Below are 57,342 nucleotides of genomic sequence, written 5' to 3'. Positions count from 1 at the left end.
TTTGTGAGGCCGTTCGAAAAGCAGTAAAAAATATCGCAGACCCGCGTGTGAAAGCCGAAACGGTCATTTTTTTCTTAGGAACGCTTTGGGAAGGCTTAGTTATGGAGCAACGAAAAGAAATTGAACCAGTGCGTATTTTGGTTTCTTCGCAGTTAAGCGTCAGCAATACACGCTTTTTGAAAAGCATTATTGCTTCAAGATTTCAAGATCAGGTGGAGCTTTTTGAAATGACAGAACCAGATATTGTAGCGGAACAGTTAAAAGAGAAACGCATTGATTTTGTTCTTGCTGATTTTGCAACAGCACAGTATGACGGTATTCAAGTAGTGGAAGTTAACTATTTCCCTAGTGAGCGAGACTGGCGTAACATCCGAAAAAAGATTCGACACATTCAAAAAGAGCAAAATAAAAAGGAGTAATTAAGATGAAGAAAATAGGTATTTTGATTTTTGCGGCTTTATTTGCGCTTTCTGGCTGTGGCGATCAGGCGGGAACGGCTAGCGAAGGGCCAGTGGAACTGCACATTTCCGTTGCGGCCAGCTTAAAAGATGTGATGGAGGATGTAAAAGCAGATTATGAAAAAACGCATAAAGATGTTAAGCTAACTTTTGATTTTGCCGGGTCTGGCCAAATTAAAGAGCGCGTAAAAAGCGGGGCACCAATTGATGGCGTGCTACTTGCTAGCGAAAAGGATATTGATGATTTGATGTCACAAACAACGAATAAACAGCAGTTTGCTAGAAACACACTCGTTTTAATTGTGCCCAAAAAAAATGCAGTGAAAACGAATACGCAAGATATTGCCAAATTATTAATGTCGCTCGATAAAATTGCAATTGGCAACCCGGAATCTGTTCCTGCCGGGAAATATGCAGAGGAAACGATGGGAAGTTTAGGCGTTTATGACGAGCTAAAAGAGGAGTTAGTCCTCGCATCGGATGTTCGCCAAACACTTGCTTACGTTGCGTCGGGTAACGCGCAAGCGGGTTTTGTTTATCAAACGGATGCTTTAATCAGTAAAGATGTAAAAGTGTTGCAAAGTGTACCTGATGGTTTGCATTCAGAGATTGGATATTATTCGGGTGTGGTGGGGGATACGGATGCTCCTACGCAAGCGAGAAATTTTTTGAATTACATGGTCTCTGAAACGGGGCAGAAAATTTTGGCGGAGTATGGTTTTGAAACTATTGACTAATTAGTTTCTGTTTTACATGCCTTATAAAAAATGATAGCATAAACATAACTCGAATTTTTTTATGAGGAGATGACGATGAAGAAATTACTTTCAAATCGATTGTTACTACTAACAGTTTTTGCGTTTTGGCTAAAAACGGAAATTGTTTATTTTATGGAGTTTAATTTAGGCGTTGAAGGCGCATTTCAAATTTTCTTATTACTGATTAATCCAATTGCGATGGCACTTATTATATTTAGCTTAGTCTTTTTGATTCCAAACCGAAAGCTACGCACAATAGTTGCTATTATTGTGTATTTTGCCCTTTCCATGTTACTTTATGCGAACGTACTTTATTACCGCGAATTTAGCGATTTTCTTTCCGTCAATTTGATGACGAATGTTGGCAATGTTTCGGAAGGTCTAAACGGAAGTGCATTCGCCTTATTAAAATGGCAAGATATTCTTTACTGGCTTGATTTTGCATTCATCACGTTTATGCTAATCAAATACGGGAAGCCATATGCGGAAAAACGTCGTACGTTTAAGTTTCAACTTATTCCTCTTATTTTAGGCCTAGGGATACTTCTTTTAAATATTTCGCTAGCAGAAATTGATCGTCCGCAGTTGCTTACGAGGACATTTGATCAGCGCTATCTTGTGAAATATTTGGGCGTGAATACGTTCACGGCTTATGACGGGATGAAGCACATGAAAACTCAGCAAAAGCGCGTTCAAGCGGATAGCTCGGACACGGCTGAGGCTGAAAACTTTGTGAATACGAACCGCACGAGTACGGATAATGAGTACTTTGGGGTTGCAAAAAAACGAAATGTTGTGTACTTGCATTTAGAAAGCATTCAACAATTTTTAATCAATTACAAATTGGACGGCGAAGAGGTAACACCGTTCTTAAATCAACTTTATAATAGTGAAAACTCGTTTAGTTTTAGCAACTTCTATCACCAAACGGGGCAAGGAAAATCGAGTGATGCAGAAAACTTGATTGAGAACTCGCTATTTGGGCTTCCTCAAGGGTCGGCATTTTCGACCTACGGCGGCACGAATGAATTTCAGGCGGGACCAACAATTTTGAAGAATGAACAAGGTTACACATCAGCTGCCTTCCACGGCAACATTGGCTCGTTTTGGAATCGTAATAACGCCTACAAGCGTTTTGGCTATGATTATTTCTTTGATTCAAGCTACTACGATGTGACAAAGGCGAACTCAACGGACTACGGATTAAAAGATAAGCCGTTTTATGAGCAGTCGGTAGCTATGTTAAAGCAATTGCCAGAGCCGTTCCAAACAAAATTCATTACGGTTTCCAACCATTTTCCGTATCCCGTTTTTAAAGAAGATGTGGAATTTGCAAATCCTGGAACTAAAGATGAAACTATCAATAACTATTTTTCGACCGCACACTATGCAGATGAGGCAATTAAGGAATTTTTCGATGCTTTGAAGAAAGAAGGCTTGTATGAAAATACGATTTTTGTTCTTTACGGCGACCACTACGGAATCTCAAAATCGCGTCTAGACACGCTCGCGCCGCTTCTTGGGAAGGAAGAGTTGACGGAGTTTGATAAGGCGCAGTTGCAACGTGTGCCGTTTATCATTCATGCGCCAGGTATCAAAGGAAAAGAAATTACGACGCAAGCAGGGCAAATTGATGTGCAACCAACTGTGCAACATTTACTTGGCATTGACGGCTCGAAATACTTGCAACTCGGGAATAGTTTACTTTCTGATAAGCCAACTGATACAGTTGTATTCCGAAACGGTGATGTTATTACTTCCGAGTTCGCTCAAATTGGTTCCGCTATTTACCGCACGCGGACAGGCGAATTAGTGGAAGAGCTAACAGATGAAGAAAATAGTCGAATAACGGAAAGAAAACATTACGCCGAAACAGCTCTGCGGATTTCGGATGACATCATGCAACGTGACTTGTTGCGCTTTTATGAGCCGAGTGAAGATTTCAAAATTCCAAATCCAGCAAAAGTGGATTATAAAGTTTCGACGTCAGATATAAAATAGAACACAAAAATGACTCTGGCTATAGCTAGGGTCATTTTCACTCAAATTAGAAAGAAGGTGCGTTTTTGGATAAAAATGGATTTATGCAAGAAGCGATAAATGAGGCTAAAAAGGCGGCCGCAATCGGCGAAGTCCCAATTGGTGCCGTAGTTGTGCTAGACGGAAAAATCATCGGTCGTGGGCATAATTTGCGAGAATCCAGTCAAAATGCTGTAACGCACGCTGAAATGATAGCCATTCAAGATGCTTGCGGCCATCAAAAATCTTGGCGCCTTTCAGGAGCAGAATTATATGTAACGCTTGAACCGTGCCCAATGTGTAGTGGCGCCGTCTTGCTTTCGCGAATTGACAAAGTGTATTACGGCGCAAAAGATCCAAAAGCAGGAACCGCGGGAACGTTAATGAATCTTTTGCAAGATGAACGTTTTAATCATGTTTGTGAAGTAGAGGGAGGCCTTTTGGAAGAAGAAACGGGTGCGCTTTTGACGGATTTTTTCCGAGAGCTAAGAAAGCGTAAGAAAATAACAAAACAAAATGAAAACGAATAGTTCTTTTATACTAATTTGGGTTAAAATAGCTAGTCAAATGTTTTTGTGAACAAAATAACAAAAACGAATGTATAGTGAGTCCAATACTTTACAAGCCAATTACATATTAAAATAAAAAAATGGAAAAAGACTACTAAAGAACTAAATGAATTTCTGCAGAAATAGGATAAAATATACTGTATATAGAACTTATTCTAATTTAGAAAACTCTGCTTTAACCGAAAAAAGAGAAGTCAGCATGAAGAAAAATCAAAGTTTATACAAAAAGTCTTACGCGAAATCAGGTTGTTGACAATTTTTGGGGATTTTACATACGCTTGTGAATAAAATAACAACTAACGGGGCATCTTCAAATTGTTTTTTCACAAATTCGGTTAAGGGAGAACGTAAAAAGATTTAAAACAGAGAAAAAGGAGGGAAAAAGGGTGGATACTTTGTTTTTAGCCCGTTTTCAGTTCGCATCAACAACAATCTTTCACTTTTTATTTGTGCCGCTTTCCATTGGCCTAGTCTTTATGGTTGCGCTCATGCAAACATTATATGTTGTGAAAGGTAAAGAAGTGTATAAAAGAATGACAAAGTTTTGGGGGCATCTCTTTCTCATTAACTTTGCAGTAGGTGTGGTAACTGGTATCATTCAAGAATTTCAATTTGGAATGAACTGGTCCGACTACTCCCGTTTTGTAGGGGATGTTTTCGGAGCACCACTAGCTATTGAAGCTTTACTAGCATTCTTTATGGAGTCAACATTTATCGGTTTATGGATTTTTGGTTGGGATCGCCTCAGCAAAAAATTACATTTAGCGTGTATTTGGCTTGTATCAATTGGAACAATCCTTTCAAGTTTTTGGATTCTAGCTGCCAATTCGTTTATGCAACATCCAGTTGGCTTTGAATTTAAAAATGGTCGCGCCGAAATGAACGATTTTTGGGCACTTATTACAAACGGTCAATTATTAGTTGAGTTTCCACACGTTATTTTTGGTGCTTTTGCAACAGGCGCATTTTTCGTTGCAGGTGTCAGTGCATACAAAATGCTTAAAAAGCAAGATGTGGCATTCTTTAAACGCTCTTTCCAAATCGCCCTTGTTATCGCTGTAATTGGCGGTTTTGGAACAGCTTTCAGCGGACACTCACAAGCCCAATATTTGGTTAAAACGCAGCCGATGAAAATGGCAGCAACTGAAGGTATATGGGAGGATACTGCCGACCCAGCACCTTGGACGATGATTGCCGGTATCGATGTAGCTAACAAAAAAAATACTTGGTCCATTGAAATCCCGTATGCGCTAAGCTTCTTGTCCTACTCTACTTTCAGCGGTTCCGTAGAGGGTATGAATTCGCTTCAAAAGCAATACGAAGAGCAATATGGTCCAGGGGATTATATTCCGCCAGTACGAACTTCATTTTGGAGTTTCCGCATTATGGTATTAGCTGGTATGGTGATGATTTTAACAGCACTAATTGGTGTTATTCTTGCTTGGCGTAAAAAACTTGAGAATACGGGATGGTATTTACGTTTAATGGTCCCAATGATTTTATTCCCATTCATTGCCAATTCAATGGGATGGATTATGACAGAAATTGGACGGCAGCCGTGGGTAGTATTCGGTTATCAGCAAACGGCAGACGCTGTTTCGCCAAACGTATCAGCCGGTTCATTACTATTTTCAATTATTGCGTTTTCAACGATTTACGCATTACTATTAATCGTACTTGTTTATTTATTTATTCGTGAAATCAAAAAAGGACCTTATGGTGAAAATAAAGTAGAGACTACTTCTGTTGATCCATTTGATAAAGGGGGCGACAAAATTGTCACTGAATGAGTTATGGTTTTTACTTGTCGCAGTTTTATTTGTCGGTTTCTTCTTCCTAGAAGGATTTGACTTTGGTGTAGGGATGTCTACACGTTTCATGGCACGCAATGATTTAGAGCGCCGCGTATTAGTCAATACAATTGGCCCGTTTTGGGATGCCAATGAAGTATGGTTACTTACAGCTGGTGGCGCCATTTTTGCCGCATTTCCAAATTGGTATGCAACGATGTTTAGCGGTTACTATGTCCCGTTAGTTGTTTTCTTATTAGCCTTAATTGGACGTGGTGTTTCATTCGAATTCCGCGGTCAAAAAGATTCTGCCACTTGGCGTAAATTTTGGGATTGGGTTATCTTTTTCGGCAGTATTTTACCGCCATTCCTATTAGGGGTCCTATTCTCAAGCCTAGTACAGGGTATGCCAATTAATAGCGATATGGATATGTATGCAGGTTTCTTTGATTACATTACCGTCTTCTCAGTTTGGGGGGGCATAACGGTTACAATGCTTTGTTTACTTCACGGTTTAATGTTTATTACACTTCGTACAGAAGAAGATATTCAAGACCGCGCACGTCGCATGGCTAAACGCGTTTGGTTTATCACCGTTCCCGTTTTAGTGGTGTTCGTTGTCTTAGCCTTCTTCTATACAGACATTTTCCAAGCTCGCCCAGTTCTCGTGCCAACTTTAATTGGTATCGTAGTCGTGATGTACTTACTTTGTGCCTTCTTCCTATGGAAAGTTCGTGATGGACTGGCATTTACATTTGGCGGCTTGGGTCTAGCGCTCACAGTTGCGACTATTTTTGTAGGGCTATTCCCTCGTGTTATGATTAGCTCAATTGATTCTGCATTTGACTTAACCATTCATAACGCAGCTTCGGGACATTACTCCTTAACAGTTATGACCATTGTATCGGTGACATTATTACCGTTTGTACTCGGCTATCAAATTTGGAGTTATTATGTTTTCCGCAAACGCGTTTCGAGTAAGGAGAAAATGACGTATTAATGGGAAGAGATATTTTTAAGTACGAAGGTATAAAAAAAATACTTGCGATTCTTGCCGCGTTGACATTAGTTCAAGGCGCGGCAATTATCGTAATGGCAAGCACGCTTTCAGGGGCTATAACAAAGCTCTTTAATGGCGCTATCTTGTCTACAGTGGCGTTACAAATGGCTTTCTTTGCGGGAGCGCTTTTTGTACGCCATTTTTTAAATGTATGGAAAAAAGCTATTGTGTATAAATTCGCCTCTGATACGGGGAAAAAAATGCGCGAAGAATTGCTTGAAAATTTATTCGTCCTTGGCCCACGTTTTACGCGCGAAGAGGGAACTGGGAAAGTTGTAACCATGGTCATGGAAGGCGTACAGGACTTTAGGCGTTTTATCGAGCTGTTTTTACCAAAGTTTATCAACATGGTGATTTTACCAGTGATGATTTGGATTTATGTGCTGACACAAGACGGAAAGTCCGCTTTAATTTTGGCACTCACATTCCCTATTTTAATTTTATTCCTTATTATTTTAGGTTTAGCAGCCAAAAAACAAGCCGACTCGCAATTTGAATCCTACCGAATTTTGTCGAATCATTTTGTCGACTCATTAAAAGGGCTTGAAACCTTGAAATATCTTGGCTTAAGCCATAGCCATGAAAGAAGTATTGCAGATACGAGCTCTAGCTACCGAAAAGCAACGATGAAAACATTACGTGTAGCTTTCTTGTCTTCGTTTGCACTCGATTTCTTTACAATGCTCTCCATCGCTGTTGTAGCCTTATTTTTAGGACTTGGTTTAATCGACGGGCTCATTCTACTCGGACCAGCACTCACGATATTAGTTTTAGCACCAGAATATTTCTTGCCCGTTCGCGAGCTTGGGTCTGATTACCACGCAACGCTCGATGGCCAAGAAGCAGGGCGAGTTATTCAAGCCATTATTGATAAGGGGAAAAAGGAACGAGAAAAAATTACAGCAACGGCTTCGCCTGCATACACAAATACTTCTACGCTGAATTTAGCAGGCGTTACGGTCAATTACGCGGATGGTCATCAAGAATCGCTAGCCCAAGCTGATTTTGCCGTTTCTGGTTTGCAGAAAATTGGTATTATCGGTGCAACTGGCGCTGGGAAATCAACGATGATTGACGTCTTAAGCGGCTTTTTAGCACCAACGACTGGCGAAATCCAAATTGACGGCGCACCTGTTACGCTACACGACTATGCATGGCAAAAACAGGTGACCTATATTCCGCAACATCCGTATTTATTTCATGACACAATTGCTGGCAATATTAAATTTTATCATCCAGAATCAACGGATGAATCTGTGAGAATGGCGGCAAAAGCGGCCGGGTTAACGGCCTTCATTGAAAGTTTGGACGAGGAATATGAAACGGTAGTTGGAGAAGCTGGGCGGACTTTAAGCGGCGGTCAGGAACAACGAATTGCACTTGCACGCGCGTTTTTATCCAACCGACAAATCGTGCTCATGGATGAGCCCACTGCGCATTTGGATATTGAAACAGAGTATGAACTTAAACAGCCGATGCTTGATTTGTTTGAAAATCGGCTAGTATTTTTTGCGACGCATCGCTTGCACTGGATGCTCGAAATGGATCAAATTATCGTTTTAGACAAAGGGGCAATTGTAGAAACGGGAACGCATGCCGAGCTTGTTTCAAAAAAAGGATTCTACTATGACCTAATTAAAGCCCAATTGGAGGAGATTTAATGCTAAAAAATAGTTGGATTGGTCCTTATATTAAGCAAAACTTGGGACTCTTTTTAGTTGTTATTTTCCTTGGCGTACTAACATTTTCGGCGGGGGCGGCTCTCATGTTCACATCGGGGCATCTCATCTCAAAATCTTCTTTAATGCCAGAATCGATTATGGCCGTATATGTGGCAAGTGTTGGTGTCCGCGCATTCGGAATTTTGCGCTCAGTCTCAAAATACGTAGAACGCCTAAACAGCCATTCTTTAGTACTACGGATTTTGGAAAAAATGCGCGTTAGATTGTATCGGCTTTTGGAACCGCAGGCGCTACTTCTTAAATCCCGTTATCGCACGGGTGACATCTTAGGAATACTTGCAGATGATATTGAACATATTCAAAATTTTTATTTGACGACAATGCTACCGGCACTCATTAGCTTATTTTTATATGCTGGTGTTGTGATTGCGCTTGGCTACTTTTCAATTCCATTTGCCATTTTAATTTTAGTTTTAATCGGTGTACTTGTTCTCGTGTTGCCAGGCGTTTCAATTTTATATGCGCGCGGGAAAAATGCCTATTTGAAGCAAGGTAGAAACCGTCTCTATAGCCAATTTACTGATGCTGTTTTTGGGATTAGTGACTGGATGTTTAGCGGACGTGAGAAGCGTTTAATTGAAGGGTATGAGGATGATGAGTCAGCTTTATTAAAGGTGGAAACAAAGCAATTTCATTTTGTAAACTGGCGCGATTTTTTTAGCCAGCTAATTGTTGGCGTTATGGTCATCTTAATGGTTTACTGGAGTACAAATGAAGTGAGTGATGGCGCCATTTCTGGTACGCTAATCGCAGCATTTACACTTGCCATCATGTCACTAGGTGAAGCTTTTGTTCCTGTTTCAAGCGCTGTAAGTGACAAATCGCTATACCAAGATTCACTTGAGCGGCTAGATAAAATCGAAGACACAACACTACCTAATTTTGATGCAGAGACTAAGCAGAAAGCAAAAATTGAAACAACAGACGTCACATTGCGAGCAGAAAACATATCCTTTCAATACAATGAAAAAAGTTCTTTTGTTTTGAAAAATTTTAATTTTGAATTGCGACAAGGCGAAAAAATCGCGATTATCGGTCGAAGCGGCACGGGGAAATCAACTTTCCTAAAATTAATTCAAGGTGCACTCTTGCCAGTTGATGGCGAAGTTACAATGAACGGCGCAAGCCCAGCTGACCTCGGACCACAAATACCAGAAGTTGTTTCGATGTTAAATCAAAAAGCACATCTTTTTAGCACAACAGTGTTCAACAACATTCGCCTTGGGAATCCGAATGCCACCGCAGAAGAAGTATACGAGGCAGCCAAAAAAGTGCAAATGCACGATTTTATCATGAGCATGCCAAACGGTTATAAGACGCAAATGTCCGAAATGGGCGCGCGTTTTTCGGGCGGGGAACGTCAGAGGATTGCGCTTGCTCGGATTTTGCTTCAAAATACACCCATCGTAATTTTAGATGAGCCAACTGTTGGGCTTGACCCCATCACTGAACGCGACTTATTGCACACAATTTTTGATGCACTGAAAGGGAAGTCCGTTCTTTGGGTCACACATCATTTGGTCGGTGCCGAAAAAATGAATTCGGTGCTTTTCCTAGAAGATGGACAAATTTTAATGCAAGGAACGCATGCGGAACTAATGGCTAGTGAGCCGCGCTATAAGCGTTTATACGAACTGGACAGACCAATTCAGTTATAAAAAAGAGGGATAAAATGAGCGATTTTTTCATGGGCGTTGATATTGGGACGACAAGCACAAAGGCAGTTCTTTTTGATGAAAGCGGGAGCCAAGTGGCGCGCTATGCGGTGCATTACAATTTGGCTACCGATATTTCTGGGAAGGCAGAGCAAAACCCTGAAGAAATATTTGCAGCTGTCAAAAAAGCCATCTGGATGGTCATGACGGCGAGCAAAATTTCGCAAAGTGAACTTGCGGCCATTTCATTCAGTGCGGCGATGCACAGCTTGATACTAATTGATAAAACCGGCAAGCCGCTCACAAATTGTATCACTTGGGCAGATAGCCGTAGTCAGGCGGCGCTTGAAAATGCTAAACGCCATTTCTATCTCGAAAGCATTTATGAAAAAACGGGCACGCCCATTCACCCAATGAGCCCATTTGCAAAACTAGTGTGGCTTTTTGAAACGGCACCGGAAAAAACGGCGGCCATGCACATGGCATGCGGAATTAAGAGCTATGTTTTATACAAAATGTTTGGTGAGTGGCTAATTGACGCATCGCTCGCCTCCGCCTCTGGTCTTTACAATACAAAAGCAGGGTGCTTTGAAAAATCGGCGCTTGAAATTGTGCAGCTTTCAGAAGACAAGCTCCCGACCGTCGTTTCAGAACTGCACCAACTGAGCGGGCTCAGCACCGAGCTAGCGAGCGAAATGGGCATTTCACCTGAGACGGTTTTTGTTGTCGGCGCAAGCGACGGAGCCCTTGCGAATTTAGGACTCCAAGCGACTGCTCCAAATGATGTTACGGTGACAGTCGGCACAAGTGGTGCCATCCGCAGAATGACCACAACATTTCAAACTGACAGCCGAAGCCGCACATTTTGTTACCGCCTAACAGATGGGCTTTTCGTTCAAGGTGGCGCTGTAAGTAACGGCGGGAAAGCGATCGAATGGGCGATGGAGCAGTTTGCACCTCAAGTTGTGCGTGAAACTCGTGATTACGCTAAGCTCATGCAAAACGCAGCTGAAGAGCCACTAGGGTCTAACGGACTTTTATTTCTGCCGTACTTGCTCGGCGAACGTGCACCTTACTGGACGAGCAATATTCGAGCCGCCTTTTTAGGTGTCACCATCAATCACACGCCACCTGAGTTCCTGCGCGCAGCTATTGAAGGCGTTGCACTAAATTTGGCGAGCGTTTATTCCTCTATTGGGAAAAAAGAGGATGTGGTGTATGTTTCTGGCGGTATCGCCGCGCATACGTTTTGGTGTAGCTTGCTTGCGGACATTTTAAATCGCGAGGTACGCGTCACAAACACCGTCGAGGGATCTAGTCTTGGCGCCGCGCTCCTCGCAATGAAATCCCTTGGCAAGCGGCAAGACTTCAAACTGTCCACCAAACCCGCTATAAAAGCAGTCTACAAGCCGAATCTTGAACGCGCAAAAGCATACGGAGAACTACATAAAATTTTTGAACTTGCAACCATACAGCTAACCGGAGTCAACCGACAACTAATTGATTGGCAAAAAAATGTTAGAAATTAAAATTTCAGGGGAATAGTGAAATAATAAAGAAAAAGGGGTTTTTATGATGAACAAAAAAATTGTATGGATCGCCCTCATTTTAGTTGGCATCTGCTTACTTGGAACACTTCTTGCCACACTTGTCAGTATTTATTTAGTTTAATCTGAAAATCCCGGCATTGCCGGGATTCAGACTGCTGACAAATGGTGAGATTCTAGGCAAAGCCGAGTACCGAAGTGGAGCGTACTCGAGTACGTGAACCTCGGAACGGAGGGGTTCACGACGAAGATTGCCGTTTGTCAGCAGTCTGATTTTGTGTGGGCCGTTTTGTTTTGTGTAAACTTTAAGTTTTTCTTCAAGCTGAATCCTGGCTTTGCCGGGATTTTCTCTGTCTTCCTCTTGGCGATTTTACGCGGCTAAATTTATCCGTCGCAAGATTGATTTTTGCGATGACGCGCGATTTTGCTTGCACTTTTCCTCTAAAAAAGATAAACTAATGTTTGAGCCTTTTTATTTTAGGCTCCATTAATTTTGGTAGCAAATTTGCCGTGCTAGACGGGGAGATAGCGGCGCCCTGTAACCCGCAATCCGCTCTAGCGGGGTTGAATTCCCAAATTGAGGCTTATACCTGTCTGGCCTGCCACAAGCACGTGGTGTTGACGACTGGGTCTTGCGCAATGGAAGCCTGTGAACCATGTCAGGTCCGGAAGGAAGCAGCATTAAGCAGTGCCTTTTATGTGCCGCAAGGTTGCCTGGTCTGAGCTAACGACTGGTGTAACGCAGGTGGTTATATGTCGAACTTGGGTGCACGGCGTTAAATTTTAAATATAAACTCTCTTTTTATAAAAGAGGGTTTTTTCATGTTCAAATGATGCGCGACCACTATAAACGCTCTTTTTAAATAAAAAAGTGAAAAAGCGACGTAAAACTGTTACAATATGAGTATGACGTAACCTGATAAAGAAGGATGAAAAAGTATGCAGCACATCAAAAAACGAAAAAACATTATCATTTTAAGTATTTTAGCTGTCGTTGTGGCAGTTTTAGCCATTCTAAGTATTATTTTTGGCGTATTTCAAAGGCAAGAAGTGCTTGATAAATATGATGTAGCCTATGAAATAAACGGAAAGCTATATGAAGTTTTCCCCATTTCTTCAACAGATATCGGTGTGGATAAAAAGAAAGAAGATAAACATTTATATTTCCGTGTAAATAGTTACTACAATCTTGAATATTTGTTCCGCATCGCCTATGGTCAATATGAATTAAACGAACCATCTCTTGATAAAAACTATGCAGGGAAGCTTGATTACAGCATCGCAGACAACGCTTATGTAACGCAAGAAGATGTATACAGGACGAAAGACGATATGTACGCTGTTTATTCTTTTCATAATAAAAACGGGAAAGAAATCTACAAGTATAACCCGGAAGAAACGTCATCCGATAAATTTGTTACGCGAATTAAACCAACCATTTTACAAGGCTACAAAAAAAGTGACATTTCAAGCTACGACGATTTTCTGGATATAACCGAGCTTTTCAAAGAGAAGCTAAACAAAACGGTCAAAGTCCGTGTAGATGATGCGAAAAACATGGTTATATTTTCGATTAAAGAGGGGTAAAACCCAAATTAATTGGGTAGAGAAAAACCCTCAAAAGCTAGATTTTATTCTAACTTTTGAGGGTTTTTATTTGAACTTTCTTTTTCTTCCTCATCACGCTTCAACTTTGGTAGTTCTTTTAAATCATCTGGGAAAATAATAGAATAGTCACCGCGCTTGATTACTTTGCTATTGCGACTTTCTTCCGGCATATCAGATTTAAGAGCCACAGCTATCACCTCGATTTTATAAATTTAGTATAGCATGAAATCTAAAATTCAGAAATGAAAGTCGTTTTTTGTGAAAATCTACGCAATTGTGTGTAAGCGTTTTCTTTTTTTACACGCTTTTTGTTTAAGTGTGTAAATGATGAGGCATGCTTATTTCAAGGTTTTCGGTACATTTTGCACATGAAAAAATTGGCACATAAATTGCTATATAATTTAGTGTATCCACAAAAGCCTTATCATGAAACAGAGAGGAGGACTCCCGATTTTCGCAAGGCTTTGTTAGAGGATATTTATTAATCAAAGAAAAACAGAGGGAGTTTTGTTAGAAAGATAGCGGGTTATTTGGTTAATAAACGAAAGATTTTGTACTTATAAAAGGGAGGATTAAGATGAACGGATTAACAGCATTTTTAGAAAAATATTTTGTTCCAGTTGCAGCCAAAATTGGTTCGCAAAAACATTTAGTTGCATTACGTGATGCGTTTATTTCGACAATGCCAATTACGATGGCAGGGTCAATTGCTGTGTTATTAAATGCATTCTTTAGAGATTTTCCAACTGATTGGGGTTGGACAGGGTTTGTTCAGGCTATGCAGCCACTAATAGGGATTAATGGATATGTTTATAATGGGACACTTGCAATTGTGTCAATAATTTTTGCATTCTCATTAGGTTATAATTTATCAAAAGTTTATGAGGTGGATCGTTTAGCAGGTGGGTTAGTTTCTTTAGCGGCTTTCGTGATGAACTTAACCGTAACAATTAGTTTAGATGCTGTTAAAGCTGCTATTTCTGCTGCTAATGCTGATTTTGATATTAATAGCTTGCCAAAAGAGTTTACAGGTATTTATGGATTCTTTAATATGGGACAAGTAAACGGGACAGGTCTATTTACTGCTATGATTTTTGGCTTTATTTCAACCATTATTTATGCTAAATTAATGCGTCGTAAAATTACAATTAAAATGCCAGACTCAGTTCCACCAGCTGTAAGTAAAGCATTTGCTGCGATTATTCCAGCACTTGTAGCACTTTATGTTGTGGCAATTATTGATTGGGCATTCTTCAAAATTACTAACATGGATGTCATTTCTTGGATTTCAAAAACCATTCAAGAACCTTTATTGGATCTTTCACAAGGATACGGAGCGGTATTACTGGTCACTTTCTTAGTGCAATTACTATGGTTCTTTGGTATTCACGGACCAAACGTACTTGCGCCAGTATTAGAATCATTATGGGGGACAGCACAGCTTCAAAATATTGCTGCTGCACAAGAAAAAGTTGCGTTACCATTTGACTGGGTACGTGGTTCCTTCGATGCGTATGTATGGATGGGTGGCTCTGGTGGTACAATTGTACTTATCATTGCACTCCTTATGTTCTCTAAACGAGCAGATTCCCGTACGGTAGCAAAACTATCACTTGGTCCAGGTATTTTCAATATTAATGAACCAATTATGTTTGGTTTGCCGATTGTTTTAAATACCATCTACTTAATACCGTTTATTATTGCACCAATGATAATGGTAACAATCGCGTATTTTGCGACAACTCTAGGTCTAGTTGGGCCAGTTAAGATAGCGGTAGTATGGGTTATGCCGCCGCTTCTAAATTCATTCTTAGCAACAGGTGGAGATTGGATGGCTCCGGTTATTTCATTAATTAATATGATAATCGCCTTCCTCATCTGGGTGCCGTTTGTTATTACCGCAAACCGCGTGGGAGTTCCAGAAGAAGAAATGAAAGCATAAAATGTTTCTGGCTGGGGCTTTAGTGCCTCAGCCAGATTATTATGCGTTATAAACGCGCCAAAAAACAAAATTTAGTTAAGGTTTCTTATTGCAACGGGATACGCTTAACGTTAAAATATTACTTGAGGAGGTTTTCAAAATGATTATTGTAAATTGTCCAATGAAACGTGATTATGTAACAGATTTGCTTGAAAATTATAATGAAGATGGTGTAACTTTTAAAAAGGTGAGCGAAGTTGGAATGAAACTTAGTTTTGAAACTAATTTAGAAGACGAGGAAAAAGCAGCGCGAATTGCAAAAGATACGATAAAGGCAACGGAAATTGGTGCGGTCCTTTATTTCCAAGTGACTGTGGGTTAGTTATGAAAATTGCAAATGGATTGTTTATCATAAGTATCGGACTTTTGATTATTATGTTAAGTCCTTCTTATGGAAAAAATGGGGCGGCAAATGTGCCGTTTATGGTTACTGGCTTGGTCATTGTGTTAATTGGAGCCATTCTTGTCTTCATAAAAGTGAAAAAAGGAAAGAAAAATGATGGACAAGGAGGAGATAAGAAATGAATATCTCACAAAAATTATATATTTCGCAAAAAGAATGTTTTGATGCCATTATAAAATCTGTTATTTATGATATAAAGCAATCAACTGGTAAAAGTAAACAAATGCGCCAGTTGGAAGGGTTCTCTTACCAGCGAGATATGTCAAACGGTGCTCGTGCAACCATTGCAATCACAGAAGTAAAGCCGTATGAACAATATGTTTTTGAAACAAAAAGCCGTGTGAATACGCATATTACAACATATGCGATTAAAGCGACAAGTGAAGGTACATGTGAAGCTTCTTATCATGAAAAAATTGAAGCTGAAGGTACTGTGCAAAAACTAAATAATATGATTGTTGGTGTATTGTTTGGTCTTTTTAGAAGAAAACGTGCGAAAAATTTATTAAAAGCTATTGAACTTTCTGTTATTAATGAAAGTAAAGCAAAGAAACAAAAAGCCGCACCAAATGCAGAATAAAAAGTTAGAAGGTGTCCAGCGGTTTGGGCGCCTTTTTAAATGAAATGGGGAAGTTTACTCTTAACAAACTAGTCCGAAGTAAGCTATAATAAAATTATTAAGGTTTAGAGGAGAGTGGATGATGGCATATCAGGCATTATATCGTGTTTTTCGGCCGCAGTCGTTTGATGATGTTGTGGGGCAGAGTCATGTCACTAAAACGCTTCAAAACGCAATCACTCAAAACAAAACATCGCATGCTTACTTATTTAGTGGACCTCGAGGAACTGGGAAAACAAGTGCGGCGAAAATTTTTGCAAAGGCAATCAATTGTGAAAATAGCACAAATGGTGAACCGTGCAATGAATGTGATATTTGTAAAGGGATTACAGATGGATCAAATCCAGATGTTTTAGAAATTGATGCTGCCAGCAACAACGGCGTAGAAGAAATTCGTGATATTCGTGAAAAAGTAAAATATGCGCCAACCGTTTCCAAATATAAAGTCTATATCATTGATGAAGTGCATATGCTATCGACGGGAGCTTTTAACGCGCTCCTTAAAACGCTAGAAGAACCGCCGAAGCATGTTATTTTTATACTCGCAACAACAGAGCCGCATAAGTTGCCACTGACGATTATTTCTCGGGTACAGCGCTTTGACTTTAAGCGGATTACAACGCAAGATATTATTCAGCGCATGGCGTTTATTTTAAAGGAAGAAAAGATAGCTTTTGATGAAAAGGCGCTGATGATTATCGCTCGAGCTGCCGAGGGAGGCATGCGCGACGCACTTAGTTTGCTCGACCAAGTCATTTCTTATGGTTCAGAGGAAGTTAGCGTTTCGGATGCGCTTGAGATTACTGGCTCGGTAGCACATAATTTACTCACTGATTTAGTTGTGGCGATTTTAAACCAAGATGCAAGTTTGGCGATGGAACGCCTTTCTGCTCTGCTTAAAGAAGGTAAGGATCCCGTTCGATTGGTGGAAGATTTACTTGTTTTCTTCCGTGATATTTTGCTTTATCAGAAGGCGCCCAATTTGGAAGAGACGCTTGAGCGGGCTGTTTTAGACGAGGCTTTTCAGGAGCTAGCAAAATCGGCGAATGCAAGCCAAATTTATAAAGGCGTAGAGCTTTTAAATAAGGCGACCACGCAAATGAGGTTTTCAAACCATCCGGGTATTTATGTTGAAGTTGCCGTAGTGGAGCTGACACAACTGCGGGGCGAAAATCAAATTACACAAGGAGAGTCTAGTGCCGATGTTTCTGCCTTGCAAAATGAAGTGCGAGAACTGAAGCGGGAGCTAGCGGATATGAAGAAGCTTTTGGAGAACGGGGTTCGGGCGGACAATACCCATACGGAAAAAGTTGCCCGACCTAAAAAAGCAGCGATTAACAACTCGAAAAATTTTAAAGCACCTGTTGGGAAAATCAATCATGTGCTTGATGTCGCGAAAAAGAAGGATTTGCAATTAATTCGCGGCTGTTGGAGTGAACTTTTATCGATGTTAATGGCATCGCAAGCGGCTCTTTTAAATGATGCTGAGCCAGTTGCTGCCTCAGATGATACTTTTGTGTTAAAATTTAAACATGAAATTCATTGTCAAATGGCAATGGATAATCAATCTTTTGTTGAGACGGTTGAAGCGAGTATTTCAAAATTAACGAAGGTCAATTATCGTTTCATTGGGATTCCTGAAATTCAATGGTTTGAAGTGCGTGAAAACTTCTTGAAAACTCATACACCTTCTGAGGAACATGAGTCAGACGAGGAACTTCCAAAACCTGCGGTGGCGGACACTAATTCATTCGTTGAAGAAGCGGAAAAACTCGTAGGAGCAGATTTACTCGAAATAAAAGAATAAAATTTAATGATGAAGAGGAGAATTTTTTATGCGTGGAATGGGAAATATGCAAGGTATGATGAAACAAATGCAAAAGATGCAAAAGGAAATGGCGAAAGCACAAGCAGAACTTGAAGTGACGGAATTTACAGGGACTGCTGGCGGTGAAATGGTAACAGTCAAAATGAACGGCAAACGTGAGGTTCTAGACGTTATTATTAAAGAAGAGGTTGTTGATCCAGAAGACGTGGAAATGCTACAAGACCTTGTTTTAGCGGCGACAAATGATGCTTTAAAACAAGTGGAAGATACGACAGCTCAAAAAATGGGCAAATTCACACAAGGGATGAACATTCCTGGATTATAAGAGACGGAGCGGCAGAATGAAATGTTCTGCCTGCTTTTTTGAAAGTGAGCGATGAAAATGCATTATCCTGAGCCGATAACGAAGCTAATTGATAGTTTCATGAAATTACCAGGGATTGGGCCAAAATCGGCTGCACGCCTTGCTTTTTATGTGCTAGATATGAAAGAAGATGATGTGCTTGGTTTCGCCAAAGCACTTGTTGATGCTAAGCGAAATTTAAGTTTTTGCTCGGTTTGCGGGCATATTACGGACACCGATCCGTGCTATATTTGTAAAGATCATTCTCGGGATAAAAGCGAGATTTGCGTCGTGGAAGAGCCACGTGATGTTATAGCAATGGAAAAGATGCGCGATTATCACGGTTTATATCACGTGTTACATGGAACAATTTCCCCTATGGACGGAGTTGGCCCTGAAGATATAAATATTCCTGACCTCCTAAAGCGCCTGCAAAACGAAGAGGTGACAGAGCTTATTTTAGCAACAAATCCAAATGTCGAAGGGGAAGCAACCGCGATGTATATATCACGGCTCGTTAAACCAAGTGGCATTAAAGTGACACGAATTGCGCACGGGCTTCCTGTTGGCGGTGATTTAGAGTATGCTGATGAAGTCACATTATCAAAGGCATTAGAAGGGCGCCGAGAACTTTAACGAAATTTGAGGTGACGATTATGGAATCAAGAAGCGTTCAGCATGGTAGAAAAAAAAGAAAGAAAATGGGAAAGTTGCACAAGGAATATGATGCGTATTTGATGGAATTAATTGAAACGACACAAGAAGAGTGGCATAAACAAAAAGTGCTTCTACGTAAAAGTTTTAATTATAATGAGCGTTTAGAATATGAGGCGAAAAAGGCAGGAGCCAAATATTTTTATCTTTTTAAAGAAGCAAGAAAGCGCGGCATTAGTAATAAAAAATAATATAGGAAAGGTGGTAGATGAATAAAATCTACGCCTTTTTTTATTGAAAAATTTGTAAAATAATATAGATTTAAGTTGCATTGTCACAAAAAATTCAATAATGATTGTAGATTTATGAAAGTTAGATGTATAAATTGGCTAAAGAATCAATTAAACTAGGAGAGTTTAGGGGGAAAGCAAAAAAAGGAGTGAAATGAATGCATGAATTAATGCTTGAATTATACACAAAGAAAGAAGTGTATCATTATTTTAATGAACTGCAATTAAAAGAATTGTTAATGTCTAATTTACAAAGAACAGCAAAAAAAATCTGTATTGAACGGAGTCGGGAATTACTTTCAAAAAAAGAGAATACAAAAGTTTACTTTATTTTAAGCGGTATTGTGGCTGTGAAAAGAGACGGGAACCTGTTATACTTTCGGGGAGAAAATCATTTCATTGGACTTGAAACGATTTTATTTAGCGAAAAATCGGAATTTGTGACTTCGAACATTGGGAGAGTCGAATTAATCGAGTTTTCTAAAGTAGAGGTTCTTGAACTATTAATGGGGCTTCAAGAAGGATGGTTATATTGCTATTTAATTAATAAGGATCTGAACCAACTGCTTATGAGAAATTATAGCAACTTTCAGGCGAAACCATATGAACGTTGCAAGCAAATGTTAACGGATTTAGCTAAAGAGTTTGGCAGTTCAAGTGAGCCTAGTGCGGTCTTGCCAAAACAGTTTACTTTAAACTTATTAACCAACTACCTAGGGATTAGTTATGTGACCATGAGAAAAGTTTTAGAAATTCTACGAGACGAAAACTTTATCGTTGAGTCTGGAAGGCGAAAAGAAATCAGAATACAAACGGATTAATTAAAAAAACCTGAACCCCAAATGTTAGACCAAAAATCTAATATTTGGGGTTCAGTACACTATGAAAATGGTTTTTCGGTACGAAGATAGACTACATCAGGGGCGCTACTCACTCGTTCGCCGCGGTTTAGTTTGTCTATAATAAGCATTTCTTCATGCGTTAAAGAAAAGTCATAAATGTTCGCGTTTTCGCGAATTCGGTTTGGATGTTCAGACTTTGGAATGATGCAGTTATCGTTTTGAAGGTGCCAGCGCAAAACAATTTGAGCTGGCGTCTTGTCGTAACGTTTGCCAATTTGTTTAAGCTCGCTATCCATTAAAACCTGCCCTCTTCCAAGCGGGCTAAAAGCTTGGTGTGTGATATGTAAGTCATCTAAATAGCGATGCAGCAATTTGTTTTGGAAGTACGGGTGGGCTTCAAGCTGGTCGACAGCTGGCAGAACATTGGCTTTAGTGAGTAGGCGGTCGAGATGGTGCGCTTCAAAATTAGAAACACCAATTGCACGAACAAGACCTTCGTCATAGAGCTTTTCAAGCGCTTGCCAAGTTTCAAAGAAGGCAACTTGTTTGGGCCAGTGCACCAAATATAAATCGATTTGGTCGAGCTGTAATTTTTTGCGGGACGCTTCAAAAGCTTTCAGCGTCTCAAAAAAGCCCTGGTCGGTGTTCCACACTTTCGTCGTAACAAAGAAGTCCTCCCTTTTCAACCCAGAAGAACGAAAGAAATCACCCACAAACTGCTCATTTTGATAGAAAGCCGCAGTGTCAAAAAGGTGGTAACCGGCATCCGCCGCCGCTTCAAGTGAGTTCCGCAATTTAATTTCGTCGGTAATCTTGTAGACACCAAACCCGTGCTTGGGCATCAAAACGCCGTTGTTTAGCCGGACTTGGTCAGAAAATGCCTCAGTCATTTAAGCTCCTCCTCGCCTCATTTTATTTCAATCGATTTTAAGTTTTGCGAAATGACGTCTGGCTTTTCGTCAATTTGAATTTGAGCGGCAGTCGCATAGGCTCCTTCTAAAATGGGCGCATCGAATACGATAATCTCCTTATCAGACAGTTCGCCGACGGTTTCAATATTCATTTTGGCGCTGCCAAGGTCGTAAAAAGCATACACCTTATCCGCCTCATTTCGTTCGAAAGCTTCATTTACTTTATCAAAACTTGTGCCGATACCACCGTCATCTGTCCCGCCGCTATAGGTGATGCAAACATCTTTGGCCACCTGGCTCAAAATATCAAACACGCCTTTTGCGACATTGGCTGAGTGCGAAATAATCACAATTCCGTATGGCTTTGTCATTTAGCTACCTCCTCGCTTTTTAAAAGGGAGGCAAATAGTATGGCAGACGAGTATGCCCCGGGATCGAGATGCCCAATTGAACGCTCTCCTAAGTAGGAGGCGCGGCCTTTTGTGGCTTTCATTTCTTTTGTGTTTTCAAGAGCTGTCTGAATCGCGTCATGTGAAAATTCACCTTGTCGCATAGCGCGAATGACGGGCTCCCAAACATCAATCATTGTTTTCTCCCCAGCTTGTGATTTTCCTCGGTTTTTAATGCCGTCTAAGCCCGCTTCAAGCGCATCAGCGAGCTGTTCTTTGGTAAGGGTATCGGAATCTACGGCTTTGCTAATATTTAGAAAGGCGGAGCCATAAAGTGGTCCAGATGCGCCGCCAACCTTGCCGAGTAGGGTCATTGCGGTCGTTTTAAAGATATCTTTTAATGTTTCTGGAGGTTTTTCCGTAAAAGCGTTTTTTAGTTCGGTTAGTCCGCGCGCCATATTAATACCATGGTCACCGTCGCCAATAGCTTGGTCTAGGTCGCTTAAAAGTTGCTTATTTTCGATGATTTGGTCTGAAAAATCAGTTAGCCAAGTTATTGCCCAGTTTTTGTCATAAGTCATCATGAGTCCTCCTTACTTCCATGCAATCGTTTGAACAGGCAGATTTAACATATCCACCCACTTCTCGTCTTCAAGTTTTAAAATCGTAAGCGAAAGCCCCGCCATCTCAAGTGAGGTCATATAGTCGCCAACAAAAGTTTTTTCAACCGTGACATGTGCGTCACTTAAAAGCTCATGGACATCGTTTGCGAAAATGTATTGTTCCATTAGTGGCGTTCCGCCCATTCCATTCACAAGAACGATAACCTTATCTCTTGATATGAAATGATGCTCCTTATTAATACGGTCAAAAAGCTGTTTCGCGAGGTCTTTTGATGACATAATTTTTTCGCGGCTAAAACCTGGTTCACCGTGAATGCCGATGCCTAGTTCAATTTCATCATCAGAAAGCTCAAAACCAGGATGCCCAACCTCCGGAACCGTACATGGTGTAAGGGCTACGCCAATCGTTTTCGTTGCCTTCACCACTTTCTCACCAAGCGCTTTCACTTCCTGCAAACTCGCCTGAGCTTCCGCCGCCGCCCCAACAATTTTATGCACTAAAACCGTCCCAGCAACGCCACGCCGCCCAGTTGTGAATGTACTATCTTCTACAGCAATATCGTCATTAACTATAATTTGGTCCACTACAATGCCGTCCATTTCAGCAAGTTCTTTCGCCATATCAAAATTCATTACATCGCCCGTATAATTTTTAACAATTAAGAGAACGCCCTTGCCTTGGTCGGCCGCCTTAATACCTTCATAAATTTGATCAGGTGTTGGCGACGTAAAAACATCACCACAAACGGCTGCAGAAAGCATGCCTTGCCCGACATACCCAGCATGAGCAGGTTCATGACCAGAGCCACCGCCACTCACTAAACCGACTTTGTTAGGTCGTTTGTCTTTTCTTGCGATAACACGCGTGTTTGGAACACGTTCAATTAAATCTGGATGCGCTTTCACAATACCTTCTACCATTTGCTCGACGACTTGGTCTGTGCGATTGATAATTTTTTTCATGAAAAAAACCTCCTCCAAATTTTCCTACAGTTAAAAAATTCCCTGTGACAGGCTTCTTAAACTCCATTATAATATGTTTTTTATGTAAACGCTTAACAAGAAGCATTCTATTTATAAAAATGCTACAATAATGAATGGAAAAGGGGGAATTAGGATGGCTAGTCAAGAAAAGCTTCCGTTGTTTTCAAAAATGGAAGACCATGTGCGCCAGAATCCACTTTCGTTGCATGTTCCCGGCCATAAAAATGGCGTTTTAGCTAAAGAAGAATGGCAAAAATTTTTGAAATATGATTTGACGGAGATAAGCGGATTAGATGATTTGCACCACCCACAAGAAGCCATTAAAGAAGCGGAAACCTTATTAAGTTTAGCGTATAGCGCAGATAAAAGTTTCTTTTTGGTTGGCGGCACAACAAGTGGGAATTTAGCGATGATACTTGCTGCTGTTCGCCGCGGTGAGCGCGTTCTAGTAACTCGTGATGCACATAAATCGGTCGTGCACGCTCTTGAACTTGCAGGAGCTCGGCCAGTTTTTTTAAACACAAAAAAAGATGTTTTAACAGGTGTTTCAAGCGGTGTTGATGTGTCCTCAGTGAAGCAGGCATTTCGCCTGTATCCGGACATTGTGGCAGTCGTTTTGACGTACCCAAGCTATTACGGCACAACTTTTGATTTGGCGGAAGTGATTAATGTGATTCACCATTTCGGAGCGCTTGCTTTAATTGATGAAGCGCACGGAGCCCATTTTGCTGCGCATGATGCTTTCCCGAAAGATGCGCTTAGCTGCGGGGCAGATGCGGTCGTACAGTCAGCGCACAAAACCCTTCCGGCGCTTACGATGGGCGCTTTCCTACATATAAAATCGGATTCAGCGCGCCTGTCCTCGATTCGGCGCTATCTTCAAATGGTGCAAACAAGTAGCCCGTCCTATCTCGTTATGGCTTCGCTCGACTTCGCGCGCCAGTTTGTTGCTACTTATTCAGGGGCCGATTTTAAAGCATTTTTAGAAATGCGCGCCAAATGGATACGTTTTTTGGAAGAGGCGGGCTATACGGTTTTACTTCCCGATGACGCACTTAAATTGATAGTTCGAAAAGACGGCTATTCCGGATATGATATTGCGGCTCACTTTGAAGCAAACGGCTACTACCCCGAACTTTCAGATGACAAGCAAGTTCTACTGATTTTACCGCTGATTAAAAAGGGGACAAGGTTTGACCCGCTTCATACCCTTCTGGCGCTGCCTAAACCCGCTGTTCCGCTTGATACATTTCAATTCACCCCGCCTGAAATCACCGTGCTTTCGCTTTCATACACGGAAATGGCAGAACGAAATAGTGTTTTTATAAAGCTCGACCAAGCTCTCCATGCCGTCGCAGCCGAAAATGTATCGATCTACCCGCCTGGTATCCCCGGCGTCCTTCGCGGAGAAAAACTGACGGAAGCACATATCGCTTTTTTAAAAGCCATTTCCGCCAGACATTTCCACGGAGGAGAAAGGCTAAAAGATGGTGAGATTGCGGTTTATGTATGAGTGAGTTCAATATTTTTATAAAGGGAGGTGCTTTTTCGTAAAGTAACCTCCTTTTCGAGTCTGAATAATTTATTAATATTAAATTATTAGAATATTGTTTGTGAATATAATTTAATTTGTGATATAATGAACTTGTTAAATAACAACTAAGAAGGAGAGAGTGAAATGAGAAAATTAAGGTTTTGTATCCAACTATTGGTGAGTGTGCTAATGCTTTCAACACTTATACCAACAACAAGTGTATTTGCAGAGGAGGATTATAGCTCAGAAATACAATCTACAATGGAGGTTGATGGACAAGATACTGAGATAAACACAGATGGAGTAGAGCTGATTGGAAATTTTGATTATCTTGTAGAAAATGATAATTTAGTTCAAGATGGCTATACGGCGACTAAAAGACCATTACTTAAAAGTAATCAAGCATTTGGCGGAGGTGGCTCAGCGTATAGCCTAGTATCACGAACAACTGTAAACCTGAAGTTCCACAATACAGCATATAAAGCGCTCTTAAATGCGGGGCTTTTGTATGTGAGGAGAGGGGTTGCTGTGGCTGGAATAATTGCTCAAACTTTCGGTTTGGAGTACATTAAGTCGTATAACTATATGAGACAAAGTATTTATAGTAAGACTGATAAAAATTATATTTATTATAAAGTGATTGATGAGTTTTCGAACAGTAAAACTAATTTTTCTAAAGGTCCAGTAAAAACATCTTATTCTAAAGTAAGGAAATAAGTTATAGCTAAGAAAAAATGTTCAGTAGATAGAAATATGCATCTCAAAAGTAGGTTTTAGTTTAACTTTTGAGATGCATATTAATTTGTGCTTTGCATTAGATATTGGCTTATCTCTTTTTCAGAACATAAAGCCCGATTGAATAAATAAAAATTAAAATTAACACGCACTTTGCAATATCTTTGGTATGAATAACAAAGGAGCCGTTTAAATTGAAGAGAAGTAAAACAAATGGTATAGCGACGAATAGGGCGACTATAAAATAAAACGAAAATTGCCCTCTCTTTTGAATATAACGCTCATCTTCTTCATTTCGCTCGAAGCGTTTTTTGATATCTGGGAATGCTAAGGCTAATCCTATTGAAACTCCTATAAATGTTCCGATTAAAGAATAAAAACTGTCAGATAAGTTAGTTTTAGTAAATGGCTGACCTGATATGATATACCCTAAAAGTAATGAATATGGTATTGCTAGTAAAGCATAACAAACATGGACGATATATTTTCTCATAAAATCACCTCGTGTAATGGAATAATTCTTCAATCGTTTTGTTGAAGTATATAGATAATTTAAAGCTGAGTTCTAAACTAGGGTTGTAACTTCCTTTTTCGATGGCGTGTATTGTTTGTCTGGAAACACCTACCGCTTTAGCCAATTCTTCTTGTGAGATTCCTTTTTCTGTGCGACATTCTTTGATAGAGTTACGAAGCACGATTTAACACATCCCTGTAAACTTTACTTTACATAAAGTATATAGGAAAAACAATTTGATGTAAAGTAAAGTTTACAAAAAATATAAATAATAGCATGCTTACTTTTAGATTTTTTTCTTATAAACAATTCACATAGATATATGCGTATCTATGATATAATCAGTAAGAGACTCGTTTGAAGGAGAGGAAACGATGGGGTTATTTATTACGCTTGAAGGGCCAGATGGTTCTGGAAAGACGACAACCATGCGCTTAGTAGAGGAAAAAATGCAACTTGCGGGCATTGATTTTATTAAGACCCGTGAACCGGGCGGTAGCCCAATTTCAGAGAAGGTGCGGGAAATCGTGCTTGGAATTGGAAATGAGGAGATGGATCCACGGACAGAGGCACTTCTCATTGCGGGTGCCAGACGACAACATGTTGTTGAAAAAATTCGACCAGCTCTTCAGGCGGGAAAAACGGTGCTTTGTGACCGGTTTATTGACAGCTCGCTTGCTTACCAAGGCGCCGGACGTGGTATAGGTATACAAGAAGTATTGAATATTAATTTATTTGCTGTTGGCGAAACACTACCTGATGTGACTTTTTATTTGGATGTAGATGCGGCGGTAGGTCTGAAACGGATTGCGGCAAGCCGTGGGCGCGAAATTAATCGGCTTGATAAAGAAGATATTAGCTTCCACGATAAGGTTCAAAATGGTTATGAGGAAATTATTAAACTGTTTCCGGAACGTCTCATTCGAATCGACGCGAATCGCACGCCAGAAGAGATTGCAGATGAAATAGTGGCGCATATTTTAAAACGTCTAAACTAACACTGCGTGTGAGGTTGCGCTAGGCGGAGAAAGCAAAAAGATGCATCTAAGTGGGATATTTTTGCTATAATTAAAAAAAGCTCTTTTAAGGAGATGAAAAAAATGAAATTAATTTTCGCTATTGTTCAAGACCAGGATAGCAACCGTCTATCTGATGCTTTGATGAAAGATAACTTTGGCGCAACAAAGCTTGCGACGACGGGCGGCTTTTTGAAAGCAGGGAATACGACATTTATTATCGGTGTAGAAGATGACCGCGTGGAGGACGCACTCGATATTATCCGCGAAAATTGTAAGGCGCGCGAGCAAATGATGACGCCGTCTGCTTCGCTTGGTGTAACAGTTGACACCTATGTCCCTTATCCAATTGAAGTTCAGGTTGGTGGGGCGACCGTGTTTGTGATGCCAGTTGAAAGTTTCCATCATTTTTAAGACGAGAGAAAGGGCTTTGCCGCGGCAAAGCCCTTTTTGTTATCTTAATTTTAATTTCTGACCAACATAAATGGTGTTGCTTTTTAGATTGTTATGCGCTTTTAATTTGGCAACGGTCGTTTTGGTTTTGGATGCAACGCCCCAAAGGGTATCGCCTTTTTTGACGGTATAGGTTGTGGCACTTGGGTTTGAACTTGCGCCCGCATTAGACGGTGTGCTAGCGGATTTTGAAACAACGAGTTTTTGTCCAACTCGTATTGTGTTTGACGAAAGTTTATTCCAAGATTTAAGGTTTGCAACGGTCGTTTTGTTCTTTGATGCAACACTCCATAGTGTGTCGCCTTTTTTGACGGTGTAAAGGTTCCCGCCTTCGTTTGGAATGCCTTGGTTTACAATGAGTTTTTGCCCGATGTGAATGGTGTCGCTTTTTAAGTTATTTAATGCTTTTAGTTTTGAGACGGAAAGGCCGTGACGTGTGGCGATGCGCCACAAGGTATCGTCTTTTTTTACTGTATAGTATGTGCTTCCGGCTGCGTTTCCATTTCCAAGTGTGTCAAACTGAGTTAAGCTATAAGTTTTGATGAGATTATTTAGTTTGACGGAGTAGCTTGTGTCAGTTGCATACGTTCCAGTTAGTGCTTTTGTTGCATCAAGGTAGGATGTAGTATTGCTTTTCCAAGCGCCAGCGTAGTAATTAGGGTTCCAGGAAGGGCCTGTTCGGATGACACGAGCGTAGTCTTGTAAAGATTCACTGTAAGACGGATATTTACGAAAATGGGCGTTAATTGGACTATAATTGCCTTTGCCGTCATCTTCTAAAGTTTGTTTCATAATAGATTGATTGTTGTAAGTACCTTTTATGCCAAATAAATTGTAATTTGGTGCTGAGCCGAGGAAGCTTGTTCCGTGAGAGCTTTCTAAAATCGCCTGCGCAATCATGACGGAGGCGTATAAGTCATTTGTGGCAGCAATTTGGGAGGCACTTAAACTAATTTGGTTAATGAAACCTTGAACGGACGGTGCACTTTTCAAGGTCGTTTTTTGAAAGTTACTAAATGTTGCGCCAGAAGAATAACTTACGAGTGGCTTTACGGAGACGGTTTCTTTTCCGCCGGTTGAGGAATGATCTTTTTCTAATGTTTTTGCGGGAGTCTTATCGTTTTGAGCATGGTTTGTGATTTCATCAGCACTTACTACAGTTGAAAATGCAGGAACTATTGCGGTGCTCGCGATAGCTGTAAAACTTGCTACTTTCGCCCCCGTTTGAAGAGCACTTTTCTTTTTGTTTAACTGACCGTTTTTGCGGGCAGCCGAAATCCTCTCTTTTCTTGATTTATCCAAACATGGTCACTCCTTTTTTTAAAAATATTCCCCATTTAGGGACATTGTTAAATACTATTATCCTATTTTTCCCGCTTAGTTGCTATTTCAAACAGATTACATTTCTGTTATTCTGTTGTTTAACAGTTGATGAGATGTCTCTTGAACAACACGTCACTCTTTGCTATACTTTTGTTAAGTAAGTACTTGCTTTGTATGCGAGGAAGGAGAAAACAAGTGATTACGAAAGAATCGATTATGGAAGCAACACTTAAAATGCTTGCTCAAAATGGTATAAAAGGTTCGACCACGCGCCAACTCGCTGAAGCAGCAGGTATTAATGAGGCGACCATTTTTAAAAAATTTAAAAGTAAAGAAAACTTGATTCATATGACTCTTGAATTTCAATTTGAGATGATGCAAGAAGAAATCAATCTTTTTTTTGAACGTGATTTTGAAGATAGTCATAAATTTTTAAGAGAAGCTAGTGAATTTATTCTTGCTCTTTATGATAAATATCAAGCCTTTATGGTTATTTCGGTTAAAGAAATGGGCAGTAAAGATATGGAATTTATTAACCCAACAATAATTGAATATTTATATTTAAAAGTTGGGGAGAAGATGAAGCAATTCATGCGCGAAAAAGATAAAGTGGAACAATCGGAAACTATTTCCCTTGTTTTAAACAGTGTGATCTTATTAACGATGGTTGAGCGGGTGAATGATACAATTTATGCGAGGCCACCTAAAATTACGATTCATGCAGAGCTTTTAACGGAAGTTCTAAGTAAATTAATGAAATAGAGGCGAATAGGAATGAGAACAGTAAATAACGGACCAAAAATTACGCGTGAACGTCAGACGGTTACAGCAATGATTGAGCTTTATTGCAAGAAGAATCATCATTCGGCATCTAGCCTATGTGAGACTTGCCAGGATTTGCAAAAATATGCGATGAAGCGTTTGGATTTTTGCCGTTTTGGCGAAGAAAAAGGAACGTGTGAAAAATGTAGTGTTCATTGTTACCGTGCTGATTATCGTGAAAAAATTAAGCAAGTTATGCGTTTTTCTGGACCGAGAATGCTTTTCCACCATCCAATTTGGGCTGTTCGCCACCTCGTGAAAAACATGAAGAGTTGAAAAAATGTGGATAGATATTTTTAAACATAACATGTGATACAAAAAAGGCGAAACCTTTCTTTATGAAAAAAGATAGGTCTCGCTTTTTTTTGCTAATTGCTTAATTTTGTATCAGCCTTAAAACATCATAATTAATATATACCTTATTCTTACTTTTTGATTTGTCTACGTCTAGTAGTTTTAATTCCACTAATTCATTTAAATATTTTCTAGCTGTGGTAGGTGTGATTTGTATTCTTTTAGCGAGGTCGCTCGCTTGAACATATCCGTCATTAAATGTATGTAGCCATGCTTCTGTTAAATGGCGTTTTTCGATAATTCGTAAATCGTGAATTCCTTTATCCGCTAATTTATCGGCTTCTGTCAATTTAGATAACATATTATTCACAGTTCTATGGCAAGCTTCTAAAAAAAACTTAATCCAAGAGTACCAATCTGGGTTCGCTCCTCTTATTCCATTTAAATTATTATAGTACCTGATTTTTTCCTTCTCTAATTCTTCGCTAATGTAGAAAATGGGCTCGTCTACCAACTTTTCTTTTATAGCATTAATTGTTATTAAAATTCGCCCAGTCCGCCCATTTCCATCTAAAAAAGGATGGATAGATTCAAACTGAGCATGTGCGACTGCTAACTTAATCAAAGGTGCTGCCGCTTCATCAAATATAATTTCATTTTCTTTTTTTTCTTTAATGAAACTGCGGTGTTCTGTGGAATTTATATAGTATTCTAAATTAGTCATATATTCGCCTATTTCATTTGCAGCAATTGGGACGTAAGATGCGTTGGTTTCATTACAGCCTTCTGGTCCTATATAGTTTTGAATCTTTCTAAATTCTCCTCTAGAACTTACTGTTCCTCGTGCATCACTATCCATCAATTGCGAATGAATTAATTTAATAATTCGAGAAGATATTGGATTATCACCTTTTATTAAACTTACGCCTAAATTCAAAGCTTTTCTATAATTAATGACTTCCTGTACTTCTGAACTTTTCTTTTTTTTAGTTGCTTCATCAATGACATCATTAAAAGTTACTTGAGTGCCTTCTATTCTTGTAGATTGAACAGATTCTTGAAAAGAAAAAGCTTGTATCATACTGGAACTTACAATTGAATTTTTTAGAGTTGCATTTAGCCTTCCAATTTCTAGGTTGACTATAGCAATCAGCTTATATAATTCTAGAGCCTGTTCCATTGATACACTAGGTGGCAACAGTTTCAAACCTTTTATAGGTGACATATTATACCTCCTTCAAATTCTATAAAGAAAATTATATCTTTTTTTAACGCATAAGTCCATATAATTATATTGTAAACTAAAAAATCCTAATCAGTGCTATTAGGAATAAAAAAATAGGCGTTAGGTTTCAGAATTGAAACTTAGCGCCTATTTTTGCTATAACATAGCTTTATACAATGCTAAAATGTCTTCGAAGTTTGCTTCACGCGGATTTCCTCCTGTACAGACGTCTTTAAGGGCGTCTTTTGAAATGGCTTCTAAATCTGCTTCAAGAACGCCCAGTTCGGAGATGTTTTGCGGGATGCCGACTTGTTTGCCGAGTGCTTGCACGGCTTCTACGGCTTTTATGCGAACCTCTTCAATTGGTAGGCTACTCGCGTTTGGAATGTCCATGACACGGGCAATTTCACGATATTTTTCCCCCGTAAAGTCTTTGTTATAATCCATGACGGTGGGCAAAAGTGCAGCGCAGGCGACTCCGTGTGGAACATTGTACCAAGCGCTTAGTGGGTGAGCCATGCCGTGAACGAGTCCGAGTCCAACGTTTGAAAAGCCCATTCCAGCCATATATTGTCCGAGTGCCATTTCTTCACGTGCTTCCCCGTCTCCGTTTACAGAAGCTGGGAGAGCATGGCTAATAATCTCAATCGCTTTTAAATGTAGCGTGTCGGTTAGTGTCCAGGCGCCTTTTGTGATGAAGCCTTCAATGGCGTGAGTCAGCGCATCCATTCCAGTTGATGCACAAATTGCTTGAGGCATGCCCATCATTAAATCGCTGTCGATGAAGGCGCAAACGGGGATATCATGCGGATCAACGCAGACGAATTTGCGATTATTTGCCTCATCCGTAATCACATAGTTGATAGTTACCTCGGCCGCAGTCCCTGATGTTGTAGGCACAGCTAGAATGGGTAAACTCGGATTTTTAGTTCCCGGCTCACCCTCTAGGCTTAAAATATCCGCGTGTTCAGGATTTGTGTGAATGATGCCAAGTGCTTTGGCCGCATCAATTGGGGAACCTCCCCCGAGCGCCAAAATGTAGTCAGCGCCAGAGGCCTTTAGGGCAGCTACGCCGTCTTTTATGACAGCCATGGTTGGATTAGGAATGATGCCGTCAAAAAGCGTGTAGGGGAGCCTGTTTTCGTCAAGAATAGATGTGACGCGTTTTGCAATGCCTGCGTTCACAATGCCGCTGTCGGTCACCAGAAAGGCTTTTTTAAATCCGCGTTTTTGCACCTCATCAGCAATTTTATGAATAGCGCCTTTCCCGAAATAGGAAGTTTCGTTTAAAATCATTCGGTTTACCATAAAAATCTCTCCTTTGTTCAAAATATCACAAAAAATAATGCGCGAATGGGCCGCGTTTTGCGACCCTCATTTCGCTATGCTAAATAAAATACTTCATCCAAACCTTTTGTGATGGGACTGTTGTCCGCATTGGTTTTCATGAGCGGCGCCATGTATGCCCACCATTTTTTGCAAATGTCAGTATTTGCAATTTGTTCGTACCGCGCCGTATCACTGACCTCCAGATACGCAAACAAAATATCGGTATTTTTATCTAAAAAGATGGAGTAGTTGCTCGCGCCGTGTTCTTTTAGTGCGATTTCGAGTTCTGGCCAAAGTTCGTCGTGCCGCTTTTTATATTCCGCCTGCTGATCTGCATTTAAATACATGAGTTGCGCAATGCGTTCCATGTTATTTCCTCCTTATAGGTTTAAATATCCAGATTTTGGAGTGACATTAAAACGTTCGCCGAGCACTTGCAATTGTTCATCTGTGATAGTTTGTAAGACTTCGCCCTGTGCGCGGACAATCGTGTAGACTTGTGCGGCTTTTTCTGCGGTTTCAATCAGACCAAATGTTTCGTCCATCGTTTCGCCGGCACCATAAATTCCGTGGTGTGGCCAAACGACAAGTCTGTTTTCTTTCATCTTCTCAGAAGTCGCCTCACCAATTTCGTTTGTCCCTGGAATGAGCCACGGAATAATGCCAACACCGTCTGGAAAGACAACTAAACATTCCGTACACATTTGCCAAAGGGTTCTAGTGAAAGCACGTTCATCTAAAGCATGTGTAAACGTCATTGCTAAAAGATGTGTGGCATGACAATGCATAACAATTCGGTTGTTTGGATTTACCGATAGACGTGCAATGTGGCTCATAAAATGAGTGGGGAGTTCGCTTGTAGGCACTGCGCCGTTTTCAAGTCCCCATAAAAGGTCAACACTTTTCCCGTCAGCGCCAACACGAATGATGCCAAGGTTTTCGCTAGGTGCTTTTTGCACATTTTTAAAGTATTTTCCTGAACCTGTGACTAAAAAGTATTTGCCAATTAGAACACTGCTGTCAAAATCGACTTGGATGCTTCGAATGGTTTTTGTTACATCTAAATAAGGCGCAATTTCCTCCTCTGAGAGTAAATAACTAATGTTTCCGCCGTTTCTCTCGTCCCAGCCTAGCCGGTATAAATTGCTTGTTGTTTCAACCATTTCTTCCACAAACGGGGCAGTTTCAATTTTGTTGACTATTTGATTAACCATTTTTAAGACTCCTATCGTTCTAAAATTGCGTTGCGTTTTAAAAGCGTATTTTCTTCGTAATGGCGCACTTCTGTTAACCAGTTAAGCCCAACTGGAACACCGTTTTGTTCACAGAAGTAATTCCATACATCTCCGTAAGGAAAGTCTTTTAGTTCCTCCGTTACGACCATTCGTGACGTGAAGTCGTTTTCAAGCTCCATTTTTTTCAAATCAGCAGTCGGTTCAAGAAGTGCTTTTAAAAGTGCTTTTTGTGTGTTGCGGACGCCGACAACCCATGCAGCAACGCGGTTAATTGTTGCGTCAAAGAAATCAAGTCCAATATTTGTAATTGGCAGTAAGTCGTTTCGCACGAGCTCACGGCCGATTTCCACCAGCTCATCGTCCATAAGCACCACATGGTCACTGTCCCAGCGCACAGGGCGACTTACGTGGAGCATAACACCTCTGCTGAATAAAGCAAGGGAGGAAAGCTTGTTTGAGATGACTTCGGTGGGGTGAAAGTGTCCAGCATCTAAGCAAATTAATTTGTCGCGTGTAAGACCGTAACCCATATAAAATTCATGCGATCCAACTGTGTAGGCTTCAGCGCCTAAACCGAAAAGTTTACTTTCAACAGATTCTTGTGTGAAGTTTTCATCTAATTTTTCCGCAAAAACTTCATCAAGTGCCTCCATTAGGCGCTTCCGAGGTGCTAAACGATCAATTGGGTTGTCTTTCATACCATCTGGAACCCAGAAATTATTAATACTTGTTTGCCCTAATTCACGACCAAAGTATTCCGAAATTTTTCTTGAACGTTTCCCGTGACGAATCCAAAAATCACGAACTGTCTTGTCAGGAGAAGCAAGCGTATAGTTGTCTTTAAACATAGGATGTGAAAAGAAAGTGGGATTGAAATCGAGTCCAAGACCGTGCTCCTTCGCCCAGTTTACCCAGCCTTCAAAATGTTTCGGTTCAATTTCATCTAAATCCACTTTTTCATCCGTATCCACATACATCGCATGCAAATTCACCTTATGCTTTCCGGGAATTAAGGAAAAAGCCATCTCTAAATCAGCGCGTAGCTCATTTGGTGTTGTCGCCACACCAGGATAGTTTCCAGTCGCCATAATACCGCCAGTTAATTCGCCACCAGGATTTAAGAAACCTTTTACATCATCTCCTTGCCAGCAGTGCATCGAAATCTTTATTTCTTTTAATTTCCGAAGCGCGGCATCCGTATCCACACCAATTGCCGCATACATATTTTTCGCGCTTTCATAACGTTTTTCCACTTCACTCATTGTAACTACCTCCTAAAATTAAATCGCTCGTTTCCGGAACATATTTTTTTATGTCAAAAGAAGAACGAACGATGTTTCTTGCGTGAGTAACATTTTTTAAGACGCCTTTTGTTATCATTTGCACGCACAAGTTCCCGGTGCCAGTCGCCTCAGTTGGTCCTGCATAAACTGGAATGCCCGTAAGATCAGCTGTAAGTTGGTTTAAAATAGCCACATTGCTACCACCGCCAACAATATGAAGCGACTCAATTGATTCCCCAGTAAGTTCAGAAAGCGTTCTAAGTGCGTCGCGGTAGCAAATCGCTAAACTAGAGTACACGCAATTTGTCAGCTCACCAATTGTTTTTGGCACGGGCTGTTCGTTTTCCAGACAATAATTTTGAATCTCCTCAATCATATTTTCTGGATTGTTAAAACGGGCATCGTTCACATCAATAACACTTGTGAAATACGGATAACGATTTGCTTCCTCGGCCATTTCTGCAAACGTCAATTGATGGCCATTTAAACGAGCGATTTCCTGCACAATCCAGAGTCCCATAATATTTTTTAAGAAACGATAGGTCCCGTATGCGCCCCATTCATTCGTATAATTTTCTTCAAAGGCGCGTTCATTTGTAACAGGCGCCTGAAGTTCCATGCCAAGCAGTGACCAAGTGCCGCTGCTTAAAAAGGCGGATTTATTTCCACTAAACGGAGTTCCAACAACTGCTGACGCCGTGTCATGAGTTGCAACTGTAACCACATCACAAGTTGGAATATCGAATTCGGCGTACCATTTTGGAAGCAATTCCCCAAGCTCGGTTCCAGCATCAGTTAATTTCGCAAACTTACAAGGATCAATATTCAAATGGGCAAGAAGATCTGTGTCGAACAATTGCTCCCGTAAATTTAGCATTTGTGTAGTAGACGAGTTGGTCGTTTCGGCGACCATTTTTCCAGTCAATACATATCCAATATAATCGGGGATAAGCAAAATTTTATCCGCCTCTTTAATTAAGTTTTTATCCTCAGCATAAAGCTGATAAAGTGTGTTTAGCTCCAAAAACTGAATGCCCGTTTTTTTATAAATAAATTCTTTTGGATAAAGCGAAGTAAGTTCGGAAATTTTATCTTCGGTGCGTTTATCGCGGTAACTAATTGGATCAGCGAGTTTTTCGCCATTTTTGCCAACTAAAACGTAATCGACGCCCCACGTGTCAACACCAAGGGTACATGTTGTAATGCCCGTTTGTTTTAATTTTTCAAGCCCTATAAAAATCTCGCGAATCAATTCGTCCATTTCCCAACGATCGTGACCATCTCGGTGCGTAAAGCCGTTTTTAAATCTGTGCACCTCACGTAAAACGAGTTTTTCTTGCACGATTTCCCCTAAAATAAGCCTTCCGCTCGAAGCCCCAATATCGATTGCTACGTAATGTTCCACATTAATCACTTTCCTTTGCGAGAGTAACTTCCACTTCTTTTTTGCTTAAAGCGCCGTACCGTTCTTCTGTAATGTCATCAAGTGTCCGCCCGCGAGTATTTGGTGTCCAGATGACGCCAATGAGGAGCGAAATAACAAGAAGAACGACCATAATAGTTCCCGCTACAGTGAATCCAAGACTTGTTAGGATGACTGGGAAGATAATCGACCAGATGCCTGCGCTTCCGCGAACGATGAAGAACATAATACCTTGCACGCCGCCTCGGTATTGTGTTGGGAAAAGTTCAGTGGACCAAAGCGCATAGAAAGCTTGTGCCCCGATGCCAGCTGAAATTCCCCAGAGAATAACGAAAGTCCAAAGACCAACCCAAGACATCCCAACATAGGTGAGAACAACCCATGAGGCAACAGCCATTGCGGCTCCCGCGAAGAACAACCATCTGTGACTCACACGGTCACCAAATTTAGCAAATCCAAAGTAAGTAGCGGCAGCTGTTAAAATCCATAAAACGGCTTGAAGCAAGTTGGCTTGTGTATTTGTAAGCCCACCAACTGTTTCATAAACAAATGGCATGAAAAAGCCCATTGCGCCGGCAACCAAGTTCCAAAACATATAAACGCCGACTAAAAATAAAATAGATTTCATATTAATCATGTTAGAAAATGCATGTTTAAATGGATGGGATTGTTTGGTGCCCGCCGCTTTTAATTTTTCTTGCTCTGCTTTCCAGTCTTTTGATTCATCTAAACGGCGTTGAAGCGACCAAGCCACAATAGCCACGATAAGAAGCGATAAGAAAAGTAAGCGGTTTCCAAGAAGTCCAAGTGGTGACACTAAAATACCTAATGTAAAAATAATTGCTGGCCCACAAGACCATGCAAATTGTGAAATTCCGATATTTCTTGCACGGATTTTCGGATTGGCCATTTCTGAAATATATGTCCATGAAGCGGGAACGCCAGCTCCAACCGATAATCCTGTAATTAAAAAGCCAAGTAACAACATAGTAAAATTCATCGCAAACATGATGATGGCAACGCCTAGAATATAAACAAGCATGTTATACGTATAAATAAATTTTCGACCATATTTATCAGCTAAATGCCCGCCAATTAAAGCTCCAAATGCAGATCCAAACGCATTAGCGCTTACTGCACCTAATAAACCTACAGCAAAACTATCCAAACCAAATTCGCTAGCCCATAAAGTTAAGCCACTTGCACCTGCAACAATACAACCTGAGTCTAAGTAATTAGTTAACGATACAGCAATTGTTCCTTTTTTGTTTTCTTTTGCAACTGTACTCACAATTAACCCTCCTACGTATTTTTGTTAAGCGCTTACTTATAATATATTCTCGAATGGTTGCGTTTACAATAACGTATGATTATAATAATAGTAACAAATATACAGGTGGTGAGAGCGGTGGATGAAGTCATTCAATCAAGGTTATACCGCATGAACAGTAAGGAAAAGATACAAAAAGAAACAGGCGAATTCATCATGGATTACCCTAAAAAATCATTTTCTGAAAAAGATGGCACGATGAATTTACTAAATGAATATTTTTTTCGAAATAAGGACATTTACATCAGCAAGCACAATCGTTTTGCGGACTATCCGTACCATTCGCATCAATTTTTAGAGCTGAATTATATGCTTCGCGGAGAATGCCATCAAACGATTGAAGGAAAACCCGAAATTTTAAACAAAGGGGAACTTCTCCTGCTTGATAGTGGTTGTCATCACGCCATTAAAGCGATGGGCGAGGAAGATATTTTAATTAACATTCTTTTTCGGGATAAAAATATTAACCTAGAATGGCTGACCGGTATAAAAAAGAAAAACAGTTTGGTGTATGATTTTTTGTTAAACTCTAGCGTTTCTAGCAACCATATGAAAAAATACATTATTTTTAAAAGCGCCAATATCCCGCACATCCAGCAAATTTTAGACCAAATCATCACAGAATATTTTCGAGATGAAGAATTTTCAACTAAAATCATTACTTTATATTTGCCAATTTTATTTACTGAACTAGTCCGTAAATGTGATACTTACCTTTCAGATGAAGTCCGAAGTCTCTACTCGGAAACGGATAATGTTGCGTTAAATACGCTGCAATTAATTGAAAAAGAGTATCGGAACATCACGCTTACAATAGCGGCGGATACACTTGGTTACAATAAAAATTATTTAAGCAACGTCATTAAAAAGAAAACGGGCCAAACGTTTACCGAACTTGTAAATAAACAAAAAATTCTTGCCGCCAATTTGTTGATAGAAACAACGAATATACCCATTAACGATATTATTGAACAAGTCGGTTTTCAAAATAAAACGTACTTTTATTCACTTTACAAAACGAAATATGAAACTTTGCCGCTAGAAATGCGGAATAAAAAAGTATCCACGTGATGCTTTTTTTTATTTTTAAAAGGCTATTGACAAATAAAATGCAAGCGATTACAATTAAATTGGTATTAAAAATGAATAAAGCTGTATCTTTTATAAAATTAAGGAAGTGCGACTATGGAATATAAAGATATACCGCCAGCGATTCAAAGTGAGGAGCAGTTACGTCTTCTCGTACATGAAAAAATAGCATGTGGTGAAACAGATATGCCGTCTGAACGCTCACTTGAAGCGGATTTAGGGGTCAGCCGAACAACACTTAGGCGTTCGCTTGACACACTTGAAAAAGAAGCGATTATCCAAAAAAAGAACCGCAAAGGCGTGCTCATCAATACAAAGCAAACCATTAATATTTTGAAAATGAATTCAATGAGCAGCCAGCTCCCCGGTAAACAAACAATTTCAGTGGTTTCAAATGAAGTTGTGGACGGGGTTAAGGAAGTAAACCAATTTTTAGGGCTCGATTTAAATCAGCCGCTTTTCAAATTAGTTCGGTTACGTGAAGTTTCCGGAAGGCCGTTCTCTTTTGAAATATCCTACGTAGATATTGGGCGCTTTATGGGCATTGACTTGATTGATTTTAATAACACATCGCTCTACCATGTTTTAGAGAAAGAATTTAAGACGGAGCCAACTTATGGGCGCGAAGAATTACGCTTTGTGCCGGCAGATGAGAAACTGGCGAATAGTTTAAAAGTACCGCTTGACACAGCGCTTTTCGAGGTGATTAGTAGAGCGTTTGACCAGTTTGATAAGCCAGTTGAGTATAGTAAGCAATATCTTATTGGTAATCAAATCAACTATAAAATTAATGCAAAAAATATATTTGATTACTTGGAGGACGAATGATAATGGGAGAAAAACAACCACTTTTTGAAAAAATAGCGTGCGAAATAAAAGAAAAAATTCAGCGCGATGAATATAAATCAGGAATGCTAATGCCAAATGAAACCGACCTGCAAGAGGTGTTCTCTAGCAGCCGAACTACCATTCGCCGTGCAGTGGACTTATTAGTAGCAGAAGGTCTTGTTATACGTAAAAATGGCGTAGGTCTCTTTGTGCAACCAAAACTAACCGCGCAAAACATTTTAGAAATGACAGGTGTCATGAAAAATAGTACCACTGATAATTTAAAGAAAGAGATAAAAGATTTTTATGTTCGTAAAGCGGGGAAATTTTACGCGGAAAAGTTTCGTATAAAAGAAAATGAGTTAGTGTACTACATTAAATTTGTTCAAAAAAGCAATGCAACAACGCTAGACGTCATTGTTTTACCACTAAGTTTATATCCTGATTTGCAGGTGAAAGATTTACAAATTGTGACAATTATAGAGCTTGTCAATTCAGGTAAATATAAATTGTTTGAGCTTCTGCAGGAACTCCAACTTATTTTGGCTGGTAATGAGCAAGTAAAGCACATGGATTTACAAGAAAACGCCCCAGTATTTAAGTTAAGCAGTACATTTTTTGCGGAAAGTGGGTTACCTATCGCGATACAAAATCGTTATGAAGATGCGAGATCAACCAAATATGTAGTCGATTTTAACTAAGGAGGAAGAAAAAATGATTCAATTTTTACGAGTGGATCACCGTCTGCTTCATGGACAAGTAGCGGTATCTTGGTTCAATGCAATGGATGTAAATACAATTCTAGTCGCGAATGACGGGGTTGCAGCAGATGATTTTCGAAAGTCAGCTATTCGCTTAGCTAAACCAGAAGCAGCGAAACTAGTCATGAAAAGTATTGATGAAAGTATTCAAGCCATCAATTCCGGAGTGACAGGTAAGTACAAGTTGCTTATTGTAGTGGAATCAGTTGATGACGCTTACAAATTAATTGTCGGAACAAATGATAAAATCCCAATGTTGAATTTAGGCGGCACCAAACAGCGAGAAGGAACAACTAATTTTTCTAAGGCAGTCAATCTAACCGCTGATGAAGTTAGTCAGTTAAACGATTTGAAAAAACGGAATATTGACATTTTTATCCAACAAGTGCCTAATGAAAAGAAAGTTCCTTTTGAAGCATAAATTTAGAAAGAAGGGCTAAATTATGGAAAATATTGTGACAGCGATTTTGCTAGCATTAGTAGCGATGCTAGCAAATGGGGAGTACTTATTTGGTTCATCAATGCTATCAAGACCACTTGTAACGTGTACGTTAGCTGGTCTTATTATGGGCGATGTTCAAATGGGCATTATTATGGGAGCTACTTTAGAACTAGCATTTGTCGGTTCATTTTCTATTGGTGCATCAATCCCGCCAGAAATCATTTCTGGTAGTATTTTAGGAACTGCTTTCGCGATAGCAACTGGAGAAAGCACAGCAGTGGCGCTCGCATTAGGAATTCCAATTGCATCTCTTGTTTTAGTTGTGAAAAATCTTTGTTTTATTTTCGTATTACCTTATTTTGTTCATAAAGCTGACCGATATGCTTTGGAGGGGAACTCTAGGGGAATAAGTCGCATGCAACTACTAGGCGGTTTTTTATCCATCAATTTACCAATTGGTATTATTGTTGCGGTGTCTTACCTTGTAGGGAGCCCAGTTATTAAAACGGTACTAGATGCCATCCCGCAATTTATCATTAGCGGTTTAGGTATTGCGACAGGCTTACTTCCTGCCTATGGTTTTGCTTTACTACTAAAACTGATGATTAATAAGAAAAATGCCGTATTTTTTGTTTTTGGATTCGCATTAGCAGTTTATTTGGAAGTGCCAGTCACAGGAGTAGCTATTTTTGGAGCGTGCTTAGCATTAATTCTAACAGGCTATGCAACGCTTAAAAACGATAACACACCAAAAAATGATCATACGCAACCAGCTCTTGCGAACGAGGGGGGAATTAACTATGAAGATGAAGAATTCTGATGTACTCACAAAAAAAGACTTAATGAAAGTTTTTTGGCGCTCATTCACAATGGAATGGTCTTGGAACTACGAGCGGCAATCAAATCTTGGATATGGTTTTTCAATGTTACCTGCTTTAAACAAAATTTTTAAAAATGATAAAGAAAAGAAAATTGCATCCTACCAAAGACATTTGGAGTTTTATAATGTTACGCCTTGGCTATCTACATTCCCGCTCGGCATTTCAATTGCGATGGAAGAACAAGCGGCTAAGGAAAAAAACTTTGATACTGATTCCATTAATAATATTAAAGTGGCCTTAATGGGCCCGTTAAGCGGTATTGGCGATTCTTTTTTCTGGGGAACATTACGCGTCATTGCGACAGGGATAGGAACATCACTTGCGTTACAAGGAAACATTTTAGGTCCCATTTTATTCCTTTTGATTTTCAATATTCCGGCTATTCTGACTCGTTATTACGGATTGTTTATTGGTTATAATATCGGAGCAAATTTCATCGAGAAAATCCAAAAAACTGGTCTAATGGATAAATTATCTTATGGCGCCTCTGTTATTGGTTTAGCCGTTGTCGGCGCTATGGTAGCCACAATGGTGAACATTAATATGCCGTTTAAATTTGGCTCTGGAAAAGAAGCCGTTAGTGTTCAAAGTATTTTTGATGGCATCGTTCCAGGGATATTAGCATTAGGTTTTACATTTTTTATCTTTTGGTTAGATAAAAAAGGGCTTAAAGCGCACTGGATACTTCTTTTGATTGCAGGCATTGGCATTTTAGGCGCCTTCACAGGATTATTAAAATAAAGTAGGTGAAAACATGAAAAATATGGAATACTACATTCACGCAGAACCCGAAATATATGAACACATCACCACGGGGCGCAAACAAATTTTAGAAAAAATTATCCAGATGGATCATAAAACATACCATTCCGTTGTGATTTTTGCCACTGGATCAAGCTCAAACGCAGCATTCGGTGCCCAGCTTTATATGAGTGCAAAGCTTGGAATACCCGTTTATATCGAAGAACCGTCTATTTCTGGAAATTATATGCTTCATTTGAATAAAAATACGTTATATGTAGCGATTTCGCAAGGCGGCCATAGTTTTTCTACCATTCATCTAGTAAAGGAAATTCAAAAGCGTGGCGGAACAATTTTTACGATGACAAGCGATCTATCGAGCCCAATTGCTGAAGCTGCAAAAAATGTTATTGAAATGGGTATGAATATCGAAGAAATGCCATATGTGACAGCCGGATATAGCGCGACAATTCTTATTTTAGACTTATTAGCGCTTGAACTAGCACTAGCAACTGGGAAGATTACGACAGAACAATACGAATCTGATTTGAACGAGATGCAAAAAATTGCTACCAGATTACCGGAGGTCATTAAGAAAGCAACGAACTGGGTGGAGAAACATACACATGAGTTGCTACAAGCAAAGCGAATATTTTTCATTGGCTACGGAAGCGCATATGGTGTTGCGCGTGAAGGTGAGACAAAAGTGACGGAAACCATACGGATTACGGCTTTTGGTAAGGAACTAGAAGAATATATGCATGGCCCGTACATTGGTTTATCCGCAGAAGATTACGTTATTTTCTTAGAACCAGAAGGCATTCTTCGAAATCGTGCCGATAAATTGAAGGAATTTTTACATGGTCATGTTTCAGAAGTTCGAACTATTTTCGCGAATAAAACGAGCATAAATTCCAATGATTTAGCGTTAGGGATTCAAACAAATGAATTGTTGGTCTCGTTATTTATGACTATACCAGTTCATCTTTTAGCATTTAAAATTTCGCAGGAAAAAGGGATTAATTTAGAACAATCCGCATATCCAGAATTTGATAAAATTACACAATCGAAAATTTGAAGTAGGAAGGCAGGGGTAAGCATGTTGAAATTTGACGAAGAAAAAGTATTAAAAAATATGGAGGGGGCGTTAAAATTACGTCCGCAAATTAATGAGGTTATTGATCATATCTTTAACCGAGGTTTTCGTAACATATGTTGGTTAGGAATTGGTGGTACTTATGCATCAGCTATGCAAGCGGTTGTGCATATGAAAGAGAAGACGGAGCTTGAAGTGTTTTATGAGAATGCTGCGGTATTTTTAACGACTGGGAATAAGCGAGTGACGAAAGATACGTTCGTTGTCATTTCATCAGTAACAGGGAGTACGGAAGAAGTGGTTCGGGCGGTTAAGAAATGTAAAGAAATCGGAGCTACAGTTCTCGGTTTTATTGATAAAAAAGAGGCTGAACTTGCGTCTCTTGTCGATTATTTAATTACGTATCCGCTAAATGAACAGCTTAAGTTTTTCATGGTAGCAGACCGATTCATGTATTTAGCAGGTGAGTTTGAAGAATATGAAGAGTTTTATAATGAAATGGATCAACATTTTGCAAAAGGTATTGTTGAAATCGAAAAATCCGCCGATGCATTTGGAAAGGAATTCGCCGAAAAACATCACCGCGATGACATTCATTATTTTGTTGGTGCTGGGAATCAGTGGGGCGCAACGTATTCCTATGCTATGTGTTACTGGGAAGAGCAACACTGGATTAAAACGAAGTCAATTGAGGCACACGAATTTTTCCATGGCATGTTTGAAATCGTCGAGCGTGATACACCTGTTACGGTTTATGTGACCGAAGATAGTCAGCGTTCTTTAAGTGAACGTGTGGCAAATTTCATTCCACAAATTTGTGGAAACTATACGATTATTGATGCGAAGAAATATGCGATGCCTGGCATATCAGAGAAGTTCAGAGGCACCTTATCGCCGTTCATTTTACATGCAGTAAATAACCGAATTGATGTGCATATTGAACGCTTAAATCGCCATCCAATGGAAATCAGACGATATTATCGTCAACTAGATTATTAAAAGGCGGTTTTGAAAATGACAGCAATTTTTGTTTGTACGCACGGAAGTGCCGCAAAAGAACTCATTCGTTCCGCAGAAATGATTTGTGGCACACAGGAAAATATACGCTCGGTTTCATTTGAAGTAGGTGAAACGCCTGAAAATTTGAAAGAGAAAATTCTAAAAGAAGTTGACCAATTAGATGTGGAAAAAGGCATCTTATTCCTCACTGACTTAAAAGGAGGAACACCTTTTAACGTTCTTCTCACCATGCTTCAAAATTTTAAGCAGACAGAACTCGTGACGGGCGTAAGTATCCCGCTACTACTCGAAGTTTTTTTAAGTCGTGAGAACACACCTTTAAATGAACTAGCAAAACAAGCAGCAAAAGCAGGCGCGGCAGGTATTTACCAGTATACCGCACCAGCTGAACAAATAGAGGAAGATTTTTAGAGGTCGGGATTATTTCCCAACCTCTTTTTCTAATGCATGAGATAATTTTTTGAGTAAAGCGCTCATTTCATTTTGCTCATCCGCAGTTAAAACCTCTTTCGCCGCTCCGTTTAAATCGCTAAAGAAAATCCGGATTTTATGTGCAACACGTTCACCGTCCTTCGTAAGATAAATACATTTTTGCCGTTCGTTGTTCAAAGGGATTTCTCGGCGAATAAGCCCTTTTGATTCGAGGCTTTTCAAAATATTCGTCACCGTAGCATCTTGTGCCCCCAAGTAATTGGAAAGCCCTTTTTGAATTGTGCCTGGGTTTGCAAAAATATAATTTATACTCCTAGCCTGCTTCGGATTAAGCGAAATCCCCTTTAGCTTTTGAGTAATATATTGTTGTTGCAACAAATTCAATTCATGGATTTGCTCCAATACACTGTCCTCATCTAATCGCATGATAGCCCTCCCTTTTTTTATTTTATGGTAACATAATTGTTTTTCATTTAATAGTTTAATTTACAACATTTTAATTGACATGATTTAAATGAAGTTGTATTATATAGTTGTAATTACAACTGTTTAATATTAAAGAAAGCGAGAGGGTTTACATGTCACTAACAGATGGCCAAATTCAAGCGACGATGGAAGAACTAAATTTATGCTTAGTAGAGTCGGGCTTGGAAGTGGAACAAATCGCGCAAGATTTAAATACCAATCCTAAAAAAATAAACCAGATTTTGTCACTTCGTAAATGTTCAATGGAAGATCCGTGGATTTTAAAAGAATATTTAAATGAAAAAATTAAAGAGCTCGGTGGCACACCCATCCAGTTTTCGTCACTATCAGGCGATTATCATCAGCACTGGTTCTTAAATTCACGAAAAATCGAAAAAAAGCAATTAAGTAAAGGAAGGTTATGGGGTGGAAAATTATGAGCATTATATTGATTACAGGTGGTAACGCAGGGCTAGGCTTTGAGTCTGCTAGACGATTGAAGGAAGTAGGACATACAGTTTATATTGGCTCAAGAGATAGCTCAAAAGGTGAAATAGCAGCAGAACAATTGGATGTATATACTGTTCAAATGGATGTGACAGATAAAGAATCTGTTGAAAATGCTGTGAAGGTAATTCAAGAAAAGGAAGGCTATTTAGATGTCTTAATTAACAATGCAGGTATCTCAGGAGGGTTCTTTTCCCCGGGAGAAACAACGGCTTCTGAAATGCGGCGTGTGTATGAAACGAATGTATTTGGCGTTGTACAAGTAACCCAAGAATTTTTACCGCTATTAAAAAAATCAAATCAACCAGTCATCGTGAATGTAAGTAGTGGACTTGGTTCGTTTGGCATGGTGACAAATAAGGACGCAATCGAGTCAACCGTAAATTCACTTGCATATTCTTCATCAAAAGCGGCTGTATCGATGTTAACACTACAATATTCAAAAGGCTTGCCAGCGAATTTTAAAGTGAACGCAGTTGATCCTGGACCTACTAAAACGGGTCTAACTGGTTTTGGAAATCAGACTGTAGAAGAAGGAACAGATGCCATTGTAGCTATGGCAACAATTGGACCAAATGGCCCAACAGGAACATTTGTGAATCGAAAAGGTAAGATTCTCTGGTAAATACAAACAATAAGAACTTATGACTTAAAGTGGGATAAGACTTATATTAAAAATCAGATTTTATTATTACTTCAATACCTTTGTAAACAATGCTAAATGAAGAAGCTTATACAAAAAATCAAGCAATCCTACCATTCTTTTAATGAGATTTGCTTGAATTAGGATATAATATGTTTCGCTTTGTTTTCTTACAAATTTAAAGCAGCAAGCCAACTGGCTTGCTGCTTTTTTAGTTTATTTTTTACGATACAACTCAACGATTTCTTTCGCTAAATCCTTAAAAGTGATCGCATTCATTAAGTGGTCTTGAGCATGAACGAGAAGTAAAGATACTTCCGTTTTCTCACCACGAGCTTCACCTTGGATTAAGGCAGTTTGAGAATGATGGGCTTCTAGTAAAGCGTCTTCAGCAAGTTTAATTTGCTCATCTGCTTTATCAAAATCGCCTTTTTTAGCGGCATCAATTGCGAGCATTGCATCGCTTTTGGCGTTACCACCAAAAACAATTAAGCCCATAATCGTTTGTTCTAGGTTTTCAGAATTCATGTTTAACACGTCCTTAAAAGAGTAGAGTTCAAGTTGCTATTATTTTGCTTCAGCAGCCTCAGCTTCTTTTTCGCGTTTAAGCTCTTGAACTTGAGCCATTTTCGCGAATGGAAGGTAGATAATAACAGCGACAGCCAAGTTGACCGCGGCTAAAATACCACCTGATAAGCTTTGAGTTGCTAGGGCACCACCGATAATTGGTGGAGTAGTCCAAGGTGTAATAACAGTTGCAGCTGGAACAAGACCAAGTACTGTAGCAAAGTAAGCAATTGTTACAAGAATCATTGGTGTTAAGATGTAAGGGATAAAGAAGATTGGGTTTAATACAATCGGTAAACCAAACATCATTGGTTCATTAATCATGAACACACCAGGTGCAGCGGATAATTTAGATACAGTCATATACGCTTTGTGTTTACGTGCTACTAAGAAAATCGCAATGATAAGACCTAAAGTAGCACCAGTACCACCTAAGTTTACAAAAGAATCAAAGAAAGGTTTGTTAACAATATAAGGAATCTTGTCGCCAGCTTCTAAAGCTTTTACGTTAGCTTCAATTGCTGGAACGTTAATTGTTTGCATGAATGGATCGATAATGTTTGCACCATGCAAACCAAAGAACCATAAGAATGAAGAAATAAATGCTAATAGTAAAGCAACTGGTAACGAGTTAGCAAGCCCCATGAATGGTTCTTGAACTAATTTGTAGAATTCGCCAACTAAATCTGCAACACCTGCAGCTTGGAAGAAGGCAGTGATTAGAGCGAAAATTGAAACCGTAATCATAGAAGGGAACAATGCAGCAAATGAACGAGCAACTGCTGGTGGAACCCCTTCAGGCATTTTAATAATAAGTTTTGAATTACCGCTTAAACGAGTGAAAATTTCAGTTGAGATTAAAGATATAATAAGTGCTAAGAATAAACCAGCAGATCCGAGACCAGCAACGCTTCCTGCGCCGTCAGTAACAGTAACGAATCCAGCTCCAATTGCAAAGAAAGAAGCAACAGATACAACACCAGAAGATAAAGCATCTTTATCGTAAGATTTAGCAAGGTTGTAAGCTACTGTAAAAGCAATTAGTAGTGCTAAAATAGCGAAAGTACCGGCCCAAATGTTACCACCGAAAGCTTGCCATTTTCCTTCCCCAAAAATGTTATTCATCATTGGAATGTAACCTGGGATAGGTAAGTTGTTAATTAGTACGGCGAACGAACCGAGAATCATTAGTGGCATTGTAGCGATGAAGCCATCACGTACTGCTACTAAATGACGTTGCGCACCGATTTTAGCTGCGTATGGAATAAAATGTTTTTCCATAAATGCAATAAAACCATTCATTTAAAAAATCTCCTTTTTTGTGGTTTCTTGTTAAAGAACCATTAATTTATAGTAAAGGTTATCCCTTTGCTAACAAAAATTATTTCATTAAATCTTTAGCTTGCTCTAAAACTTTATCGCCTTTCATCATTCCGTAATCAACGCTATTGATAACGCCTAGTGGAATGCCTTTTGGCTCTAGTTTTTTCTTCATGTTTCCTTCTAAGAAACGAACTTGAGGTCCGAGAAGTAAAACATCAATTTCATCTAAATGTTTATCTGCTTCAGCTTCTGCAACTGCGAAGATTTTCGCCTCCATTCCTTCCGCCTCTGCTGCTTTTTCCATTTTTGTTACAAGTAAGCTAGTTGACATACCAGCGGAGCATACTAACATAATTGTTTTCATTATAAACCCTCCTAAAGGTTAATTCTTATAGTTATTATATATGCAAATTCCGTGCCAACTTTTTGTTTTCTGAAACCGCTACATAATAACGTTTTCATTCTGTGGAAATGTGTACACAATGTGTGCTATGTGTGTAATTTTTACACAGTAAACCTCCTTTACAGAATCTTTATACCCTAATCACGAGCTTTAACACTGTCTTTATACAATTACTGATAGGATTAGGATAGAAAAAGGAGTTGAGAGAAATGAGCGTTGTTATTGGTGTCCTAGGCGTTCTAGCCCTTATATTGATGGCCTATTTATTTTATATTTTATTTCGAGGTGAGAACTTATGAGTCAAGTTTTATTAAAAAATGTCATTTTTATCATCGTTTTAATTGGCTTGGCAATTCCACTCGGACGCTATATGTATGCGGTTTTAGATGGCCGTCATACTTTTTTATCACGCATTTTACAACCAGTAGAGAGATTGCTATATAAAGGGATGGGCGGAAATAGTACGGCGGATATGTCTCCGAAAAAATACGCCATTTCAGTCCTGTTATTTAGTGGAATTGGATTTGTTTTTTTAATGCTGATTTTAATGCTACAAGGATGGTTGCCGCTAAATCCAGAAAATAGACAGGGGTTGTCAATTGGGCTCGCGTTTAATACGGCGGCAAGTTTTGTATCAAATACGAACTGGCAAGCTTATTCAGGGGAAACTCAATTGTCCTATTTTTCGCAGATGCTTGGACTTACCGTGCAAAATTTTGTATCGGCAGCAACGGGTATTGCTGTTTTATTTGCCGTAATTCGTGGCTTTATTTTAAAAAAGAAACATACTATAGGAAACTTTTGGCAAGACTTAACGCGTATTACGCTTTATGTGTTGTTGCCACTTTCGCTTGTGCTTTCGCTTATTTTAGTATCTGGCGGTGTGGCGCAAAGCTTGGCAGGTTATAGCGTTCAAACGACGCTTCAAGACGGGGCGAATCAAATTGTTCCACTTGGGCCTGCGGCGAGTCAAATTGCAATTAAGCAGCTAGGAACAAATGGGGGCGGTTTTTTTGGAACTAATTCGGCATTTCCGTTTGAAAATCCGACGGCGATTACGAATTTTTTTGAGATGCTTGCCATTTTAATTATCCCAGCAGCACTTGTTTTTATGTTTGGTTATGCGGTTAAAGAGCGGGGACAAGGAAAAACCCTATTTTTAACCATGTTAATTGTCTTTATTGTAGCTCTTGTGGGTATTACAACGGCAGAATATCAAACGGTTCCGCATTATGCGGGTGTGGATGTGAGTGCTGGGAACATGGAAGGGAAGGAAACAAGGTTTGGTGTTTCAGACTCAGCTTTGTTTGCGACTTCAACGACTGCTGCTTCAAATGGCTCTGTGAACGCGATGCATGATAGTTTAACGCCGCTTGGTGGCTTTGTCCCGCTGTTTTTAATGCAGCTTGGAGAAGTGATTTTTGGCGGTGTGGGTAGTGGTCTTTACGGGATGATTGCGTTTGTTATTTTAACAGTATTTATAGCAGGGCTTATGGTCGGACGTACACCCGAATATTTAGGAAAGAAAATTGAACCTTATGATATGAAAATGGTCTGTTTGATTATTTTAGGTCCGCCATTACTCACTCTATTTGGGACAATGTTTGCGGTGATGACGCCTAGCGCGGAGAGCTTTTTGACAAATGGCGGGGCGCATGGCTTTTCAGAAATTTTATATGCATTTACTTCAATGGGAAATAATAATGGGAGTGCGTTTGGTGGCTTTGCCGCTGATACGACCTTTACGAATTTTGTGGGCGGAACAATCATGCTCATTGTGCGCTTCTTGCCGCTTGTCGCTGCGCTGTTTTTAGCTGCAAATTTGGCGAAGAAAAAGCCTGTTGCAGCAAGCAGTGGCACATTAAAAACGGATACAGGTTTGTTTGTCGGACTTTTAATTGGTGTTATTTTCCTAGTCGGCGCTTTAAGTTTCTTGCCAAGTTTAGCGCTTGGACCAATTGCCGACTTTTTCACTAACAAATAGGGGTGAGTAAAAATGAAACAAGAAGTGAATCAAAAAAATGTTTATATGGATGCGACAAAGCAGTCATTTGTTAAGCTCGCACCTAAAATACAGCTTAAAAATCCGGTTATGTTTGTTGTTTATCTTGGCGCTGTTTTAACAACAGTCTTATATGTTTTAACCTTTATAAATATTGCGGATGAGGCGCGTTGGTATACTTTTGTAATTGCGATTGTACTCTGGTTTACGGTGTTGTTTGCAAATTTTGCGGAAGCAATAGCGGAGGGACGTGGCCGCGCACAGGCTAATAGTTTACGGAGTGCTAGGAAGGATGTTAAGACGAGGAAGTTGAAATCGGCTGATAATCACGAGGATTTTATGGAAGTTTTATCCAATACGTTGAAAAAAGGCGATGTGGTTATTGTTGAAGCTGGTGAACAAATTCCGATGGATGGGGAAGTGATTTTTGGTGCGGCGTCGGTAGATGAGAGTGCGATTACTGGGGAATCTGCACCGGTAATTCGGGAATCTGGCGGCGATAGAAGTGCAGTTACGGGCGGTACAACACTAGTTTCTGATTCGCTTGTCATTGAAATAACGACGGAGGCGGGTGAGAGTTTTTTAGATAAAATGATTGCAATGGTTGAGGGTGCGGCGCGTAAAAAGACTCCAAATGAAATTGCGCTACAAATTTTACTTGTAACGCTAACGATTATTTTTCTAGCTGTTTCGGTTACTTTACTGCCGTTCTCGGATTTTTCTAGTCGATTAGCAGGAAATGGTACGGCTGTCTCGGTGACGAACATTGTGGCGCTTCTCGTTTGTCTTGCGCCAACGACAATTGGTGCGCTACTTTCATCAATTGGGATTGCTGGCATGAGTCGATTGAATAAGGCAAATGTTCTTGCGATGAGTGGACGCGCTATTGAAGCAGCTGGCGATGTGGATGTGCTTTTGCTTGATAAAACAGGAACGATTACACTTGGAAATCGTCGCGCAAGTGAATTTTTACCAGTAAATGGCGTAAGCGAGCGAGAACTTGCGGATGCCGCTCAACTTTCCTCACTTGCAGATGAAACAGCTGAAGGACGAAGCATTGTAATTTTGGCTAAAGAAAGATTTGACATTCGCGGGCGTGATTTTAGCGGGACGCAAGCAGAATTTATTCCATTTACTGCTAAAACGCGCATGAGTGGCATTGATTATGCGAATGATGCCATTCGAAAAGGGGCCGCAGATGCGGTTAAAAAATACGTGCAGGAAACGGGTGGTACCTACCCAGAAGAATGCGATGAACTTGTTGCGCGTGTGGCGAATGTTGGCGGAACACCGCTTGTCGTCGTTAAAAACAAGCAAGTACTGGGCGTTATTTTCTTAAAAGACATCGTAAAAAACGGTGTCAAAGAGCGTTTTGTTGACCTTAGAAAAATGGGGATTAAAACGATTATGATTACAGGGGACAATCCGATGACGGCGGCCGCAATTGCAGCGGAAGCGGGGGTGGATGACTTCTTGGCGGAGGCGACACCGGAAGCGAAGCTCGATTTAATTCGGCGCTACCAACAAGACGGGCACCTCGTTGCTATGACGGGTGATGGCACAAATGATGCCCCGGCACTTGCGCAGGCCGATGTGGCGGTGGCGATGAATTCAGGAACGCAAGCGGCAAAAGAGGCGGGAAATATGGTGGACTTAGATTCGAGCCCGACAAAACTGATTGACATCGTTCGCATTGGCAAACAGCTTTTAATGACGCGTGGCGCACTTACAACCTTTAGTGTGGCGAACGACATTGCCAAATATTTTGCGATTATTCCCGTCCTATTTTTCGGCATTTATCCGGAGCTAGCGGCACTAAACGTAATGGACCTAACTAGCCCTAAAACGGCGATTTTATCCGCGATAATCTACAATGCACTCATCATTATTTTCTTAATCCCGCTTTCGCTTAAAGGCGTGAAATATACGGAGATGCCAGCGCAAAAATTACTTGGACGCAACCTTTTGATTTACGGGTTGGGCGGACTTGTAGCGCCATTTGTGGCAATTAAGTTGATTGATGTGATTTTAACGTTTGTTGGTATTTCATAGGAGGAGATGAAAATGAAATCACTTTTTAGACAAGCACTCGTTGTGTTTTCCGCCCTTACAATTGTTTGCGGCATTCTGTATCCAGCTGTTGTGACGCTCGTAGCCCAAGCTGCTTTTCAAAATAAGGCGAATGGCAGTATAATAGAAGGAAATAAAGGTTCAAAATTACTTGGTCAAAACTTTACCGAGGCGAAATACCTAATTGGTCGCCCTGACAGCGGTTCGCCCTCAAACTTAAATCCGGCTAGTTCGGAAGAGAAAAAATTAATTGCGGAGCGTGTGGATTTCTTCCATAAACTTGATCCTACGAATACGAAACAAATTCCGATTGATTTAGTCACAAGTTCTGCAAGTGGTGTAGATCCGAATATTTCGGTCAAAGCAGCAGAGTATCAGGTGGATAGAATTGCGAAAGTACGCGATATGTCGCCATCTGCTGTGCGAAAAATCATTCAAGATAATACGGTGAATCGTGCATTAGGTTTTATGGGGGAACCGGTTGTCAACGTGCTTAGTGTGAATTTGGAGCTTGATCAAAACTAAGAAATTTTAAAAATAAAAATAGAAAAAGAACTCGTTTTGTGTTAAAATGAAAAAGCAGAGAAGAATGAACGTCTAATTGCTAGATGGTCATACGTAAATAGTTCAGTCATCACCTTTTGTGGCTCTGCTTCGGGATATGTTAAGGCATGTCCCTTTTCGTTTTGAGTTGCAATAGATGCAAACGAAAATATTTATTTTCACTCATTTTGAGTTTGAATGAGGTGTCCGCCATGCAAAATGATAGACCAAATCCAGATGCGCTGTTACGTGAGGCGCGCGAAATGTCTTCAGGAAAACTGAAAATTTATTTTGGGTATGCAGCAGGCGTTGGTAAAACATTTGCAATGCTAAATGATGCCCGCGAAGAGCTAGGGCGCGGTGTCGCTGTCGTTGCCGGTTATATTGAGCCGCATAATCGCAAGGAGACCATGCGACTTTTAGACGGCGTGCCTGCTATTCCTAAAAAAACAGTGACGTATAAAAATATGGATTTGGAAGAATTCGATGTAGATGCTATCCTTTCCAGAAATCCGGATATTGTTTTGGTTGATGAACTCGCTCACACGAATGCACCTGGCTCACGCAATAAAAAGCGCTATCAAGACGTGCAGGAACTACTTGATGCTGGCATTGATGTGTACACGACAGTAAACGTCCAACACATTGAAAGCTTAAATGACATTGTGGAAAACATTACGCAAATTGCGGTTAAAGAAACGATTCCCGATCAGTTTTTTGACCAAGCGGACTTTGTTAAATTGATTGATATTGAACCAGATGAGCTGTTGAAGCGGTTTAGCGAAGGGAAAATTTATGAAGCGGAACGCGCCGCGCTTGCGATGAACAAGTTTTTTACAAAAGAGAATTTGAAGTTGCTCCGGGAAATTGCGATGCGCAAAGTGGCTGACCGCATTAGTTTCGAGAACGAGCAGACGATTCCGTTTGCGGAGAAGCGTGCGAGTATGAAAATGCTTGTCTGTATTAATGCTTCTAGGTCATCGCAAAAACTAATTCGCTGGACGGCGCGGGCGGCAGAGGCATTCCATGCGAGCTGGACAGCGCTTTATGTCGATGATGGTGATACGGAAAGTTTGCCATTTGCTGAAAAAAAGATGTTGCAGGAGAATATTGCGCTTGCAGAAAAACTCGGTGCGGATACGGTTACGATAAACGGTCACAATTTGGGCGAAACTATCGCCGAATACGCCAAGCTTTCGGGTGTGACAAATATCGTTCTTGGGAAGGCGAAACGTAAATCTTTTCTTTTTGGGAAATTAGGGACCGATTTGGAAGATGAACTCATTGATTTGCTACAAGCAATTGAAATCCATATCATTCCAAGCGGCCGCAAAGAAAAATCAAAACCACATGCTTGGACATTTAAACATATTTTAACGTGGGGTGACATGGCAAAAATGTTCGCCGCCCTCATTTTGGCCACCTTAATTTCAGTTGGTCTGTCTGAACTTGGAATTGGCGATCAAAATATCATCATGGTCTTCATTTTATCCGTACTCGTTATTTCCCGAATAACATCTGGCTATCTATACGGAATTATTGGGTCACTTCTTGCTGTACTTATGTTTAACTTCTTCTTTATGACGCCACTATATACGTTCAATACCGTTCAAGCTGGCTATCCAGTCACTTACGGCATCATGCTTCTTGTCGCCCTAATTACAAGCGCGCTCACGGTTCGGGTGAAAAAAATTGCCAAGCAGGCTGTTGTTCGGGAACGGCGAACGGAGATTTTGTACGAGTTGAATCGAAAACTGCTCGTCACCCGCCAACTAGATGGTATTTTAGAGCTCGTCACCACCTATCTTGTGCGCCTGCTCGGTCGCTCGGTCATTCTGTACGCGGAAGACCCAAAGGAAAACGGAACGGGGACTTTTTTACAAGAAGAAGGAGAAGCTGGAGCTGTGAAAATGCTTTCTGATGACGAGCGCGCAGTCGTCCACTGGGTCTTTAGAAGTGGCAAAGAGGCAGGACAGGCTACGGACACGCTTTCAGGAGCTGCAGGCTTTTATTTGCCCGTTATTTCTGGTGGAAAAATTTTAGGTGTCATTGGGATTTTTTGCGACCCTGAAAAAGAAGTGCTCTCACAGGATAATCGATTGTTCTTGCGGATGGTCAGTTCACAAGTGGCCACTTCGCTTGAACGGCAGAAGCTCTCAGACGAACAACGTGAAATCCTAATTGAAGCAGAAAAAGAACAGATGCGAAGTAATTTGCTGCGCGCCATCTCGCATGATTTGCGCACGCCGCTCACTGGCATTCTGGGTGCCAGCTCGGCGCTACTTGAAAACAAATTGGATGAAAAAACGCGCGCCAAGCTCGTCCTAGATATTAAAGAAGACTCCGAATGGCTTATTCGAATGGTCGAAAATTTGCTTTCTGTGACACGGATAAATGAAGGGACGCTCACGGTAAACGCCGATTTGGAAGCACCTGAAGAAGTGGTGAGTGCAGCGGTAAGGCGAATTCGTAGCCGATTTTCAAACAGGAGCATCACCGTTCGGGTGCCAGACGAAGTCGTGCTCATCCCAATGGACGGTACTTTAATTGAACAAGTTTTAATAAACTTAATGGAAAATGCGCTTAAGCACGGCGGAGCGAATGCGCAAGTTTGGGTGAACGTGATTTTGGCTGCTGATGAGGTCGTGTTTACGGTGAAAGATGATGGTGTTGGCATCCCGAAAGAGCGCTTTAGCCAACTGTTTCAAAATTTCGGCGTGGAGGAGCGCGACCGCGTGGATATGACGCGCGGTCTCGGAATTGGACTGTCCATCTGTATGTCGATTATAAGAGCGCACGGTGGTAAAATGGAAGTGGCAGAAAATCCCGGCGGAGGGGCCTTATTCCGCTTTACGTTACCGTTAGGAGGAAAATCGGATGCAAAATGAGAAGCTCATTTTAATTATTGAAGATGAACCCGGCATCAGTCATTTTATGAATGCCATCTTAAGCGCCAGCGACTATAAAACGCTTGAGGCGCGTACAGGAAAAGAAGGTCTAAGCATGGCGGCTTCGCGCGCTCCAGATTTAATTTTACTTGATTTAGGACTGCCAGATATGGACGGACTTTCTTTGTTAAAAACCGTTCGTTCCTGGTCTGACCTACCTGTAATTGTTGTGTCGGCACGACTTCATGAGCGCGAAAAAGTTGAAGCCCTAGACCTTGGTGCGGACGACTATATTACAAAGCCATTCGGCACATCTGAACTTCTAGCCCGAATTCGAACAGCCCTAAGACACAGCGCGCATAAAACGCCACACGAGGCTTCTGGCATCATCCAAATCGGCGACCTCCAAATTGATGCCGACAAGCGCCTCGTTACCGTGTCTCGCGAAGTTATTCACCTCACCCCAATTGAATATAAAATCCTCCAAATGCTCGCCCAGCACGCCGGGAAAGTTTTAACACACGACTTTCTAATCCGCGAAATCTGGGGCCCGTACGCCAATGAAAACCAAACACTACGGGTCAATTTAAGCAACATCCGCCGCAAAATCGAACAAAACCCAGCTGAACCTCGCTACATTTTAACAGAAGTCGGCGTCGGCTACCGGATGGTGGAGGAGTGACGATTTAAAATGCCATATGGTTCAAGCCGCACTTGAATTGTATGGTGTTTTTTTATTATATAAATTTTTACAATATTTTACGATTTGATATGCGAAACTTTAGAATGACCCAAATCATCCGGTCAGAAATAACGAAGATATCAAAAAACAAGGATAAATTCTAAAAGCTTGAAAGTTTTCTCGACTAATTGGTACTGAGGATGAAAAATTACGTTTCTTGTTAGCTTTATAAATCTCAAGCATAGTCAAATTGGAAGCAAAGTATTGAATGCGAACAACAAGAAAGCGTTTTATAACTTGGATTGAAATGATAGCAAATCTTTTAAGCGCAACATTTATTTAAGATAAAAGTATACACTGAATTAGATTT

General features: G+C 40.2%; 61 protein-coding genes and 1 other RNA gene (1 of these 62 only partly in view). 43 read left to right on the top strand and 19 right to left on the bottom strand.

The genetic code is table 11. The annotated features are described in order from the left end of the window. The 11 genes from R8923_RS13000 to R8923_RS12950 all read left to right on the top strand — a co-directional run. Positions 1–419 carry the end of an AcpB/EbpR/MafR family transcriptional regulator gene (locus tag R8923_RS13000; protein ID WP_485873181.1) on the top strand. Its footprint begins 1,054 nt before the window's first position, so 419 of the gene's 1,473 nt are visible here — the last part of the coding sequence; its start codon lies beyond the left edge, outside the window; its stop codon occupies positions 417–419. Positions 420–424: 5 nt separating this feature from the next. After that, positions 425–1,195, top strand: a complete 771-nt coding sequence (modA, locus tag R8923_RS12995) for a molybdate ABC transporter substrate-binding protein (RefSeq protein WP_485873180.1) — start codon at positions 425–427, stop codon at positions 1,193–1,195. Positions 1,196–1,270: 75 nt separating this feature from the next. Then, positions 1,271–3,217, top strand: a complete 1,947-nt coding sequence (locus R8923_RS12990) for an LTA synthase family protein (RefSeq protein WP_485873179.1) — start codon at positions 1,271–1,273, stop codon at positions 3,215–3,217. A gap of 65 nt (positions 3,218–3,282) precedes the next feature. After that, complete coding sequence (tadA, locus tag R8923_RS12985; RefSeq protein ID WP_485873178.1) at positions 3,283–3,765, top strand: tRNA adenosine(34) deaminase TadA; 483 nt, start codon at positions 3,283–3,285, stop codon at positions 3,763–3,765. A gap of 425 nt (positions 3,766–4,190) precedes the next feature. Then, entirely contained in the window at positions 4,191–5,594 is a 1,404-nt protein-coding gene (locus R8923_RS12980; protein ID WP_485873177.1) for a cytochrome ubiquinol oxidase subunit I, read from the top strand. Then, the gene (gene cydB, locus R8923_RS12975; protein WP_485873176.1) at positions 5,581–6,594 is read left to right on the top strand and encodes a cytochrome d ubiquinol oxidase subunit II; all 1,014 of its coding nucleotides are present in this window, start codon (positions 5,581–5,583) and stop codon (positions 6,592–6,594) included. The genes R8923_RS12980 and cydB overlap by 14 nt, the downstream gene beginning before the upstream one ends. Then, positions 6,594–8,315: a thiol reductant ABC exporter subunit CydD gene (gene cydD / locus R8923_RS12970; RefSeq protein ID WP_485873175.1), complete on the top strand. Its 1,722-nt coding sequence runs from the start codon at positions 6,594–6,596 to the stop codon at positions 8,313–8,315. Before cydB ends, cydD begins: the two co-directional genes overlap by 1 nt. Further along, on the top strand, positions 8,315–10,054 hold the full coding sequence (cydC, locus tag R8923_RS12965; protein WP_485873174.1) for a thiol reductant ABC exporter subunit CydC: 1,740 nt from the start codon (positions 8,315–8,317) through the stop codon (positions 10,052–10,054). The genes cydD and cydC overlap by 1 nt, the downstream gene beginning before the upstream one ends. A gap of 14 nt (positions 10,055–10,068) precedes the next feature. Continuing rightward, positions 10,069–11,580 (top strand): gluconokinase, encoded by a 1,512-nt coding sequence (locus R8923_RS12960; protein ID WP_485873173.1) that lies wholly within the window; start codon positions 10,069–10,071, stop codon positions 11,578–11,580. Positions 11,581–12,106: 526 nt separating this feature from the next. Further along, an RNA gene (gene ffs, locus R8923_RS12955) (signal recognition particle sRNA large type) lies at positions 12,107–12,372 on the top strand. 165 nt (positions 12,373–12,537) lie between these two features. Continuing rightward, positions 12,538–13,185, top strand: a complete 648-nt coding sequence (locus R8923_RS12950) for a hypothetical protein (protein ID WP_485873172.1) — start codon at positions 12,538–12,540, stop codon at positions 13,183–13,185. A 44-nt stretch (positions 13,186–13,229) separates the two neighbouring features. On the opposite strand, the gene R8923_RS12945 is transcribed toward R8923_RS12950, so the two are convergent. Continuing rightward, positions 13,230–13,394, bottom strand: a complete 165-nt coding sequence (locus R8923_RS12945) for a hypothetical protein (RefSeq protein WP_485873171.1) — start codon at positions 13,392–13,394, stop codon at positions 13,230–13,232. Positions 13,395–13,783: 389 nt separating this feature from the next. Between R8923_RS12945 and R8923_RS12940 the strand changes: the two genes are divergently transcribed. The 9 genes from R8923_RS12940 (at position 13,784) to R8923_RS12900 (ending at position 20,145) form a co-directional block, all read left to right on the top strand. Next, complete coding sequence (locus tag R8923_RS12940) at positions 13,784–15,148, top strand: PTS sugar transporter subunit IIC (RefSeq protein WP_485873170.1); 1,365 nt, start codon at positions 13,784–13,786, stop codon at positions 15,146–15,148. A 139-nt stretch (positions 15,149–15,287) separates the two neighbouring features. After that, positions 15,288–15,509, top strand: coding sequence for a hypothetical protein (locus R8923_RS12935; protein WP_485873169.1), 222 nt, complete (start codon positions 15,288–15,290; stop codon positions 15,507–15,509). Positions 15,510–15,511: 2 nt separating this feature from the next. Next, complete coding sequence (locus R8923_RS12930) at positions 15,512–15,712, top strand: DUF3188 domain-containing protein (RefSeq protein WP_485873168.1); 201 nt, start codon at positions 15,512–15,514, stop codon at positions 15,710–15,712. Further along, entirely contained in the window at positions 15,709–16,170 is a 462-nt protein-coding gene (locus R8923_RS12925) for a DUF3284 domain-containing protein (RefSeq protein WP_485873167.1), read from the top strand. Before R8923_RS12930 ends, R8923_RS12925 begins: the two co-directional genes overlap by 4 nt. 121 nt (positions 16,171–16,291) lie before the next feature. Further along, positions 16,292–18,016, top strand: a complete 1,725-nt coding sequence (gene dnaX / locus R8923_RS12920; protein ID WP_485873188.1) for a DNA polymerase III subunit gamma/tau — start codon at positions 16,292–16,294, stop codon at positions 18,014–18,016. Positions 18,017–18,044: 28 nt separating this feature from the next. Further along, entirely contained in the window at positions 18,045–18,362 is a 318-nt protein-coding gene (locus R8923_RS12915) for a YbaB/EbfC family nucleoid-associated protein (RefSeq protein ID WP_485873166.1), read from the top strand. Between the two features lie 57 nt (positions 18,363–18,419). After that, positions 18,420–19,016 carry a recombination mediator RecR gene (recR, locus tag R8923_RS12910; RefSeq protein WP_485873187.1) on the top strand — a complete coding sequence of 199 codons (597 nt, stop codon included), beginning with the start codon at positions 18,420–18,422 and terminating at the stop codon, positions 19,014–19,016. A 20-nt stretch (positions 19,017–19,036) separates the two neighbouring features. Then, positions 19,037–19,285 (top strand): YaaL family protein, encoded by a 249-nt coding sequence (locus R8923_RS12905; protein ID WP_485873165.1) that lies wholly within the window; start codon positions 19,037–19,039, stop codon positions 19,283–19,285. 197 nt (positions 19,286–19,482) lie between these two features. Then, the gene (locus R8923_RS12900) at positions 19,483–20,145 is read left to right on the top strand and encodes a cyclic nucleotide-binding domain-containing protein (RefSeq protein ID WP_485873164.1); all 663 of its coding nucleotides are present in this window, start codon (positions 19,483–19,485) and stop codon (positions 20,143–20,145) included. A 59-nt stretch (positions 20,146–20,204) separates the two neighbouring features. Here R8923_RS12900 and R8923_RS12895 read toward each other — a convergent pair whose 3' ends face one another. Genes R8923_RS12895 through dhaK form a run of 4 tightly spaced genes read right to left on the bottom strand, consistent with a single transcriptional unit; the run spans position 20,205 to position 23,052 of the window. Next, entirely contained in the window at positions 20,205–21,056 is an 852-nt protein-coding gene (locus R8923_RS12895) for an aldo/keto reductase (RefSeq protein WP_485873163.1), read from the bottom strand. A gap of 17 nt (positions 21,057–21,073) precedes the next feature. After that, entirely contained in the window at positions 21,074–21,448 is a 375-nt protein-coding gene (gene dhaM, locus R8923_RS12890; protein ID WP_485873162.1) for a dihydroxyacetone kinase phosphoryl donor subunit DhaM, read from the bottom strand. Further along, positions 21,445–22,047, bottom strand: a complete 603-nt coding sequence (dhaL, locus tag R8923_RS12885; protein WP_485873161.1) for a dihydroxyacetone kinase subunit DhaL — start codon at positions 22,045–22,047, stop codon at positions 21,445–21,447. The genes dhaM and dhaL overlap by 4 nt, the downstream gene beginning before the upstream one ends. A gap of 12 nt (positions 22,048–22,059) precedes the next feature. Beyond that, the gene (gene dhaK / locus R8923_RS12880; RefSeq protein ID WP_485873160.1) at positions 22,060–23,052 is read right to left on the bottom strand and encodes a dihydroxyacetone kinase subunit DhaK; all 993 of its coding nucleotides are present in this window, start codon (positions 23,050–23,052) and stop codon (positions 22,060–22,062) included. 154 nt (positions 23,053–23,206) lie between these two features. On the opposite strand from dhaK, the gene R8923_RS12875 reads away from it, so the two are divergent. Together R8923_RS12875 and R8923_RS12870 are read left to right on the top strand one after the other, a co-directional pair. Further along, positions 23,207–24,586: an aminotransferase class I/II-fold pyridoxal phosphate-dependent enzyme gene (locus R8923_RS12875; protein WP_485873159.1), complete on the top strand. Its 1,380-nt coding sequence runs from the start codon at positions 23,207–23,209 to the stop codon at positions 24,584–24,586. A 165-nt stretch (positions 24,587–24,751) separates the two neighbouring features. Further along, a complete protein-coding gene (locus R8923_RS12870) occupies positions 24,752–25,324 on the top strand; it encodes a hypothetical protein (RefSeq protein WP_485873158.1) in 573 nt (190 codons plus the stop codon). 109 nt (positions 25,325–25,433) lie between these two features. Here R8923_RS12870 and R8923_RS12865 read toward each other — a convergent pair whose 3' ends face one another. Both R8923_RS12865 and R8923_RS12860 read right to left on the bottom strand, forming a co-directional pair. After that, positions 25,434–25,835 (bottom strand): hypothetical protein, encoded by a 402-nt coding sequence (locus R8923_RS12865; RefSeq protein WP_485873157.1) that lies wholly within the window; start codon positions 25,833–25,835, stop codon positions 25,434–25,436. A 4-nt stretch (positions 25,836–25,839) separates the two neighbouring features. Continuing rightward, entirely contained in the window at positions 25,840–26,040 is a 201-nt protein-coding gene (locus R8923_RS12860; protein ID WP_485873186.1) for a helix-turn-helix transcriptional regulator, read from the bottom strand. Between the two features lie 190 nt (positions 26,041–26,230). On the opposite strand from R8923_RS12860, the gene tmk reads away from it, so the two are divergent. Together tmk and R8923_RS12850 are read left to right on the top strand one after the other, a co-directional pair. Then, positions 26,231–26,854, top strand: coding sequence for a dTMP kinase (gene tmk / locus R8923_RS12855; RefSeq protein WP_485873156.1), 624 nt, complete (start codon positions 26,231–26,233; stop codon positions 26,852–26,854). A 102-nt stretch (positions 26,855–26,956) separates the two neighbouring features. Continuing rightward, positions 26,957–27,286, top strand: a complete 330-nt coding sequence (locus R8923_RS12850) for a cyclic-di-AMP receptor (RefSeq protein WP_485873155.1) — start codon at positions 26,957–26,959, stop codon at positions 27,284–27,286. Positions 27,287–27,325: 39 nt separating this feature from the next. Here R8923_RS12850 and R8923_RS12845 read toward each other — a convergent pair whose 3' ends face one another. Further along, a complete protein-coding gene (locus tag R8923_RS12845; protein ID WP_485873154.1) occupies positions 27,326–28,627 on the bottom strand; it encodes a LysM peptidoglycan-binding domain-containing protein in 1,302 nt (433 codons plus the stop codon). A gap of 216 nt (positions 28,628–28,843) precedes the next feature. On the opposite strand from R8923_RS12845, the gene R8923_RS12840 reads away from it, so the two are divergent. After that, positions 28,844–29,410 (top strand): TetR/AcrR family transcriptional regulator, encoded by a 567-nt coding sequence (locus R8923_RS12840; protein ID WP_485873153.1) that lies wholly within the window; start codon positions 28,844–28,846, stop codon positions 29,408–29,410. A 12-nt stretch (positions 29,411–29,422) separates the two neighbouring features. Then, positions 29,423–29,746 (top strand): nitrous oxide-stimulated promoter family protein, encoded by a 324-nt coding sequence (locus R8923_RS12835; protein WP_485873152.1) that lies wholly within the window; start codon positions 29,423–29,425, stop codon positions 29,744–29,746. 100 nt (positions 29,747–29,846) lie between these two features. Here the strand turns inward: R8923_RS12835 and R8923_RS12830 are convergent, their stop codons facing one another. The 7 genes from R8923_RS12830 to R8923_RS12800 form a co-directional block, all read right to left on the bottom strand. Beyond that, positions 29,847–30,989: a Fic family protein gene (locus R8923_RS12830; RefSeq protein WP_485873151.1), complete on the bottom strand. Its 1,143-nt coding sequence runs from the start codon at positions 30,987–30,989 to the stop codon at positions 29,847–29,849. 156 nt (positions 30,990–31,145) lie between these two features. Beyond that, on the bottom strand, positions 31,146–32,297 hold the full coding sequence (gene fucO / locus R8923_RS12825) for a lactaldehyde reductase (protein WP_485873150.1): 1,152 nt from the start codon (positions 32,295–32,297) through the stop codon (positions 31,146–31,148). 74 nt (positions 32,298–32,371) lie between these two features. Further along, entirely contained in the window at positions 32,372–32,686 is a 315-nt protein-coding gene (gene rhaM / locus R8923_RS12820) for an L-rhamnose mutarotase (RefSeq protein WP_485873149.1), read from the bottom strand. 12 nt (positions 32,687–32,698) lie between these two features. After that, the gene (gene rhaD / locus R8923_RS12815) at positions 32,699–33,532 is read right to left on the bottom strand and encodes a rhamnulose-1-phosphate aldolase (RefSeq protein WP_485873148.1); all 834 of its coding nucleotides are present in this window, start codon (positions 33,530–33,532) and stop codon (positions 32,699–32,701) included. An 11-nt stretch (positions 33,533–33,543) separates the two neighbouring features. Continuing rightward, a complete protein-coding gene (gene rhaA, locus R8923_RS12810) occupies positions 33,544–34,815 on the bottom strand; it encodes an L-rhamnose isomerase (RefSeq protein ID WP_485873147.1) in 1,272 nt (423 codons plus the stop codon). After that, on the bottom strand, positions 34,808–36,241 hold the full coding sequence (gene rhaB, locus R8923_RS12805) for a rhamnulokinase (RefSeq protein WP_485873146.1): 1,434 nt from the start codon (positions 36,239–36,241) through the stop codon (positions 34,808–34,810). The genes rhaA and rhaB overlap by 8 nt, the downstream gene beginning before the upstream one ends. Before the next feature lies 1 nt (position 36,242). Next, on the bottom strand, positions 36,243–37,550 hold the full coding sequence (locus R8923_RS12800) for an MFS transporter (protein WP_485873145.1): 1,308 nt from the start codon (positions 37,548–37,550) through the stop codon (positions 36,243–36,245). A gap of 150 nt (positions 37,551–37,700) precedes the next feature. Here R8923_RS12800 and R8923_RS12795 point away from each other — a divergent pair, with 150 nt between their 5' ends. The 9 genes from R8923_RS12795 (at position 37,701) to R8923_RS12755 (ending at position 44,858) form a co-directional block, all read left to right on the top strand. Beyond that, on the top strand, positions 37,701–38,660 hold the full coding sequence (locus R8923_RS12795) for an AraC family transcriptional regulator (protein WP_485873185.1): 960 nt from the start codon (positions 37,701–37,703) through the stop codon (positions 38,658–38,660). A gap of 114 nt (positions 38,661–38,774) precedes the next feature. Next, positions 38,775–39,506, top strand: a complete 732-nt coding sequence (locus R8923_RS12790) for a GntR family transcriptional regulator (RefSeq protein WP_485873144.1) — start codon at positions 38,775–38,777, stop codon at positions 39,504–39,506. A gap of 2 nt (positions 39,507–39,508) precedes the next feature. Next, entirely contained in the window at positions 39,509–40,207 is a 699-nt protein-coding gene (locus R8923_RS12785; protein ID WP_485873143.1) for a GntR family transcriptional regulator, read from the top strand. Between the two features lie 13 nt (positions 40,208–40,220). Beyond that, the gene (locus R8923_RS12780; RefSeq protein WP_485873142.1) at positions 40,221–40,688 is read left to right on the top strand and encodes a PTS sugar transporter subunit IIB; all 468 of its coding nucleotides are present in this window, start codon (positions 40,221–40,223) and stop codon (positions 40,686–40,688) included. Between the two features lie 22 nt (positions 40,689–40,710). Beyond that, entirely contained in the window at positions 40,711–41,529 is an 819-nt protein-coding gene (locus R8923_RS12775) for a PTS mannose/fructose/sorbose/N-acetylgalactosamine transporter subunit IIC (protein ID WP_485873141.1), read from the top strand. Further along, positions 41,510–42,331 carry a PTS system mannose/fructose/sorbose family transporter subunit IID gene (locus R8923_RS12770; protein WP_485873140.1) on the top strand — a complete coding sequence of 274 codons (822 nt, stop codon included), beginning with the start codon at positions 41,510–41,512 and terminating at the stop codon, positions 42,329–42,331. The genes R8923_RS12775 and R8923_RS12770 overlap by 20 nt, the downstream gene beginning before the upstream one ends. A gap of 13 nt (positions 42,332–42,344) precedes the next feature. Continuing rightward, on the top strand, positions 42,345–43,409 hold the full coding sequence (locus tag R8923_RS12765) for an SIS domain-containing protein (protein ID WP_485873139.1): 1,065 nt from the start codon (positions 42,345–42,347) through the stop codon (positions 43,407–43,409). A 21-nt stretch (positions 43,410–43,430) separates the two neighbouring features. Continuing rightward, positions 43,431–44,426 (top strand): SIS domain-containing protein, encoded by a 996-nt coding sequence (locus R8923_RS12760; RefSeq protein WP_485873138.1) that lies wholly within the window; start codon positions 43,431–43,433, stop codon positions 44,424–44,426. A 15-nt stretch (positions 44,427–44,441) separates the two neighbouring features. Further along, positions 44,442–44,858, top strand: a complete 417-nt coding sequence (locus R8923_RS12755) for a PTS sugar transporter subunit IIA (RefSeq protein ID WP_485873137.1) — start codon at positions 44,442–44,444, stop codon at positions 44,856–44,858. A 9-nt stretch (positions 44,859–44,867) separates the two neighbouring features. On the opposite strand, the gene R8923_RS12750 is transcribed toward R8923_RS12755, so the two are convergent. Next, the gene (locus R8923_RS12750; protein WP_485873136.1) at positions 44,868–45,305 is read right to left on the bottom strand and encodes a MarR family winged helix-turn-helix transcriptional regulator; all 438 of its coding nucleotides are present in this window, start codon (positions 45,303–45,305) and stop codon (positions 44,868–44,870) included. A 152-nt stretch (positions 45,306–45,457) separates the two neighbouring features. Here R8923_RS12750 and R8923_RS12745 point away from each other — a divergent pair, with 152 nt between their 5' ends. Together R8923_RS12745 and R8923_RS12740 are read left to right on the top strand one after the other, a co-directional pair. Next, complete coding sequence (locus R8923_RS12745) at positions 45,458–45,784, top strand: DUF2316 family protein (RefSeq protein WP_485873135.1); 327 nt, start codon at positions 45,458–45,460, stop codon at positions 45,782–45,784. Further along, a complete protein-coding gene (locus tag R8923_RS12740; RefSeq protein ID WP_485873184.1) occupies positions 45,778–46,476 on the top strand; it encodes an SDR family NAD(P)-dependent oxidoreductase in 699 nt (232 codons plus the stop codon). The genes R8923_RS12745 and R8923_RS12740 overlap by 7 nt, the downstream gene beginning before the upstream one ends. A 234-nt stretch (positions 46,477–46,710) precedes the next feature. Here the strand turns inward: R8923_RS12740 and R8923_RS12735 are convergent, their stop codons facing one another. From R8923_RS12735 to R8923_RS12725, 3 genes are all read right to left on the bottom strand, one after another. After that, positions 46,711–47,022 (bottom strand): PTS lactose/cellobiose transporter subunit IIA, encoded by a 312-nt coding sequence (locus tag R8923_RS12735; protein WP_485873134.1) that lies wholly within the window; start codon positions 47,020–47,022, stop codon positions 46,711–46,713. 39 nt (positions 47,023–47,061) lie between these two features. Next, positions 47,062–48,363: a PTS sugar transporter subunit IIC gene (locus tag R8923_RS12730; protein WP_485873133.1), complete on the bottom strand. Its 1,302-nt coding sequence runs from the start codon at positions 48,361–48,363 to the stop codon at positions 47,062–47,064. Positions 48,364–48,442: 79 nt separating this feature from the next. Then, positions 48,443–48,748 carry a PTS sugar transporter subunit IIB gene (locus R8923_RS12725; RefSeq protein ID WP_007543657.1) on the bottom strand — a complete coding sequence of 102 codons (306 nt, stop codon included), beginning with the start codon at positions 48,746–48,748 and terminating at the stop codon, positions 48,443–48,445. Positions 48,749–48,996: 248 nt separating this feature from the next. On the opposite strand from R8923_RS12725, the gene R8923_RS12720 reads away from it, so the two are divergent. From R8923_RS12720 to R8923_RS12695, 6 genes are all read left to right on the top strand, one after another. Then, on the top strand, positions 48,997–49,086 hold the full coding sequence (locus R8923_RS12720; RefSeq protein ID WP_485873132.1) for a potassium-transporting ATPase subunit F: 90 nt from the start codon (positions 48,997–48,999) through the stop codon (positions 49,084–49,086). Next, positions 49,083–50,771 carry a potassium-transporting ATPase subunit KdpA gene (kdpA, locus tag R8923_RS12715; RefSeq protein ID WP_485873131.1) on the top strand — a complete coding sequence of 563 codons (1,689 nt, stop codon included), beginning with the start codon at positions 49,083–49,085 and terminating at the stop codon, positions 50,769–50,771. Before R8923_RS12720 ends, kdpA begins: the two co-directional genes overlap by 4 nt. Positions 50,772–50,816: 45 nt before the next feature. After that, the gene (kdpB, locus tag R8923_RS12710) at positions 50,817–52,841 is read left to right on the top strand and encodes a potassium-transporting ATPase subunit KdpB (protein ID WP_485873183.1); all 2,025 of its coding nucleotides are present in this window, start codon (positions 50,817–50,819) and stop codon (positions 52,839–52,841) included. A gap of 6 nt (positions 52,842–52,847) precedes the next feature. Continuing rightward, positions 52,848–53,384: a potassium-transporting ATPase subunit KdpC gene (kdpC, locus tag R8923_RS12705; protein WP_485873130.1), complete on the top strand. Its 537-nt coding sequence runs from the start codon at positions 52,848–52,850 to the stop codon at positions 53,382–53,384. Positions 53,385–53,614: 230 nt separating this feature from the next. After that, on the top strand, positions 53,615–56,290 hold the full coding sequence (locus R8923_RS12700) for an ATP-binding protein (RefSeq protein WP_485873129.1): 2,676 nt from the start codon (positions 53,615–53,617) through the stop codon (positions 56,288–56,290). Beyond that, positions 56,280–56,972, top strand: a complete 693-nt coding sequence (locus R8923_RS12695) for a response regulator (protein WP_485873128.1) — start codon at positions 56,280–56,282, stop codon at positions 56,970–56,972. The genes R8923_RS12700 and R8923_RS12695 overlap by 11 nt, the downstream gene beginning before the upstream one ends. Positions 56,973–57,342: the final 370 nt, after the last annotated feature.

Origin of the sequence: Listeria tempestatis, from assembly GCF_963575625.1 — a bacterium.
GTDB classification, from domain to species: domain Bacteria; phylum Bacillota; class Bacilli; order Lactobacillales; family Listeriaceae; genus Listeria; species Listeria tempestatis.
Note: the sequence above shows the minus strand (reverse complement) of the source record. Positions and strands in the feature narration are given on the sequence as shown.

Bases quoted from the DNA above. Each gene is read 5' to 3' on its own strand.
- modA (WP_485873180.1), top strand. From the start codon at position 425: ATGAAGAAAATAGGTATTTTGATTTTTGCGGCTTTATTTGCGCTTTCT.
- R8923_RS12990 (WP_485873179.1), top strand. From the start codon at position 1,271: ATGAAGAAATTACTTTCAAATCGATTGTTACTACTAACAGTTTTTGCG.
- cydD (WP_485873175.1), top strand. From the start codon at position 6,594: ATGGGAAGAGATATTTTTAAGTACGAAGGTATAAAAAAAATACTTGCG.
- cydC (WP_485873174.1), top strand. From the start codon at position 8,315: ATGCTAAAAAATAGTTGGATTGGTCCTTATATTAAGCAAAACTTGGGA.
- R8923_RS12960 (WP_485873173.1), top strand. From the start codon at position 10,069: ATGAGCGATTTTTTCATGGGCGTTGATATTGGGACGACAAGCACAAAG.
- R8923_RS12950 (WP_485873172.1), top strand. From the start codon at position 12,538: ATGCAGCACATCAAAAAACGAAAAAACATTATCATTTTAAGTATTTTA.
- R8923_RS12940 (WP_485873170.1), top strand. From the start codon at position 13,784: ATGAACGGATTAACAGCATTTTTAGAAAAATATTTTGTTCCAGTTGCA.
- R8923_RS12935 (WP_485873169.1), top strand. From the start codon at position 15,288: ATGATTATTGTAAATTGTCCAATGAAACGTGATTATGTAACAGATTTG.
- R8923_RS12930 (WP_485873168.1), top strand. From the start codon at position 15,512: ATGAAAATTGCAAATGGATTGTTTATCATAAGTATCGGACTTTTGATT.
- R8923_RS12925 (WP_485873167.1), top strand. From the start codon at position 15,709: ATGAATATCTCACAAAAATTATATATTTCGCAAAAAGAATGTTTTGAT.
- dnaX (WP_485873188.1), top strand. From the start codon at position 16,292: ATGGCATATCAGGCATTATATCGTGTTTTTCGGCCGCAGTCGTTTGAT.
- R8923_RS12915 (WP_485873166.1), top strand. From the start codon at position 18,045: ATGCGTGGAATGGGAAATATGCAAGGTATGATGAAACAAATGCAAAAG.
- recR (WP_485873187.1), top strand. From the start codon at position 18,420: ATGCATTATCCTGAGCCGATAACGAAGCTAATTGATAGTTTCATGAAA.
- R8923_RS12905 (WP_485873165.1), top strand. From the start codon at position 19,037: ATGGAATCAAGAAGCGTTCAGCATGGTAGAAAAAAAAGAAAGAAAATG.
- R8923_RS12900 (WP_485873164.1), top strand. From the start codon at position 19,483: ATGCATGAATTAATGCTTGAATTATACACAAAGAAAGAAGTGTATCAT.
- R8923_RS12895 (WP_485873163.1), bottom strand. From the start codon at position 21,056: ATGACTGAGGCATTTTCTGACCAAGTCCGGCTAAACAACGGCGTTTTG.
- dhaM (WP_485873162.1), bottom strand. From the start codon at position 21,448: ATGACAAAGCCATACGGAATTGTGATTATTTCGCACTCAGCCAATGTC.
- dhaL (WP_485873161.1), bottom strand. From the start codon at position 22,047: ATGACTTATGACAAAAACTGGGCAATAACTTGGCTAACTGATTTTTCA.
- dhaK (WP_485873160.1), bottom strand. From the start codon at position 23,052: ATGAAAAAAATTATCAATCGCACAGACCAAGTCGTCGAGCAAATGGTA.
- R8923_RS12875 (WP_485873159.1), top strand. From the start codon at position 23,207: ATGGCTAGTCAAGAAAAGCTTCCGTTGTTTTCAAAAATGGAAGACCAT.
- R8923_RS12870 (WP_485873158.1), top strand. From the start codon at position 24,752: ATGAGAAAATTAAGGTTTTGTATCCAACTATTGGTGAGTGTGCTAATG.
- R8923_RS12865 (WP_485873157.1), bottom strand. From the start codon at position 25,835: ATGAGAAAATATATCGTCCATGTTTGTTATGCTTTACTAGCAATACCA.
- tmk (WP_485873156.1), top strand. From the start codon at position 26,231: ATGGGGTTATTTATTACGCTTGAAGGGCCAGATGGTTCTGGAAAGACG.
- R8923_RS12850 (WP_485873155.1), top strand. From the start codon at position 26,957: ATGAAATTAATTTTCGCTATTGTTCAAGACCAGGATAGCAACCGTCTA.
- R8923_RS12835 (WP_485873152.1), top strand. From the start codon at position 29,423: ATGAGAACAGTAAATAACGGACCAAAAATTACGCGTGAACGTCAGACG.
- R8923_RS12830 (WP_485873151.1), bottom strand. From the start codon at position 30,989: ATGTCACCTATAAAAGGTTTGAAACTGTTGCCACCTAGTGTATCAATG.
- fucO (WP_485873150.1), bottom strand. From the start codon at position 32,297: ATGGTAAACCGAATGATTTTAAACGAAACTTCCTATTTCGGGAAAGGC.
- rhaM (WP_485873149.1), bottom strand. From the start codon at position 32,686: ATGGAACGCATTGCGCAACTCATGTATTTAAATGCAGATCAGCAGGCG.
- rhaD (WP_485873148.1), bottom strand. From the start codon at position 33,532: ATGGTTAATCAAATAGTCAACAAAATTGAAACTGCCCCGTTTGTGGAA.
- rhaA (WP_485873147.1), bottom strand. From the start codon at position 34,815: ATGAGTGAAGTGGAAAAACGTTATGAAAGCGCGAAAAATATGTATGCG.
- R8923_RS12795 (WP_485873185.1), top strand. From the start codon at position 37,701: ATGAACAGTAAGGAAAAGATACAAAAAGAAACAGGCGAATTCATCATG.
- R8923_RS12790 (WP_485873144.1), top strand. From the start codon at position 38,775: ATGGAATATAAAGATATACCGCCAGCGATTCAAAGTGAGGAGCAGTTA.
- R8923_RS12785 (WP_485873143.1), top strand. From the start codon at position 39,509: ATGGGAGAAAAACAACCACTTTTTGAAAAAATAGCGTGCGAAATAAAA.
- R8923_RS12780 (WP_485873142.1), top strand. From the start codon at position 40,221: ATGATTCAATTTTTACGAGTGGATCACCGTCTGCTTCATGGACAAGTA.
- R8923_RS12775 (WP_485873141.1), top strand. From the start codon at position 40,711: ATGGAAAATATTGTGACAGCGATTTTGCTAGCATTAGTAGCGATGCTA.
- R8923_RS12770 (WP_485873140.1), top strand. From the start codon at position 41,510: ATGAAGATGAAGAATTCTGATGTACTCACAAAAAAAGACTTAATGAAA.
- R8923_RS12765 (WP_485873139.1), top strand. From the start codon at position 42,345: ATGAAAAATATGGAATACTACATTCACGCAGAACCCGAAATATATGAA.
- R8923_RS12760 (WP_485873138.1), top strand. From the start codon at position 43,431: ATGTTGAAATTTGACGAAGAAAAAGTATTAAAAAATATGGAGGGGGCG.
- R8923_RS12755 (WP_485873137.1), top strand. From the start codon at position 44,442: ATGACAGCAATTTTTGTTTGTACGCACGGAAGTGCCGCAAAAGAACTC.
- R8923_RS12750 (WP_485873136.1), bottom strand. From the start codon at position 45,305: ATGCGATTAGATGAGGACAGTGTATTGGAGCAAATCCATGAATTGAAT.
- R8923_RS12745 (WP_485873135.1), top strand. From the start codon at position 45,458: ATGTCACTAACAGATGGCCAAATTCAAGCGACGATGGAAGAACTAAAT.
- R8923_RS12735 (WP_485873134.1), bottom strand. From the start codon at position 47,022: ATGAATTCTGAAAACCTAGAACAAACGATTATGGGCTTAATTGTTTTT.
- R8923_RS12730 (WP_485873133.1), bottom strand. From the start codon at position 48,363: ATGAATGGTTTTATTGCATTTATGGAAAAACATTTTATTCCATACGCA.
- R8923_RS12725 (WP_007543657.1), bottom strand. From the start codon at position 48,748: ATGAAAACAATTATGTTAGTATGCTCCGCTGGTATGTCAACTAGCTTA.
- R8923_RS12720 (WP_485873132.1), top strand. From the start codon at position 48,997: ATGAGCGTTGTTATTGGTGTCCTAGGCGTTCTAGCCCTTATATTGATG.
- kdpA (WP_485873131.1), top strand. From the start codon at position 49,083: ATGAGTCAAGTTTTATTAAAAAATGTCATTTTTATCATCGTTTTAATT.
- kdpB (WP_485873183.1), top strand. From the start codon at position 50,817: ATGGATGCGACAAAGCAGTCATTTGTTAAGCTCGCACCTAAAATACAG.
- kdpC (WP_485873130.1), top strand. From the start codon at position 52,848: ATGAAAATGAAATCACTTTTTAGACAAGCACTCGTTGTGTTTTCCGCC.
- R8923_RS12700 (WP_485873129.1), top strand. From the start codon at position 53,615: ATGCAAAATGATAGACCAAATCCAGATGCGCTGTTACGTGAGGCGCGC.
- R8923_RS12695 (WP_485873128.1), top strand. From the start codon at position 56,280: ATGCAAAATGAGAAGCTCATTTTAATTATTGAAGATGAACCCGGCATC.